General features: G+C 71.1%; 56 protein-coding genes and 6 pseudogenes (1 of these 62 cut by a window edge). 35 read left to right on the top strand and 27 right to left on the bottom strand.

The features are described from left to right. From ACIGQF_RS08990 to ACIGQF_RS08980, 3 genes are all read right to left on the bottom strand, one after another. Nucleotides 1–279, bottom strand: partial view of a prephenate dehydrogenase gene (locus ACIGQF_RS08990; RefSeq protein WP_399707322.1) — the 5' end (the start) only. It extends 594 nt beyond the left edge of the window; the window shows 279 of its 873 coding nt (coding positions 1–279); its start codon is at nt 277–279; its stop codon lies beyond the left edge, outside the window. Nucleotides 280–660: 381 nt separating this feature from the next. Further along, entirely contained in the window at nt 661–1,218 is a 558-nt protein-coding gene (locus ACIGQF_RS08985) for a GNAT family N-acetyltransferase (protein WP_399707320.1), read from the bottom strand. A gap of 72 nt (nt 1,219–1,290) precedes the next feature. Continuing rightward, complete coding sequence (locus ACIGQF_RS08980; RefSeq protein ID WP_399707318.1) at nt 1,291–2,799, bottom strand: hypothetical protein; 1,509 nt, start codon at nt 2,797–2,799, stop codon at nt 1,291–1,293. 148 nt (nt 2,800–2,947) lie between these two features. On the opposite strand from ACIGQF_RS08980, the gene ACIGQF_RS08975 reads away from it, so the two are divergent. Then, the gene (locus ACIGQF_RS08975; RefSeq protein ID WP_399707316.1) at nt 2,948–3,412 is read left to right on the top strand and encodes a VOC family protein; all 465 of its coding nucleotides are present in this window, start codon (nt 2,948–2,950) and stop codon (nt 3,410–3,412) included. A gap of 33 nt (nt 3,413–3,445) precedes the next feature. Here the strand turns inward: ACIGQF_RS08975 and ACIGQF_RS08970 are convergent, their stop codons facing one another. Next, on the bottom strand, nt 3,446–4,282 hold the full coding sequence (locus ACIGQF_RS08970; RefSeq protein ID WP_399707314.1) for an alpha/beta fold hydrolase: 837 nt from the start codon (nt 4,280–4,282) through the stop codon (nt 3,446–3,448). Between the two features lie 91 nt (nt 4,283–4,373). Here ACIGQF_RS08970 and ACIGQF_RS08965 point away from each other — a divergent pair, with 91 nt between their 5' ends. After that, nucleotides 4,374–4,736 carry a MerR family transcriptional regulator gene (locus ACIGQF_RS08965; RefSeq protein ID WP_399707312.1) on the top strand — a complete coding sequence of 121 codons (363 nt, stop codon included), beginning with the start codon at nt 4,374–4,376 and terminating at the stop codon, nt 4,734–4,736. Nucleotides 4,737–5,185: 449 nt separating this feature from the next. Here ACIGQF_RS08965 and ACIGQF_RS08960 read toward each other — a convergent pair whose 3' ends face one another. Further along, on the bottom strand, nt 5,186–6,709 hold the full coding sequence (locus ACIGQF_RS08960) for an SDR family oxidoreductase (RefSeq protein WP_399707310.1): 1,524 nt from the start codon (nt 6,707–6,709) through the stop codon (nt 5,186–5,188). A gap of 184 nt (nt 6,710–6,893) precedes the next feature. Between ACIGQF_RS08960 and ACIGQF_RS08955 the strand changes: the two genes are divergently transcribed. Continuing rightward, a complete protein-coding gene (locus tag ACIGQF_RS08955; RefSeq protein WP_399707308.1) occupies nt 6,894–7,409 on the top strand; it encodes a DUF402 domain-containing protein in 516 nt (171 codons plus the stop codon). A gap of 3 nt (nt 7,410–7,412) precedes the next feature. Here ACIGQF_RS08955 and ACIGQF_RS08950 read toward each other — a convergent pair whose 3' ends face one another. Together ACIGQF_RS08950 and ACIGQF_RS08945 are read right to left on the bottom strand one after the other, a co-directional pair. Continuing rightward, nucleotides 7,413–8,651 carry a GDSL-type esterase/lipase family protein gene (locus tag ACIGQF_RS08950; protein WP_399707306.1) on the bottom strand — a complete coding sequence of 413 codons (1,239 nt, stop codon included), beginning with the start codon at nt 8,649–8,651 and terminating at the stop codon, nt 7,413–7,415. Between the two features lie 134 nt (nt 8,652–8,785). After that, nucleotides 8,786–9,355 carry a TetR/AcrR family transcriptional regulator gene (locus tag ACIGQF_RS08945; protein WP_399707304.1) on the bottom strand — a complete coding sequence of 190 codons (570 nt, stop codon included), beginning with the start codon at nt 9,353–9,355 and terminating at the stop codon, nt 8,786–8,788. Between the two features lie 224 nt (nt 9,356–9,579). Here ACIGQF_RS08945 and ACIGQF_RS08940 point away from each other — a divergent pair. From ACIGQF_RS08940 to ACIGQF_RS08915, 6 genes and pseudogenes are all read left to right on the top strand, one after another. Then, nucleotides 9,580–10,158, top strand: a pseudogene (locus ACIGQF_RS08940) (GyrI-like domain-containing protein). A 275-nt stretch (nt 10,159–10,433) separates the two neighbouring features. Next, nucleotides 10,434–11,600 (top strand): cation:dicarboxylate symporter family transporter, encoded by a 1,167-nt coding sequence (locus ACIGQF_RS08935; protein WP_399707302.1) that lies wholly within the window; start codon nt 10,434–10,436, stop codon nt 11,598–11,600. A 138-nt stretch (nt 11,601–11,738) separates the two neighbouring features. Further along, entirely contained in the window at nt 11,739–12,632 is an 894-nt protein-coding gene (locus ACIGQF_RS08930; protein WP_399707300.1) for a LysR family transcriptional regulator, read from the top strand. 162 nt (nt 12,633–12,794) lie between these two features. Continuing rightward, complete coding sequence (locus ACIGQF_RS08925) at nt 12,795–13,877, top strand: tartrate dehydrogenase (RefSeq protein ID WP_399707298.1); 1,083 nt, start codon at nt 12,795–12,797, stop codon at nt 13,875–13,877. Nucleotides 13,878–14,042: 165 nt separating this feature from the next. Beyond that, nucleotides 14,043–14,432 (top strand): hypothetical protein, encoded by a 390-nt coding sequence (locus ACIGQF_RS08920; RefSeq protein WP_399707296.1) that lies wholly within the window; start codon nt 14,043–14,045, stop codon nt 14,430–14,432. Nucleotides 14,433–14,722: 290 nt separating this feature from the next. Then, nucleotides 14,723–16,075 carry an MFS transporter gene (locus tag ACIGQF_RS08915; RefSeq protein WP_399707636.1) on the top strand — a complete coding sequence of 451 codons (1,353 nt, stop codon included), beginning with the start codon at nt 14,723–14,725 and terminating at the stop codon, nt 16,073–16,075. A 90-nt stretch (nt 16,076–16,165) separates the two neighbouring features. Here ACIGQF_RS08915 and ACIGQF_RS08910 read toward each other — a convergent pair whose 3' ends face one another. From ACIGQF_RS08910 to ACIGQF_RS08895, 4 genes and pseudogenes are all read right to left on the bottom strand, one after another. After that, on the bottom strand, nt 16,166–16,972 hold the full coding sequence (locus ACIGQF_RS08910; protein ID WP_399707294.1) for an STAS domain-containing protein: 807 nt from the start codon (nt 16,970–16,972) through the stop codon (nt 16,166–16,168). Nucleotides 16,973–17,210: 238 nt separating this feature from the next. Continuing rightward, nucleotides 17,211–17,671: pseudogene (locus ACIGQF_RS08905) on the bottom strand (hypothetical protein). Between the two features lie 3 nt (nt 17,672–17,674). After that, complete coding sequence (locus ACIGQF_RS08900) at nt 17,675–17,995, bottom strand: hypothetical protein (protein ID WP_399707292.1); 321 nt, start codon at nt 17,993–17,995, stop codon at nt 17,675–17,677. A gap of 89 nt (nt 17,996–18,084) precedes the next feature. After that, the gene (locus ACIGQF_RS08895; protein ID WP_399707290.1) at nt 18,085–18,774 is read right to left on the bottom strand and encodes a DJ-1/PfpI family protein; all 690 of its coding nucleotides are present in this window, start codon (nt 18,772–18,774) and stop codon (nt 18,085–18,087) included. Nucleotides 18,775–19,038: 264 nt separating this feature from the next. Between ACIGQF_RS08895 and ACIGQF_RS08890 the strand changes: the two genes are divergently transcribed. Genes ACIGQF_RS08890 through ACIGQF_RS08880 form a run of 3 tightly spaced genes read left to right on the top strand, consistent with a single transcriptional unit; the run spans nt 19,039 to nt 22,554 of the window. Beyond that, on the top strand, nt 19,039–21,447 hold the full coding sequence (locus ACIGQF_RS08890; RefSeq protein ID WP_399707288.1) for a histidine kinase: 2,409 nt from the start codon (nt 19,039–19,041) through the stop codon (nt 21,445–21,447). Continuing rightward, nucleotides 21,444–22,127, top strand: coding sequence for a response regulator (locus ACIGQF_RS08885; protein ID WP_399707286.1), 684 nt, complete (start codon nt 21,444–21,446; stop codon nt 22,125–22,127). The genes ACIGQF_RS08890 and ACIGQF_RS08885 overlap by 4 nt, the downstream gene beginning before the upstream one ends. 34 nt (nt 22,128–22,161) lie before the next feature. Further along, nucleotides 22,162–22,554 carry an SCO4225 family membrane protein gene (locus ACIGQF_RS08880; protein WP_399707284.1) on the top strand — a complete coding sequence of 131 codons (393 nt, stop codon included), beginning with the start codon at nt 22,162–22,164 and terminating at the stop codon, nt 22,552–22,554. 157 nt (nt 22,555–22,711) lie between these two features. Here ACIGQF_RS08880 and ACIGQF_RS08875 read toward each other — a convergent pair whose 3' ends face one another. From ACIGQF_RS08875 to ACIGQF_RS08860, 4 genes are all read right to left on the bottom strand, one after another. Then, on the bottom strand, nt 22,712–23,125 hold the full coding sequence (locus tag ACIGQF_RS08875; protein ID WP_399707282.1) for a hypothetical protein: 414 nt from the start codon (nt 23,123–23,125) through the stop codon (nt 22,712–22,714). Nucleotides 23,126–23,240: 115 nt separating this feature from the next. Further along, nucleotides 23,241–23,723, bottom strand: coding sequence for a helix-turn-helix transcriptional regulator (locus ACIGQF_RS08870; RefSeq protein ID WP_399707281.1), 483 nt, complete (start codon nt 23,721–23,723; stop codon nt 23,241–23,243). Between the two features lie 181 nt (nt 23,724–23,904). Next, complete coding sequence (locus ACIGQF_RS08865) at nt 23,905–24,075, bottom strand: hypothetical protein (RefSeq protein ID WP_399707280.1); 171 nt, start codon at nt 24,073–24,075, stop codon at nt 23,905–23,907. Between the two features lie 151 nt (nt 24,076–24,226). After that, a complete protein-coding gene (locus ACIGQF_RS08860; protein WP_399707278.1) occupies nt 24,227–25,066 on the bottom strand; it encodes an alpha/beta fold hydrolase in 840 nt (279 codons plus the stop codon). A gap of 347 nt (nt 25,067–25,413) precedes the next feature. On the opposite strand from ACIGQF_RS08860, the gene ACIGQF_RS08855 reads away from it, so the two are divergent. Next, entirely contained in the window at nt 25,414–26,067 is a 654-nt protein-coding gene (locus ACIGQF_RS08855; RefSeq protein WP_399707276.1) for a DUF4232 domain-containing protein, read from the top strand. Here the strand turns inward: ACIGQF_RS08855 and ACIGQF_RS08850 are convergent. Both ACIGQF_RS08850 and ACIGQF_RS08845 read right to left on the bottom strand, forming a co-directional pair. Beyond that, on the bottom strand, nt 26,009–27,022 hold the full coding sequence (locus ACIGQF_RS08850; RefSeq protein ID WP_399707274.1) for a hypothetical protein: 1,014 nt from the start codon (nt 27,020–27,022) through the stop codon (nt 26,009–26,011). The genes ACIGQF_RS08855 and ACIGQF_RS08850 overlap by 59 nt on opposite strands. A gap of 354 nt (nt 27,023–27,376) precedes the next feature. Then, a complete protein-coding gene (locus ACIGQF_RS08845) occupies nt 27,377–28,201 on the bottom strand; it encodes an ANTAR domain-containing protein (RefSeq protein ID WP_399707272.1) in 825 nt (274 codons plus the stop codon). A gap of 128 nt (nt 28,202–28,329) precedes the next feature. Here ACIGQF_RS08845 and ACIGQF_RS08840 point away from each other — a divergent pair, with 128 nt between their 5' ends. Then, a complete protein-coding gene (locus ACIGQF_RS08840) occupies nt 28,330–28,680 on the top strand; it encodes a helix-turn-helix transcriptional regulator (protein ID WP_399707270.1) in 351 nt (116 codons plus the stop codon). Between the two features lie 237 nt (nt 28,681–28,917). Further along, nucleotides 28,918–29,106 carry an antitoxin gene (locus tag ACIGQF_RS08835; RefSeq protein WP_399707268.1) on the top strand — a complete coding sequence of 63 codons (189 nt, stop codon included), beginning with the start codon at nt 28,918–28,920 and terminating at the stop codon, nt 29,104–29,106. A gap of 192 nt (nt 29,107–29,298) precedes the next feature. Here the strand turns inward: ACIGQF_RS08835 and ACIGQF_RS08830 are convergent, their stop codons facing one another. Continuing rightward, nucleotides 29,299–29,769, bottom strand: a complete 471-nt coding sequence (locus tag ACIGQF_RS08830) for a DUF3574 domain-containing protein (protein WP_399707266.1) — start codon at nt 29,767–29,769, stop codon at nt 29,299–29,301. Nucleotides 29,770–30,006: 237 nt separating this feature from the next. Here ACIGQF_RS08830 and ACIGQF_RS08825 point away from each other — a divergent pair. From ACIGQF_RS08825 to ACIGQF_RS08800, 6 genes and pseudogenes are all read left to right on the top strand, one after another. Further along, nucleotides 30,007–30,240, top strand: a pseudogene (locus tag ACIGQF_RS08825) (SDR family oxidoreductase); the annotation flags it as partial. Between the two features lie 215 nt (nt 30,241–30,455). Then, a complete protein-coding gene (locus ACIGQF_RS08820) occupies nt 30,456–31,355 on the top strand; it encodes a DUF2993 domain-containing protein (RefSeq protein ID WP_399707264.1) in 900 nt (299 codons plus the stop codon). Nucleotides 31,356–31,613: 258 nt separating this feature from the next. Further along, nucleotides 31,614–33,116, top strand: a complete 1,503-nt coding sequence (locus tag ACIGQF_RS08815; RefSeq protein ID WP_399707262.1) for a SulP family inorganic anion transporter — start codon at nt 31,614–31,616, stop codon at nt 33,114–33,116. 249 nt (nt 33,117–33,365) lie between these two features. Further along, nucleotides 33,366–33,566: a hypothetical protein gene (locus ACIGQF_RS08810; protein ID WP_399707260.1), complete on the top strand. Its 201-nt coding sequence runs from the start codon at nt 33,366–33,368 to the stop codon at nt 33,564–33,566. 354 nt (nt 33,567–33,920) lie between these two features. Next, entirely contained in the window at nt 33,921–34,403 is a 483-nt protein-coding gene (locus tag ACIGQF_RS08805) for a hypothetical protein (RefSeq protein ID WP_399707258.1), read from the top strand. Between the two features lie 67 nt (nt 34,404–34,470). Then, entirely contained in the window at nt 34,471–34,938 is a 468-nt protein-coding gene (locus tag ACIGQF_RS08800; protein WP_399707256.1) for a hypothetical protein, read from the top strand. 203 nt (nt 34,939–35,141) lie between these two features. Here the strand turns inward: ACIGQF_RS08800 and ACIGQF_RS08795 are convergent, their stop codons facing one another. Continuing rightward, nucleotides 35,142–35,282: a hypothetical protein gene (locus ACIGQF_RS08795; RefSeq protein ID WP_399707254.1), complete on the bottom strand. Its 141-nt coding sequence runs from the start codon at nt 35,280–35,282 to the stop codon at nt 35,142–35,144. Nucleotides 35,283–35,430: 148 nt separating this feature from the next. On the opposite strand from ACIGQF_RS08795, the pseudogene ACIGQF_RS08790 reads away from it, so the two are divergent. Both ACIGQF_RS08790 and ACIGQF_RS08785 read left to right on the top strand, forming a co-directional pair. After that, a pseudogene (locus ACIGQF_RS08790) lies at nt 35,431–35,658 on the top strand (short chain dehydrogenase); the annotation flags it as partial. Nucleotides 35,659–35,906: 248 nt separating this feature from the next. Further along, nucleotides 35,907–38,141: an ATP-binding protein gene (locus ACIGQF_RS08785; RefSeq protein ID WP_399707253.1), complete on the top strand. Its 2,235-nt coding sequence runs from the start codon at nt 35,907–35,909 to the stop codon at nt 38,139–38,141. A 69-nt stretch (nt 38,142–38,210) separates the two neighbouring features. Here ACIGQF_RS08785 and ACIGQF_RS08780 read toward each other — a convergent pair whose 3' ends face one another. Both ACIGQF_RS08780 and ACIGQF_RS08775 read right to left on the bottom strand, forming a co-directional pair. Beyond that, nucleotides 38,211–39,311, bottom strand: coding sequence for a serine hydrolase domain-containing protein (locus tag ACIGQF_RS08780; protein WP_399707251.1), 1,101 nt, complete (start codon nt 39,309–39,311; stop codon nt 38,211–38,213). A gap of 3 nt (nt 39,312–39,314) precedes the next feature. Next, nucleotides 39,315–39,872, bottom strand: coding sequence for an ArsR/SmtB family transcription factor (locus ACIGQF_RS08775; protein WP_399707249.1), 558 nt, complete (start codon nt 39,870–39,872; stop codon nt 39,315–39,317). A 127-nt stretch (nt 39,873–39,999) separates the two neighbouring features. Here ACIGQF_RS08775 and ACIGQF_RS08770 point away from each other — a divergent pair, with 127 nt between their 5' ends. Continuing rightward, the gene (locus ACIGQF_RS08770; protein WP_399707247.1) at nt 40,000–40,656 is read left to right on the top strand and encodes a maleylpyruvate isomerase N-terminal domain-containing protein; all 657 of its coding nucleotides are present in this window, start codon (nt 40,000–40,002) and stop codon (nt 40,654–40,656) included. Between the two features lie 21 nt (nt 40,657–40,677). On the opposite strand, the gene ACIGQF_RS08765 is transcribed toward ACIGQF_RS08770, so the two are convergent. From ACIGQF_RS08765 to ACIGQF_RS08755, 3 genes and pseudogenes are all read right to left on the bottom strand, one after another. Next, nucleotides 40,678–41,496, bottom strand: a complete 819-nt coding sequence (locus tag ACIGQF_RS08765; RefSeq protein WP_399707245.1) for an alpha/beta fold hydrolase — start codon at nt 41,494–41,496, stop codon at nt 40,678–40,680. Nucleotides 41,497–41,619: 123 nt separating this feature from the next. Beyond that, nucleotides 41,620–41,835: pseudogene (locus ACIGQF_RS08760) on the bottom strand (LysE family translocator); the annotation flags it as partial. Further along, nucleotides 41,829–42,953, bottom strand: coding sequence for a diaminopropionate ammonia-lyase (locus ACIGQF_RS08755; RefSeq protein ID WP_399707244.1), 1,125 nt, complete (start codon nt 42,951–42,953; stop codon nt 41,829–41,831). The pseudogene ACIGQF_RS08760 and the gene ACIGQF_RS08755, both read right to left, overlap by 7 nt. On the opposite strand from ACIGQF_RS08755, the gene ACIGQF_RS08750 reads away from it, so the two are divergent. The 3 genes from ACIGQF_RS08750 to ACIGQF_RS08740 all read left to right on the top strand — a co-directional run bounded on the left by ACIGQF_RS08750 (nt 42,842) and on the right by ACIGQF_RS08740 (nt 45,418). After that, entirely contained in the window at nt 42,842–43,639 is a 798-nt protein-coding gene (locus ACIGQF_RS08750) for a LysR family transcriptional regulator (RefSeq protein ID WP_399707242.1), read from the top strand. The two genes, ACIGQF_RS08755 and ACIGQF_RS08750, sit on opposite strands and share 112 nt — an antisense overlap. An 18-nt stretch (nt 43,640–43,657) precedes the next feature. Next, complete coding sequence (locus ACIGQF_RS08745) at nt 43,658–44,275, top strand: RDD family protein (RefSeq protein WP_399707240.1); 618 nt, start codon at nt 43,658–43,660, stop codon at nt 44,273–44,275. A 264-nt stretch (nt 44,276–44,539) separates the two neighbouring features. Further along, entirely contained in the window at nt 44,540–45,418 is an 879-nt protein-coding gene (locus tag ACIGQF_RS08740; RefSeq protein ID WP_399707239.1) for a site-specific integrase, read from the top strand. On the opposite strand, the gene ACIGQF_RS08735 is transcribed toward ACIGQF_RS08740, so the two are convergent. Beyond that, the gene (locus ACIGQF_RS08735; RefSeq protein ID WP_399707237.1) at nt 45,315–46,805 is read right to left on the bottom strand and encodes a carboxylesterase/lipase family protein; all 1,491 of its coding nucleotides are present in this window, start codon (nt 46,803–46,805) and stop codon (nt 45,315–45,317) included. The genes ACIGQF_RS08740 and ACIGQF_RS08735 overlap by 104 nt on opposite strands. Before the next feature lie 657 nt (nt 46,806–47,462). Next, entirely contained in the window at nt 47,463–47,633 is a 171-nt protein-coding gene (locus tag ACIGQF_RS08730; protein WP_399707235.1) for a hypothetical protein, read from the bottom strand. 236 nt (nt 47,634–47,869) lie between these two features. Here ACIGQF_RS08730 and ACIGQF_RS08725 point away from each other — a divergent pair, with 236 nt between their 5' ends. Further along, nucleotides 47,870–48,610, top strand: coding sequence for a dienelactone hydrolase family protein (locus ACIGQF_RS08725; RefSeq protein ID WP_399707233.1), 741 nt, complete (start codon nt 47,870–47,872; stop codon nt 48,608–48,610). Nucleotides 48,611–48,890: 280 nt separating this feature from the next. Here the strand turns inward: ACIGQF_RS08725 and ACIGQF_RS08720 are convergent. Further along, nucleotides 48,891–48,980 (bottom strand): annotated as a pseudogene (locus ACIGQF_RS08720) (helix-turn-helix domain-containing protein); the annotation flags it as partial. Between the two features lie 206 nt (nt 48,981–49,186). On the opposite strand from ACIGQF_RS08720, the gene ACIGQF_RS08715 reads away from it, so the two are divergent. From ACIGQF_RS08715 to ACIGQF_RS08685, 7 genes are all read left to right on the top strand, one after another. Beyond that, entirely contained in the window at nt 49,187–49,603 is a 417-nt protein-coding gene (locus ACIGQF_RS08715) for a cupin domain-containing protein (RefSeq protein ID WP_399707231.1), read from the top strand. Between the two features lie 89 nt (nt 49,604–49,692). Further along, the gene (locus ACIGQF_RS08710) at nt 49,693–50,442 is read left to right on the top strand and encodes an SDR family oxidoreductase (RefSeq protein ID WP_399707229.1); all 750 of its coding nucleotides are present in this window, start codon (nt 49,693–49,695) and stop codon (nt 50,440–50,442) included. Between the two features lie 214 nt (nt 50,443–50,656). Beyond that, complete coding sequence (locus tag ACIGQF_RS08705) at nt 50,657–51,538, top strand: MEDS domain-containing protein (protein WP_399707634.1); 882 nt, start codon at nt 50,657–50,659, stop codon at nt 51,536–51,538. Nucleotides 51,539–51,615: 77 nt separating this feature from the next. Then, a complete protein-coding gene (locus tag ACIGQF_RS08700; RefSeq protein WP_399707228.1) occupies nt 51,616–52,017 on the top strand; it encodes an ATP-binding protein in 402 nt (133 codons plus the stop codon). A gap of 28 nt (nt 52,018–52,045) precedes the next feature. Beyond that, a complete protein-coding gene (locus ACIGQF_RS08695) occupies nt 52,046–52,396 on the top strand; it encodes a VOC family protein (RefSeq protein WP_399707226.1) in 351 nt (116 codons plus the stop codon). 367 nt (nt 52,397–52,763) lie between these two features. Next, the gene (locus ACIGQF_RS08690) at nt 52,764–53,807 is read left to right on the top strand and encodes a MerR family transcriptional regulator (RefSeq protein ID WP_399707224.1); all 1,044 of its coding nucleotides are present in this window, start codon (nt 52,764–52,766) and stop codon (nt 53,805–53,807) included. A gap of 311 nt (nt 53,808–54,118) precedes the next feature. Next, on the top strand, nt 54,119–54,637 hold the full coding sequence (locus ACIGQF_RS08685) for a lytic polysaccharide monooxygenase auxiliary activity family 9 protein (RefSeq protein WP_399707222.1): 519 nt from the start codon (nt 54,119–54,121) through the stop codon (nt 54,635–54,637). Nucleotides 54,638–54,782 lie beyond the last annotated feature (145 nt).

Below are 54,782 nucleotides of genomic sequence, written 5' to 3'. Positions count from 1 at the left end.
CGCAGGCGTGGTGTTCGCCGGCTCCGCGGGCGCTTCGGTCTCCGCCTTCGGGGCCGCGGCCGGGGCGGGCACCGTGGCGGCGGTCGCGGCCGGCGCGCCACCGTTGGCCGACAGGGACTGAAGGGCCTGCAGCGCGGTACGCACCGAGTCCAACCGCGTGGTGACGGCGGCGAGTTCCTGCTCCAGGGTCTGCTGCTGGGCCTCGAGGCGGGGGAGTTCGGACTCCAGCAGAGCCGTTGTGTCTTGGATGCTGCCCGGCGTGCTGACGGTTGAAGTCATGATGTTGCCTTTCTGTTTCCGGCCACCATGGCTATTTCGCGATGGTGCTGCGAGCAGCCTACGGGGCTGTCGTGGTGTTGTGTGCCGCTGTGACGTTGTCGGGTTCCCGAGAGAGTACGCATCAATGCACCTCCGTGGGCACAGTCGATGCGCATCCGCCCCAAATTGGGGAACGCGGGACCGGGCTACCGCAACGCGCGGAAAAGTGTGCGATGCCAACGGCTCCGCCGCGGACGCGGCCCCAGCACAACACATGTACGGTCCGCCGGAAGCCCACCGTGAACAGGGGCGGCAGCAACGCTCAAAAGGCCTGGAAGAACGGACGTCGAGGCCGCTCGCACGGCATCTCGGCAGCGCACAAGGACGGCAGAAAAGCGTCCTTCAGTGGCTGTTTGTCGCGGCACGCCACTCGGGCGCCAGCACCGACCACACCTCGGTGTCCTGCCGGACTCCCCGGTAGGGGTGGTTCTCGCGCAGCACTCCGTCACGGCTCATGCCGAGCCGCTTGGCCACGTTGATGCTCGGTGTGTTCGCCGCTGACGCGTGCCACTCGACGCGGTGCATCCCTCGTTCGTGAACCGCCCAGTCAATGAGGACGCGCACCGCGCGAGTGACCAGGCCGCGCCCGGCGGCGTCCGGCTCCAGCCAGCAACCGGCCTCGCAGGTGCCCGCCTCCGCATCGAAGACCCGGAAGAGCACACCGCCGACGAGCAGCCCGTCGAGCCGGATGCCGTACAGCCGGCCCGCGTCGGCCGCGGCCTTGTCGGCATAGGACTGGAGCCAGCGCCGGGCGGAGTCGAGGTCGGCCGTGACGTCGGGGAGACCGATGTGCCGGCCGATGTACTCGCGCCCGCGGTCCATGTGCGCGAGGAACTCCGCGGCCTGCCACGGTTCCAGCGGCCCCAGCTCGGCCCCGTCCCCCAGAGAAATCGCGAACATCTCACCCTCCACCCTGACCACCGGCGCTCCCCGAATCCTCGCACGCCAACCACCGGACCACCTCCACACCACTCAGCTCTTCGCGCAGTCGCGCCGGTCGGATACCTTCGCGTCGATGCCCTGGCCGAAGCACTGGACCGTGGCGAACGCCGTCTGGTTGTCGGTGGTGGTGCCGCGAGTGATCCACCAGTGGGTGGGGTGTTCTCCGTAGAGGCCGAAGAGCGGATGGGCGGCCCAGTGCAGGATCAGCTCGTCCTTGCCGTCGCCGTCGAAGTCGGCGGCGCCGGCGGGCCTGGCGTGCCGCCGCTCGGCGGGTGTCTTCTTGCCGCCGGAGCGGGCGGGGCCCTCCCGCCGTACGGGGATGCGCCGGTCCCCGTCGATCAGTGTGGCGCCCTCGTAGGTGGCGACGAGGACGCCGTCACGGCCGTCACCGTCCGGATCGGCGGCCACGAAGCCACCGGGCCCGTAATCGGTGACGGCGCCTTCGGGCGCGGTGGGCAGCCGGTGGGTGACCGGAGCGCCGCCCGTGCCGGGGTACACGGCGAGCGATCCGTCGACCTCCGGAGCCTCGGTCTCGGAACCGGGTTCGTCGTTGCGGCTGCCGTCGTCCCCGACCGCCACGTCGCGCTGCCCGTCGCCGTCGAAGTCACCGAACGCATGGGCGTTGCCGCGACGCAGCGTTCGCCCGTCGGGCGAAGGGCCGGTGCCTCGGCGGGCCGGATACAGGATGTTCTCGGACTGCTCGCCGTCGCTGATGGTGTGGAGCAGCAGGGAGGTCGCGCGCGGCTTGCCGGTGGGGTCGATGTCGTCCGCGACGAGGTCGCCGTCCGCCCACGGCAGCCGGGTGCCGGTGCGCGCGGGCACGCCGGAGCGGGTGAACGGACCGTACAGCAGCACGACGGAGGACTGGTTCGCCGCGAGTGCCGCGAGGTCGTGATGCCCGTCCCCGTCGAAGTCGCCGCGTACGAGGGAGTTCACGCCGAGCTTCGACGCACCGGCCGGGAGCCGCAGTGGGGTGGCCGGGGACTTCCCCGCGGGCCCGCCGGGGCCGCCCCAGGCCACGTACGGAACACTGCGCGGCGCTGACACGTGCCCGTCCGTCACGCGCGCGCCGTCGACGTCGGTGACGACGTCGGAGAAGCCGTCACCGTCCAGGTCGGCGGTGACCACCTCCTCGGCCGGGATGCTGTCGGGTCCGGCCGTACCCACCTCCTGCTCGGGCAGTCCGAGGTCGTGGCGCCCGTACACGGTGCGGGTCGTGGGGTCGAGTCCGTCGGCCGAGCCGTAGACCACACCGATCCGTTCCTCGGACCGGGTGCGCCCGGGGCCGGCGGTGAGGGACACGGGGACGACCAGGTCCCGATGACCGTCACCGTTGAGGTCGTCGGGGTCCTTCGAGCCCTTGCCCGCTGCCGGTGCCCGGCTCGCGGCGGGCGCGGTGGGCACCCCGGCGGCGGTGCCGCCACCGTCGGACGCGGCGGGCCGGCGGTCCGCGGAACCACTGCCGCACCCGGTGAGCGGCGCGAGCACGACACAGGCGGCGCAGAGCACCAAAGACCGCACAGCAGTACGAGTTTTCATACCCCGTACCCTCACATCCCCGCCGCAGGGACTCCAGTGCGGGCCGAGCGAGCGGCCAGAGGGTACGTCCGTCGAGCCGTGTGTGACTGACAGTACGTCAGCCTCGTCGGCGTGCGGCCGTGGCCACGTACCGCATATAACTGGGCGTATGGCACTGAACTGGACGTTGGTCATCGACAGCGGGAACGCACCCGTCCTGGCGGATTTCTGGGCCGCGGCGCTGCAGTACGAGGTGGAGGACCCCAGCCCCTTGATCGATGAGCTGCTGGCCGGGGGCCTGCTCGGTACGGAGGCTGTCGCCGAGCACCGCGGCCACAGGATTTTCCGTGGCTATGCCGGGATCCGTCACCCCGACGACCCGTTCGACGAGAAGAGCGGTGTCGGGCACGGGCGCCGGCTGCTCTTCCAGGACGTGCCCGAGGGCAAGGCGGGAAAGAACCGGCTGCACGTCGACGTCCACACGGCCGTCCCGGGCGCTTCCAACGGCCTCGAAGAGCTGGTGGTACGGCTGGAGGGCCTGGGCGCGAGCCGCGTCCGCGAGGTGGACATGGGGCCCGCGGGACACTGGTGGGTCATGCGCGACCCGGAAGGCAACGAGTTCTGCGCCGCGTAGCCGCGCGCCTCGCCCCGCACCGCGCCCTCACCGTCACATCGTGGGGGAGTGGACCGTGGCGAGCAGCTCCCGCGTGTGGTGGAGCCACGTCGCTCGGTTGTCGGCGTCCAGGATGTGGCCCGCGCCCGGGAGTTCCAGGAGCGTGGCGCCGGGGATGCCGGCGGCCAGCCGCCGTGAGCTGTCGGGCAGCACCAGCCGGTCCGCGAGCGGTGCGACCACGAGGGCGGGTACCTGAATGCGTGCCAGGTCGGCCCGTACGTCCACGCGGCTCACCAGGTCGAAGTGGTCCGGCAACCCGGGCGGCATGCCGTCCCGCACCTGGGCGACAGCCGCGTCGATCTCCTGGGTGGAGAGCGCGTTGAGCTGACTCTCCGAAGCGCAGGCCAGGAACGCGAACCGGGCGACGGCGTCCCGGTCGCCGGCGGCGCCCAGTGTCCGTACCAGCTGGGCCCCGAAGGCCAGTACCGGATCCGCGACGGGAAAACCGGCGGTAAGGACGAGGCCGGTGACACGGTGCGGATGACGGGTTGCCGCACGCACCGCCACCGTGGTGCCCAACGACTCGCCGAGCACGGCGAACGTCTCGTGTCCGCGTGAGACCGCGGCCGCCACCAACTGGTCGACGAGCACGTCCAGGTCCAGCGGCCCGGTCGCGACGGGGGAGCCACCGGACCCGGGGTAGTGCGGGCCGACGATGCTGTGATCGCGCGCGAGGTCGTCGAGCACCGGGCCGAAGTTCTCGACGATGCCGCCGCCCGCGCCATGGGCGAGGAGCAGGGCGGGGCCGGTGCCCTGCACATACACGTCGAGATCGGATTCACGGCCGAGAACGGCCAGGTCAGAAGTTGCGCGCAGGGCGTCAGAAGTCATGTGCAGGACGTTAAACTCCGACACCGGTGTCAGAGTCAAGTCTCTGCCGCACACAAAGCCGGGCCGTTGTGACGAGAGGACGATCTCCGGGATGAGGATGCAGGAGATGGTGCGGCGTACCGGCGTACACGAACGCCTCCTCCGCTACTACGAGCAGCAGGGGCTGCTGGCGCCGCAGAGACTCCCCAGCGGATACCGGGAGTACGCCGAGACGGACGTGGAGACGGTGCGGCGCATCCGCTGTCTGCTCGCCGCCGGATTGACCACGTCGGTCATCGCCCAGGTGCTGCCCTGCGTCACCGATCACGACGACCGCCTCGTCCCCACCTGCCCGGCCCTCATCGGCCAGTTGAACGACGAACGCGACCGCATCACCCGCGAGATCCGGGCCCTCCAGGAGTCGCGCACCATGCTCGACACGATCCTCGGCACGGCCGTCGAGCCGGTGCGGTGACAAGCCGGCGAGCCGGTTGCGTGACGCGGCTGCCGCAGACTCGCCACAGGGGCTCGAAGTTGCCGCAGCGGCAGCTTCTACCGTCCTGACCAGGGCCGGAACGACCGGCCTTGTGAGTACTCGGGAGGGAGCCGGCGATGCCTGGTCGATCGCTGAGGACATCACATGCCCCTCCACCTCGACGGCTGGAGTACCGGTCCCTGCGGCCGCAGCTGTCGGCCGGGGCGCGCCCCCCTCTCATCGCACGCGACCCCGACGGATACCGGCCGCAGCCGTACCAGCAGCTGGCCGCCGTGTACCAGTCGCTCGGGCACGACCACGACGCACGCGCACGACGGGCCCCCAGCAGTTCCTCGCCTACGCGCTGAGCGCGGTCGGCTGGCTGCTGACCACCGCCGTCGTGGCGGGCGTGTCACGCGTACTCAACCGCAACTGACCGGCATGCACGCCTAGTGTGCGCTCATGCCCTTGGCGGCGGCCCGGGTGATGTTGCGCGCCATCCCGCCGAAGACAACGGAGTGGAAGGGCGCCACGCTCCACCAGTAGGCATGCCCGAACAGTCCGCGCGGATGGAACAGGGCGCGCTGCCGGTAACGGGTCCGGCCGTAGCCGTCGCGCTCGGCGTACATCTCCAGCCAGGCCAGTCCCGGCAGGCGCATCTCGGCGCGGAGCCGCAGCAGGTGGCCGGGTTCGATCTCCTCCACCCGCCAGAAATCGAGCGAGTCACCGATCCGCAGCCGTTCGGCGTCCCGGCGCCCACGGCGCAGCCCGACACCGCCGACGGAACGGTCCAGCCAGCCGCGTACCGCCCAGGCGAGCGGGAAGGAGTACCAGCCGTTGTCACCGCCGATGCCCTCGATCACCCGCCACAGAGCTTCTGGCGGAGCGTCCACGGTCAGCTGCCGTTCGTCCTCGTACAGGCTGCCGCCGGCCCAGTCGGGGTCGGTGGGCAGCGGATCGCTCGGCGCACCGGGCACCGAGGCCGACGACCAGCGCGTGACGACATCAGCCTCCCGCACTCGCCGCAGCGCCAGCGCCAGCGATTCGTCGAACGGGAGTGGTGACGGCAGCGGCTGCCCGGTGCGGTCGGGGACGTACTGGGCGATGTCGTGCTCGCGGCACACCACCTCGTGGCGCAGCGACTCGGTGAGCGGGCGCGCGAGGGAGGTGGGTACCGGGGTCACCACGCCCACCCACAGGCTGGACAGCCGCGGGGTGAGCATCGGTACGGGCATGATCAGCCGTCGGCGCAGCCCGGCGACGGTGGCGTACCGGCTCATCATCTCGCGGTACGTCACGACGTCCGGGCCGCCGATGTCGAACGCACGGTTCACCTCGGCCGGCATCCGGGCCGAACCCACCAGGTAGCGCAGCACGTCCCGGACGCCGATCGGCTGGATGCGGGTACGCACCCAGCTCGGTGTGACCATGACCGGCAGCCGCTCGGTCAGGTAGCGCAGCATCTCGAAGGACGCGGAGCCGGACCCGATGATCACCGCAGCACGCAGCACCGTGGCGGGCACCGACGCGTCGAGGAAGATGTGTCCTACCTGGGCCCGGGAGCGCAGGTGCCGGGACAGCTCCTGTTCCGGGACGTCGCGCGGGGTCAGACCGCCCAGGTAGACGATGCGCCGTACGCCCGCGGCACGGGCCTGCTCCGCGAAGATCTCCGCCGCGCGGCGGTCCTTCTCCTCGAACTCGGATCCGGTGCCGAGCGAATGCACGAGGTAGTAGGCGACGTCGATACCGTCCATCGCCGCAGCGACCGAGTCGGCGTCGGTGACATCGCCCTTGACCACCTCGGCGGAGTCCGCCCACGGATGGTCACGCAGCTTCCCCGGAGTGCGGGCCAGGCACCGCACCCGGTGGCCGGCCTTCAGCAGTTCGGGGACCAGCCGCCCGCCGATGTACCCGGTGGCCCCGGTCACCAGGCAGTGCAATGCGCCGGTGTCCTGCGGTGCGCCCGTCTGCACGGCCGACTCCCTTCCACGTCCGCCCGCCGTCTGGGTCCCCCGCCCGATTATGGCCGCGGCGGGGCGAAGGCGTGCGTTTCGGCGATCCCGCGCGTGGCGGTGGCGAGTTTTGCCGCCGCGAGGAACCATGGGCACGGAAAACCAGGGCGGGGAACGCAGCGGCGGGGGATGTATGGGCGGGAACATGGTGAGCGACGGAACGCTGCCGGTGGGTGGCGAGGTACTGGTAGGACTGGTGAAGGGGGAGCGGACCAAGGTGCGCTACCCGGCGGCGGTGCTGAGCGACGACGGCACCCATGTCGTCGTGCGCGCGCCCTGGGCGGGGGACGGGGTCCGCGATTTCGGGTTCGTACGCTTCGAGCCGGGTGACGTGTTCACCGAGCACTACTGGCGCGACCGCTGGTACGCCGTCAAGGAGGTGCGGAGCGCCGACGGCACGGTGAAGGGCTGGTACTGCGACGTCACCCGGCCCGCGGCCGTCGGGCCGGACGGCATCGTGGTCGAGGACCTGGACCTCGACCTGTGGCTGTCGGCGGACGGAACGACCGTACTGCGGCTGGACGAGGACGAGTTCGCGGCGAGCGGCATCGGGGAACGCGATCCGGAGGCCGCGGCCGAGGCCCGCCGCTCACTGGACCGACTGGAGGCACTCGCCCGCGCGGGCCACTTCCGTACGCTGGACGGCGACTTGCCTCGATGACGGTCAGGCGCCGCGGTCCGTGTCGATGTCACCGGATGTGCGGACGCCACCGGATGTGCGGACGTCACCGGGCGCGAACGCGCCATCGGGGGCGAAGGCCAGCTCGCTGAAGCGTTCGCCGATGCGCCGGTGGGTGGCGGCGTCGGGGTGAAGCTGGTCGGGCAGCGGCAGTTCGGCGAAGTCCGCCTCGCCGTAGAGCTCACGGCCGTCGAGGTAGTACAGGTTCGGGTCGTCGGCCGCCCGCTGCTTCACGATGCGGGCCAGCTCGTCCCGGATCACATTGAGCGTCAGCTTGCCGGCCGACCGCTCCTCAGGATCGCCCCCGGCCCGGAACAGAAGGCGGCCCGTGCTGATCCTGCTGAAGTCCGGGACGCTGGGACCGGGCGTGTCCTCGTGGGTCGGGCACAGGATCGGCGACACGACCAGCAGTGGCGTGGTGGGGTGGCCTTCCCGGATGGTGTCGAGGAAGCCGTGCACCGCCGGCCCGAAGGCACGCAGCCGCATCAGATCGGCGTTGACCAGGTTGATGCCGAGCTTGACGCTGATCAGGTCGGCGGCGGTGTCCCGCAGCGTACGCGCGGTGAACGGGTCGAGCAGGGCGCTGCCGCCCAGCCCCAGGTTGATCAGCTCTACGCCGCCGAGGCGGGCGGCGAGCGCCGGCCATGTGCTGGTGGGGCCGGCGGCGTCGGAGCCGTGGCTGATCGAGCTGCCGTGGTGCAGCCACACCCTGCGGCCCCGGTCCGGAGCGGGCTCGACGGGCGCGTCGGTGCGCAGCGTGATGAGTTCGGCGGACTCGTTGTGCGGCAGCCAGATCTCGATGTCCTTGGCACGGTCGGGCAGCTCGGCGAAGCGGACGGTGCCGGGCTTTCCGGGGCTGTGCTCGAAGGTTCCGGCCGTCATGTCGATGGTCAGGGTGGAGCCGCCCGCCACACTGCCCGCGCCGGCCGGGCTGCCGTCCATGAGCAGCTCGTACACGCCGTCCGGGCGGGGCGGCACGCCCACGTAGACGCGCTTGGTGGGCAGTGTGTCCAGTTCGATGACGGTGGCCCGGGTACGGAAGACCAGTCGTACGCCGGAGGGCTGGGCCTCGGCCATGGCCAGCTGGCCGTCGGAGTTCTGGGCGCGGGCCCAGGCCGGCAGCCGGTGCGGCAGCACGCCGTGTTCGGTGTGCTCCACCTCTACGGCGCCGCGCAGCAAGTCCCCGGTGACGGGCGTACTGAACCAGTTGTCCTCGGTGTGCATGACCTCAACCTCGGTGTGCGTGAGTGGTGGCCCTCGACGTGGATGCGTGGTGGCCCCCGACGTGCGTGTTCGGTGACTCTCGACGTGCGTGAGCGGTGGACCTCTATGCGCGGGTGTGGTGGCGTACGCGCTGGTCAGGCCGTGGGCCAGTGCCGCAGAGTGGCGTCGAGCGCGTCCAGGATCCGGGTCCAGGTCTCCTGCGTGTCGGGTGCGCTGTGATCGAACCCGCCGCCCAGCTCCAGGCTGACGTAGCCGTGGAAGACACTGCCCAGCAGCCGGACCGCGTGCGTCTGATCGGGCTCCGTCAGGTCGTAACCGCGCAGGATCGCCCGCGTCATCTGCGCGTGCCGGACGCCCGCGCTTGCGGCGGCGTCCGCCGGGTCGAGCCTGAGCTGGGCCGCGGCGTAGCGGCCGGGGTGCTCGCGGGCGTAGTCGCGGTAGACGTTCGCCAGGGCGGTCAGCGCGTCCTTTCCCGCCCGCCCGGCCAGGGCGTCGGCGGCCCGGTCGGCGAGCTCTTCCAGGGCGAGCAGCGCGATCCTGGTCTTGAGGTCCTGGGAGCTCTTCACATGCGAGTACAGACTCGCGACCTTGACGTCGAACCGCCTGGCGAGCGCCGAGACGGTCACCTGCTCAAAACCGACCTCATCGGCCAGCTCCGCACCTGCCCGCGCAAGCCGCTCCGCGGTCAGTCCGACCCGCACCATGGTAATCCTCTCCTCCGTCGTCATCGATTATGCAGTTGCCTAAGGGTATTAGGCAAATCGCTAAGCGCCTCAGGATCGGGGCGGCGCCGCGCTGACCGTCTCGACCCTGGAGGCGGGGCATCGGTCCGGACGGGCCGCCGCACCCGACCGGACCGGGCATGAGATGTCGGGTGCGGCAGGATGCGGTCTTCCTGACGTGAGGGACGCAAGGGAAGAAGACCGCAGTGCTGGAGCGGCTGAACGAGGCACTGGAACACATCGAGTCGCATCTCGACCAGCAGATCGAGGTGACCGAGCTGGCCCGCATCGCAATGACGTCGGAGTAGCGCCCCCCTGCTCTCGACTGAGCGAGAGCAGGGGGACCCCCATCGCCGGATGTTCTCGGCTCTGGCAGGCATCTCGCTGTCGGAGTACATCAGGCGCAGACGGCTCACCGTCGCGGGCGCCGAGGTGCTCGCGGGCGAGCGGACCCTGCTGGAGATCGCGATGCGGTACGGCTACGGCTCGGGCGAGGCGTTCGCGCGGGCGTTCCGGGCCATGCACGGTGTGGTGACCGGCGCCGCGCCGTGCCGGAGGGCCTGGACGCACTCACGGTCCCGGCCGGCACGTGGGCCGTCTTCGAGAGCTCCGGGCCGTTCCCGCAGGCACTCCAGTACCTGTGGCGCGATGTGTTCACGCAGTGGTTCCCGTCCAACCCGTACCGCAGCAGGCCGAGCCCCGAGGTCCTGCGTACCCGGCTGTCACAGGATGCGGCCCACGCGGACGCGGAGTTGTGGATACCCGTGGAACGCACCGCGGTCTGAGCGAACGGGCGGCGCGGTGGCGCCCGTACCGCGCCGTCCGGCCCCGGTCCGATAGGTGTGACCTATACAGGGCATCGATTTTTGGTCGTGGACCTCGTGTCGAGTGGCCGGGTTCACTGTCGCTGCCAGTTTGCGTGGCGCCGGTCGGGCTCGGCGTCACGTGGGTCAGGGCCACACGCGTCGCTGCCGCGCGGCGGTATGCGGGGACCGCGCTGCCGTGCGGCGGTGTGCGTGCACCGCCGGGCCGGACCGGTACACGCCTGGAGGAGGTCGCAATGACGCACACCCCAGCATCGGCATCGGCATCGGCATCACCATCAGCACCGGCATCGACACCGGCACCGGCGGGCGGCGGTACGCGGGCGAAACCGTGGTGGCGGCAGCTGTACGTACAGGTGCTGGCGGCCATCGTCCTCGGCATCCTCCTGGGACGGCGGTGGCCGGACCTCGCCATGTCGATGGAGCCGATCGGCACCACCTTCCTCGCGGCGATGAAGATGCTGATCGGGCCGATCGTCTTCCTGACCGTCATCGGCGGTGTCGCGGGCGTCGCGGATCTGAAGAAGGTCGGCCTGACCGGCCTCAAGGCCCTCACCTACTTCCAGGTGGGCACGATCGCCGCACTGCTGACGGGCCTGGTCGCCATCAACCTCTTCCGGCTCGGCGACGGGGTACACGCCGACCCGTCCGCACTCGACGCGTCGGGCGAGGCCGGCGAGTACATCAAGAGCGGTGAGCATCAGCACTGGTGGGAGTTCCTGACCGGCCTGGTGCCGCACAGTTTCTTCGGCGCCTTCGTCGAGGGCGACATCCTGCAGGTCATCTTCCTCGCCGTGCTCTTCGGCATCGCGCTCAAGAGCGTCGGCAAGGTGGGCGAGCCCGTCATCGCGAGTGTGAACCGGCTGACCGAAGTGGTCTTCAAGGTACTGGCCTTCGTCATGAAGGCCGCTCCGCTGGGCGCGTTCGGCGCGATGGCGTACGCCATCGGGAGGTTCGGGCTCTCCACCCTGACCAGCCTCGGCTCGCTGATCCTGTTGTTCTACGTCACCTCGGTCGTCTTCGTCGTCGTGGTGCTGGGCACGGTCCTCGCCGCCTTCGTGAAGCTGAACGTCTTCCAGCTGTTCCGCTACTTCAAGGAGGAGTTCTTCCTCGTCCTGGGCACCTCGACGGCCGAGCCCGCGCTGCCCGGCCTGATGCGCAAGCTGCAGTTCCTGGGCGTGGAACGGTCCACGGTCGGGCTCGTCGTACCGACCGGCTACAGCTTCAACCTGGACGGCGCGGCCATCTACCTCTCGCTTGCCACGCTGTACATCGCGCAGGCCACGGACACACCGCTCTCCGCAGGCCAGCAACTGGGCCTGCTCGCGGTGATGCTGCTGACGTCGAAGGGCGCGGCGGGGGTGGCCGGGCGCGAAGCCGAGGTGGCAGGCGGTGAACCGTAGTGGCGGTGCGCGAGGTTGAAGAAGACGGGGCCCCTCATCAGGATCCCGTTACGGTGCACAGCCCGCCGGGCCGGCCGGTGGCGGATCGATAGGCTGCGCCTGTCGAACGCGTTTCCGGTGGTGGCGGGGGAGAGGCTCATGGACGCCAGGCAGCTCGAATACTTCCTCGCCATCGTCGAGCACGGCGGATTCAGCAAGGCCGCCGCGGCGTTGCACGTGGCCCAGCCGTCGCTCTCCCAGTCCATGGCCAACCTGGAGGCGGACCTCGGGGTCGCGCTCTTCCACCGGGTGGGCCGCGGCGTCGTCCTCAGCGAGGCGGGCGCGGAGCTGCTGGGCCCCAGCCGCAGGGTCATGCGCGACATGGCGGCCGTACGGGACACCGCCGCCTCGCTGTCCGGTGTGCGCCGTGGCACCGTGGAGGTGGCGTCCATGCCTTCCCCGGGCATCGAGCCGCTGACCACCCTCATCCACCGCTTCGCCGAGCTGCATCCGGGCGTGACGGTGAGTACGCAGGCCGCCTTCACCCCTGAAGACGTCGTGTCCCTGGTCCGCACCGGTGCCTGCGAACTCGGTCTGCTGGGATCGGCCGAACCGCTGACGGCGGCCGGTGCGGACGTCCTGCCCATCGAGGAGCAGCCGTTCGTCGTCGTGGCCGCGCCGGACGGAACGCTCCAGGACGACGTGCCGGTCCGCCCGTGCGACCTCGCCGGGCACAAACTCATCGCTTCCCGGCCCGGCAGCCTGATGCGCACCATCGTCGACGAGGTCACCGCGGCAGGCACCGGCACCGAGATCGTCACGGTCGTCGACCACCGGACCTCGATCCTTCCCCTGGTCCTGACCGGCGTCGGCGCCGCCGTGCTGCCGTCGTCGTGGACGCGGCTGGCGCGCCGCTGCGGAGCGGTCGTCGCACCGGTCGAGAGCACCACCCGCCTCCACGTCACCATGATCAGCCTGCCGGCCCACCTCACCCCCGCGGCACGCTCCTTCCGCCGGCTGACGGACTCCTACACCCACCGCCGCGACTGCTGACGCCGTGCGCGCGGTGCGAACCGATCGGTCGTGCCTATACGACGCATCGGAAGCACGTCTTGGACGGTTTACCACCCCTCTGTGTTGACTCGTGCGTGCTGACTCGTTCTCACGTGCTCGGGAGCGAGAAGGACCCCGCCCGGCCGGACCAGGAGGCCCCACATGCCGCAGCCCCGTACCTTCCGTATCGCCGCCATCCCCGCCGACGGCGTGGGCGCCGAGGTGGTGACCGCCGGCCGGGCCGTACTGGATGCTCTGGCCGAGGTCTCCCACGGCGCCTTCGCCTTCGACTGGGAGGAATTCCCCTGGGGCTGCGGCCACTACGCCAGGACAGGCAAGATGATCGATGACGACGGCCTCGACCGGCTCAAGGACTTCGACGCCATTTACTTCGGCGCGGTCGGCTGGCCCACCGTTCCCGACCACATCAGTCTGTGGGGGCTGCGCCTGAAGATCTGCCAGTCCTTCGACCAGTGGGCCAACGTCCGCCCGGTGCACTTCCTGCCCGGCGTCCAGAGCCCCCTGCGCAAGGCCGACGACACCGAACTGGACTGGGTGGTCGTACGCGAGAACAGCGAGGGCGAGTACGCGGGGCTCGGCGGCCGCAACCTCTCCGCACGCGGTACGGGAGGTGAAGTCGCCGTACAGTCCGCCCTGTTCACCGAGGTGGGCTGCGAGCGCATCATGCGCTTCGCGTTCGACCTCGCGCGCACCCGCGACCGGCGGAAGGTGTCCAGCGTCACCAAGAGCAACGCCCAGCAGTACGGCATGGTCCTCTGGGACGATGTGTTCCAGCGCGTCGCCGCCGACTACCCGGACGTGGAGACCGAAAGCGTGCTCGTCGACGCGATGTCGGCGAAGTTCGTCCTCAAGCCCGAAGACCTGTCCGTCGTTGTCGCCTCCAACCTCAACGCCGACATCCTCTCCGACCTCGGCAGCGCCCTCGCCGGCAGCCTCGGCCTCGCCGCGAGCGCGAACCTCAACCCCGAACGCCGGTTCCCCAGCATGTTCGAGCCCGTCCACGGCTCGGCGCCGGACATCGCCGGGCAGGGCCTCGCCAACCCCATCGGAGCCGTCGGCAGCGCCGCCCTCATGCTCGATCACTTCGGCCTGCCCGACCAGGCCGCCCGCCTGAACAAGGCGATCCGGGCCACCACCGCTGCCGGCATCCTCACCCGCGACGTCGGCGGCACCGCCACCACCGAAGACGTCACCAAGGCCCTCATCGACCACCTGGCCGACTAGCAAAGTAAGCACTGAAAGGCGCTTATGTCACTTACTCGATCTCGTTACGTTTGGTTGACGGCCACCCACGCCCTTGCCCGTGCGCAGTCGACGCGATCCGTGTCGGCCATGTGGGCGAGGAGGGGGACCGCTGCCCAGGCCGCTGCTGCTCCGGGAGGCCTGGCCATGCCAGAGCTGGAGATCGATGCCGTTGTGTTCGACGTGCTCGGCACGCTCGTCTACGAACCCGCCGGTCTTCGCGCGGGCATGCGTGCGCTCGACCGGTCTCTCGACGACGCCGGGACCGAGCGACTGCTGTCGTTGTGGCAGCGGCACGTCGAGCGCGAGCAGCGTCGCATCGTCGACGGCGAGCGGCCTTTCGTCACCACCGACACGCTCGACAGGGAAGCCGCGCAACGCGTCGCCGACGCCGCGGGCATCGGGATCAGGGAGGTGGCGCCGGGGAAATCGACGGCGGGGAGGCCGACTCCGCCCCCCTCGGACCGGTTCGACCTGTACGCCGATGGCTTGGCCGGCCTCGCCACCCAACTCGGCAAGCTACGAGTGACGATGTGAGACGTCAGGCGGAGGCCTGACCCAGGGGCTCCTCCCTGGTAGCGTGCACGCCATGTCTGCTGCTTCGTGCGCGGCCGCTTGTGCCGCGGTGACCAGGACGTCCCGCTAGCGGCGGGGCGTTCGACGCACACCTCTCCTGAACGTCCAGTCGCTTCGTGATCAGTCCGGAGCGGCACGTTCGTGCTGCTCAGAAATTCTTCTGAGCGACGGAGCACCTGATGTTCCCAGGCATCCCTTCTTCTCGCGGGCACGGCCCGCCCCCGGCGCGCGCATGGCTGGTGCTGTGCGCGATGTCCATGCTGCAGTTCTTCATCGCGGTCGATGTGACCGTGGTCAACATTGCCCTGCCCTCGATCGGCGCCGATTTCGACGTGGACGGGCGTGCTCTGACCTGGGTCGTGGTCGGGTACACGGTCACCGGTGGCGGGCTGCTGATGCTCGGTGGCCGGCTCGGCGACCTGCTCGGCCGGCGGCGTGCGCTGCTGCTCGGCACCGGCCTGTTCGGCATCGCGTCTCTGCTGGCGGGTCTGACCCCCACGTTTGCCCTGCTGGTGGCCGCGCGCCTGCTGCAGGGCGCAGGTGAGGCCATCGCGCTGCCCGCTGCGATGGCCACCATCGTCCTGTCGTTCCCCGAAGGTCCGATCCGGTCCCGGGCCCTGAGCGTGTGGGCGGCGGTGGCCAGTTGCGGTCTCGTGGTCGGCTTCGCCCTGTCCGGAATCATCACCGCCCACCTGGGCTGGCGGTGGATCTTCCTGGTCTCGGTGCCGTTCGTCCTGATCGTGCTGCCGGCGGCTGTTTTCCTGGTCAAGAGCGACCGGCCCGCGGTCAAGGACGCCGCGCCGCTGGACCTTCCCGGCGCGCTGCTGCTGACCGCCTGCCCGCTGCTGTTCATCTTCTGTGTGGTCGAGGCCGGTGAACCCGGAACGCCCGCATGGGTGACCCCAGGGGCGCTGGCCGGGGCGGTGGCCGCCGGAGTCTGGTTCGTACGGGTCGAAGCACGCTCGCGCAACCCGCTGCTGCCACTGCGCTTCTTCACCAACCGCACGCGTGTGGCGGCCAATCTGGCCACGATGCTGCTGAGCGGGGCGCTGTCGACCTCGTTTCTGTTGTTCACCTTCTACCTGCAGAGCCGGTTGGGCGTCGGCCCGCTCGGTGCGGGTGTGACGATGTTGCCGCTGGCGGTCTCACTGATCGTGTTCTCCATGCTCGTGCCCCGGCTGCTGGGCCGGTGGGGAGCACGTTCCTGCGTGCTTGCCGGCATCGGGTTCACCGCGGCCGCGATGGCCTCGATCGCGCTCCTCTCGGCCCTGCGGGCAGACGGCATGGCGATGATCCCGCCCATGCTCCTGATCGCGGCCGGGTTGGGGTTCGGCATCGTGGGGCTCCAGTACCTTGCGGTCAGCGGCGTCACCGAGGACGACGCCGGGACCGCCTCGGGAGTCCAGCGCGCGGCTGACCAGTTGGGCGGTGCGACCGGGGTGGCGGTCTGCGTCGGGGCCGGGTTCGCCCCCGCCCTGCACCCCTTCGATCCATTCCTGGTCGCCGCGCTGCTGGCCGCCGTGGGGCTCGCGACAGCTGCGGTCGTGGCCTGGCGCATGCCCGCGCCCGCTGCCGCAGCCGACCCGCAGGTACAGGCCGGGTGAGTTTCGTCCCGCGGGGGTGCGCCGTCTCGGCAGGCGGGACGGCGCACCCCCCCGGGGCCGGTCAAGTCCTCTACGGCCGCGCGGCGAGGCTCAGGCCCCGGAGCGTGAGCAGAGCCGGCCTGCCGAGCGGGCCAGGGAGGCGAGCATGCGGCGTTGCTCGTGCGGCCAGTGGCTGGGCCCGGAGTGGTGGAGGGAGATGACCCCGACGAGGTTATTGGCCGGTCCCAGGACCGGTAGCGAGGCCACGGCGCCGACGGGTACCTCGTCGAGCACGTCGACGGCGGCCGTGCCCGCGAAGAGGGGCGAGTTGGAGATCTCCTCGACGTAGACAGGAGAACGGTCCTGGGCGGCCACGCCGCAGGCGCTTTCGCGGTCGGACACCGATTCGAAGAAGCTGAGGAAGGGGCGGGCGAAGCCACGCTGCCCGACGATGCGCAGTGTGCCGCTCCCGTTGTCGCACGCCTGGGTGTTGCCCCGTGGGGTCTCGGTGATCCGTAGGGCGAGTGCCAGCGCCCCGACCAGGACTGCGTGGTCGGGGTGGTGGTTCAGCCGGTGCCCGGCAGCACAGGCCCGTACGATCTGTGCGGCCATCGGGTCCCGGCTGAGCCGGACGGTGCGCAGTACGCTGCTGTTCGCCGCCTGCAGCACCAATTGGCGGGACGCGTCCATCGCGCGGTAGTACAGCTCCAGCAGCAGGTCCACCCCGGCCAGCCCGCAGAACGTCACCCGGCTCAGATCCAGTACGACCTGTGCGGCGCACTCCTCCGGGCCCGGCAGCCGGTGGATCAGTGCCGCCACCGAAGGTCTGTCCAGTTCGCCCGCGATGCGGATGAGGGTCCGCTCGGTGGACATGGTGATGCTGAAGCGCGCGTGGTGCGCCGGCTCGGACCAAAACATGTGCACCTGCCTGACCGCGATCGCTTGCTCTGCGCGGTCGCTACGGAGAGGAGGTCGCGTGGTGTACGCGGGGCCGTCCGGCTCAGCCTAGCTTCGGGAGGAGCGCGTCCCGGGGGCGCCGGAGCGAATTCGGACGATGTGCCGGAGTGAGCGGATTCGCGGCGATCGCAGTGGACTCCGGCACTTGCGCCTCCGCGCGCGGTGTGTGCCGCGATGCGTGGTAGCCGTTGGCGAACGGTCATACTCCCGTGGTGGAGCCGGGCCGAGTGATCATCAGGACGGTGACCACCGCCCGGAGCAGGCTGAAGATGCCGCTCAGCATGGCGAGGCGCCTCGGGGACCCCGGGGCGGGGCCGGAAGCCTGTGCCGCGCTGAGGGCGGTGCCCTGGGCGGGCAGGATGAGCAGCGCCAGGACCGCGGCCGCCGCCGCGGTCAGGAGGATCGAGGCGATCAGCCAACCGCTGCCGAGGACGCCAGGCTGCCGGCCGTCGCGAACCCGAAGACCGGTACCGCGATGCCGGCGGCCGCATAGACGCGGCAGGTGCGGTGCAGCATCCGCAGGGTCGTGAGCGACTCATGGTCACCCGGTTCGCTGTGGGCGCGCCGCAGGGCGTTGGGGAACATGCTCGCGGCGACGGTGACCGGTCCGACGGCCGCCACGGCGGCCAGCACGTGCAGGGAGAGGAAGAGTGTGGCCACCGGTCAGCGCCCCGTCTCCGCCCGGGCGGCGCGGCGCTCACCGGTGACCTTCGAGGCCGGGAGGCGCCCGGCCCGGGAGGTCCCCGACAGGGTGTCGCCGTCGACGGTGACGGCGAAGGCCAGGTTGAGCCGCATGGGCTTGGTGACGGCCTGCTTCCAGGTGAGCCGGTCGCCGTCGAGGACGACGTCGCTGAGGGGGACCCCCTCTCCCGCGCCGCGCGCGGTGCCGGTCAGCACACCGCCTTCCCGGCGGAGTTCGACCTCGGCCTTGACCTTGCCGATGGGGGTGGCGACGGACAGGTCCCAGATGCCTTCGACGGACATGCTGCAGTGGTTCCTTACGGTGCGATGGGGGAGTGGTGAGACTGTGAGCGACAGGGGGTGTTGCGGGAATGTGCGGTGGGTCCCGGCGGTCAGAAGCCGGCAGGCACCGGGCCCCGAGCGCGCCATACGGTGCCGCGGCGTTCGTGTGCGAAGAGTACTTCGACGGCGTGCGCGATCCGCGGGCCCACCTCCCGTTCCAGGAGGTACAGGCCCAGGTCGAGTCCGGAGGTGACGCCCGCACCGGTGACCAGGTCGCCGTCGTCGACGACGCGGGCCCGCACCGCGTGGACACCGGTGGCGTCGAGCAGGTCCAGGCCCATGTGGTGCGACGTGGCATGGCGGCCTTCTAGCAGGCCGGCCATGGCCAGTACGAGCGAGCCGCCGCACACCGCGCCGACCGTCACCTCCGGGTTCTCCATCGCCTCCCGCAACAGCGTGGGCAGCTCGGTGGTCAGCGTGCGGCCCAGCAGTACGGGGATGAGTTCGTCCTGCCGCCATTCCCCGGTCCCGGCGTCCTGCTCCGGGGCCTCGCCGGGCTTGCCGACACGGCCCGAGGCACCGGGTACCAGGATCAGGCCCGCTCGCGCGGGGTCGAGGGCGGCGGCGGCGCGCAGCGTCAGCCCGCCGGTGCCGCTGACCACCTCGCGCGGCCCTTCGGCGGAGACCAACTCCACGCTCACCCCGCCGCCGGAAGCGGTACCACCGGCGTACAGCACCTCGTAGGGCGCGATGACATCGAGCGGATCGAAGCCGTCGAAGAGGACGATCTGAGCGTGCATGCGGGGTCCTTCGGTACGTGAATCCCGGCACTTTCCGGGAACGCGTCCGAAGCTATCCAGCAGCCGATCCGTCTCCCAGTGGCATGAGTGACACCTTTCCCCGGGAAAGTGCCACCCGGTTTCCCCGGGACAACGCCACCCGCCTTGCCTTCGGGCCGCCCCGAGGGTGGATGTCGCGGCGCGGTCTCTATCCCTGGTTAGAGACCGCGATCGCCCTGCGGCCTGATGCTGACGGGCCGCACGCGACCATAGCCTGGGCACATCATGAAACGAACCGATGACCGGCTGCTTCCGGTCCTGCTGCTCGGTGCCCAGGCGGTGGTGTGGCCCGGTGCCGCGCTGGTGCGCGGGGCCACGCCGACGGCTGCGGAGTCCCTCGCGGCCGTCCTCGTGGGCGGGCTGGTGACCGTCGCGCTCACGGCCCGCCGTAGGCGCCCGGTGCCCGTCCTCGTCCTGGCCGTCGCCGCCTGCGCGCTCACCGCTGGGCCGTTGCCCGCCGGCGCGGTGGCCGTGTACGGCACCGCCGGTGTCGCACTGGCTCTGTTCGCGGTGGCCACCGAGCGGGACACCACCACCGCACTGCTGTGTGTCGTGACGCTCGCGCTCTGGCAGCTCGTGCACGGCCTCACCCTGCACGGGATCGGCGGTGGCGGCGACGGGCTCGATCTCGTACTCACCGCGCTGCTCTACGCGACGGCCACCTGCACGGGCCTGTACGCGCGGCGGCTGCGGTCCGCGCGGCAGGCCGCGGAGCGGCGTCTGCACCGGGCGGAGGCCGAGCGACACCGGCTCCCCGCAGCCGAGCGCGGCCGCATGGAGCGGGAGTTGCACGACGTCAGCGCCCACCACCTGACGGCCGTCGTGGTGACGGTGGAGGCGGCGCTCGGACTGCGCGACCGCCGTCCCGAACTGACCGCCCAGGCAGTGGAGTTCGCCGCCGAGACCGGCCGCGAGGTGACGCGGGCGCTGAGTGCGGTGCGCACCCCGGCCCTGGCACCGCAGGACGGCCCGGCGCCGGAGGAGCGACTGCGGGAACTGGTGGCCGGCTTCCGCGCCCTCGGCCAGCCGGTGACCTGCGACATCGAGGCACTGCCCGACGGCTCCCGCGGCGACACCGTGTACGGCATCGTCCGCGAAGCGCTGACCAACGTGGTGCGCCACGCCTCGGGCGCCCCCACCACCGTGCGCTGCACGCACGACGCTGCGCGGACGGAGATCGTGGTGCGCAACGCGCCGCCGGAAGCCATCGGCCCCGCCACTGCACAGGGCAAGGGCCTCGGCGGCGGGCGCGGCCAGAACTTCCTTCGCGGCCGGGCGCGGGAGGCGGGCGGCACGCTCACCAGCGGGCCGACTCCGGACGGCGGGTGGGAGGTACGGGCGGTCCTGCCGGAGGGGAGCGGGACGTCACCGGTGCCGTCGGTGCCGCGGACGTACCGCCTCGCGCAGTTCGTCGCGGCCGCCGGCCTGTGTTTCCAGCCGCTGCTGCCGTTCCTCGTCATCCGGGAGAGCACGACGCCTGCCGGGCCCGGCGTCTCCGCCGGCGCGCTCTTCGCACTGCTCGCCGCGGCTCAGGCGGTCACGTTGCTGTGGCTGCGGCGGGCGCCGCGCGCCGCGTGGGGCGTGCTGCTGGTCCTCGCCGGGCTGTGGCCGGCGGCGATGGCCGTGGGCGGGTACGCGGGGCCGGCGGTCGTACCGCCCGCACTGAGCATGATCGCTACCTGCGTGGCACTCGCCCTGGCGGCAGCTGACGTTGCGTCGGGCGAGGAACCCGACCCGAGTGCGGGAATGCGGCGCTTCGCGGTACCGGTCGTGACCGCTGCCGTACACACGGCCGCGATGATCGCCGCCGTACTCGCGCGCGGCGGTACCACGCCCGCCTGGGCGGCCGCCGGGGCCGCCACCGTTGTGGTGCCGGCCGCCGCCTGGGCTGCCGGCACCCGGTACGGCACGCGCCGACGAGCCGCCCGAGACACCCACGAGCAGCGTCTCGCCGAGTGGACCGAGGAGGCCGTACGCGACGCATGGGCCGAACGCCGCCGTATCACCACCGGGCTGGAGACCACCGTGCTGGCACGCACCGCCGAGGTGGTCGCGGAGGCGGAAGCGGGGCGGCCGGCCGCGACCGCGGAGCGGGCCCGCGAGGCCCTGGCCGCCATGCGGGCCCTGCTCGACACGGTCCGGGGCGGGGAGCAGCACGCCGAACTCCGGCCGCAGCCCACGCTCCAGGCCCTCGACCTCCTCGTCGACCAGTGCCGGGCCACCGGCCGCCGGGTGGAGGTACGGATCGGCGACCGGGTGCCGGCGCGGCTGCCGGCAGCGGTGGACATCGCGGCCTACCGTGCCGCCGAGACCGTTCTGGGGGCGGGCGGGCCGGAGGCAGGCGTTCTGGAGGCGGGTGGGGGCGAACCCACCGCGCTCGTCCTCGACGCCGATGACGACGCCCTGATCCTCACGGCGACCGGCGTGTCCGGCGCCGTCCGCGGCGCCGCGCGGCACCGGCTGGCGACGCGGGCCGCCGCCCTCGGCGGCACCCTGACCACCGAACGCCCGGGCACGGTCGTGCTGCGACTGCCCTTGACCACCACCCCGGACGACGAGGACGTAACCGAAGACGGCAGACGCGGAACCGTGGAGGGCAAAGCCGTAACCGGAGACCAGGAGGTATCCCGATGACCATCGACGTGCTGGTCGTCGACGACCAGGCGGTGGTCCGGGCGGGCTTCGCCGCCGTCATCGACGCCGAGGAGGACATGACCGTGGTCGGAGAGGCCGGGGACGGCGCCGCCGCGGTGAGCCTCGCCGAACAGCTCACGCCGGACGTGGTCGTCATGGACGTACGGATGCCCGGCCTCGACGGCATCACCGCCACCCGGATCCTCACCGGGCGCGACAACCCGCCGCGCGTCCTCGTACTGACCACCTTCGATCTCGACGCCTACGTCTTCGACGCACTGCGCGCCGGGGCCTCCGGCTTCCTCCTCAAGGACGTGCAGGCGGCCGAACTGCTGCAGGGTATCCGCGTCGTGGCCGGCGGGGAGAGCGTCCTCGCCCCTTCCGCCACCCGCCGGCTCATCGGGCACTACGCGTCAGGGCCTCCCACCGGGCCACGGGCCGGGCACGACACGGGCGTCCTGGCGCAGCTGACCGCGCGCGAGCGCCGCGTCCTCACCCTGGTCGCCTCGGGCCTGAACAACGCCGAGATCGCCACCGAACTCGACATCACCGTCGGCACCGTCAAGTCGCACGTGAACGCACTGCTGCGCAAGCTCCAGGTACGCGACCGGGTGCAGGCGACGATCCTCGCGTACGACCTGGGTCTCGTCCGTGCGATCCCACCGGGAACGCATCCCTGACGCTCACCATCACTTACAGGGGAACACCGAAGCCATGAACGGCAACATCGTGCACACCAACACCGCGAACTCCCACACCATGAACACCGCGCACAAGGAGCACACCGACCCCATGAACGACCCCGTGGCCACCCACCCCGTCCTGCGGACCGTACGCCAGGCGCTGGGCAGCCTCGTCGCCCGCCTCTACCTCGCCGTGTGCGCGGCCCTGCTCGTGTGGGCCATCGTGGTGAGCTACGGCGACAACCCCGACGCGTCCTTCGCCGGAGTGGTGCCGACGATCGCCACCGCACCGGTGAGCCTGGTGATGCTCGCGCTGCCCGACCATTTCTCGATGTTCTTCCTCCCCGTCATCGTCGGTGCGCTGGTGAACGCCGTGATCATCGGCTGGTGTGCCCGCGCCCTGCGCCAGGGCCGCAACGGCTGAGCCACAGGCTGCGCCAACCGGGTGGACATCGCCCACCATGACCACCTGACACCACCGCCGGCGCATCACCGCCCCGCGGACGGGTACGACACGATCAACTATCCGTCCCCCACGGATACCCCGGAGGGCCCGCAGAGTGCGGGCCCTCCGCATGTTTTCAGTAGGCGATCTGTCCGGCGCCGCGGGCCGTCCCCTTGAACTGGATGTAGAAGCCGGAGCCGTCCTTCACGTCCGTGGCAACCTGCATCCACTTGCCCGCCGTGGCCGTCTTCCAGCCGTTGCGCCTGCCGGTCGCCTTGAAGCAGGTCGTGACCTGGCGGGTGGCCTTGACCTTCAGGTTGATGTCGGCGCAGTTCTTGGTCGTGTGCGCGTACGTGCCCGTGGCGGGCCAGTGCGCGTTGCGGCTCCCGCTGCCCGGCGTGCTGGTGTGGTTCTTCGCGGTGCCGTAGCAGGACTGGATCGCCGCGTTCGCCTTCGGCTCCGAGGCGCTTGCCGGGCCGGTCGTCGCCGCGGCAGCCACCCCTCCGAGCAGTACGGCGGTCATCGCGAACGGAGCGATACGAGTGCGCATTCGCACGGGAATTCCCCCTGTGAGTTCCGTGTGATCGAGTGTTCTCCCGCGTGCCGGATGCCGTGGCATGTCATGCACGCGAGGAACAGCTTCGCCGGTCGCCGCCTCCGGCGCCTTAGCTCTGCGCGCCAGGGCCTTGGCCGGGTGTGCCACGTTCGCCTCGGCCCGGTGGGCCGGGCTCGGTACCGCCGCGGTGGTGCGCGCGGTTCCGGTAGTCGCTGGGCGTGGTGCCGTAGTGCGTGCGGAAGGCGCGGGTGAAGTCCGCGGGGCGGGGGAATCCCCAGCGGGCCGCCACGGCCTGGATCGGGACGTGCCGCTTCAGCGGGTCGGCCGGATCACGCCGGCAGCGCTCCAGGCGCTGGCCGCGTATCCAGGTACGGATGCTCGTCCCGTGTTGCTGGAACAGCCGGTGCAGGGAGCGGACCGAGATGTGGTGGGCCGCCGCGATGTCGCTCGCGGCGAGGTCGGGGCCGCCCAGCCGGTGCTGGACGAAGGAGGTGATGCGGAGATAGAGGGCGCGTTGCCGGCAGGACGGCGGCACGTCGCGTTCGCGGTCCGTGTGGTGCGCGAGGAACGCGGTCGCCAGGTCGAGCCCCACGGCGCCGAGCCGGGCCGTGTCCTGCGGTGTGTAGTCGGCGCTGTCCTCCGCCAGACGGACCAGGAAGTCCGCCAGCAGCCGGCCGAACCCCTTGTCGCCCGGGAGCGGGGACGCGATGAGTGGGACGAGATGGTCGGCGCGCAGGGGGAGCAGCTCGCGCGGGAACTGTATGAGGAGCGCCTCACCGTCCGCGCAGGAGTCGAACGGGCACGAGCGCCTTGAACCAGCCGCTGAACACCTCGACGTCGACCAGCCGGAAGGTCGTCGGCGTCACGGTGGTCCGGGTGACCTCCGCCCACGTGGCGAGCGCGTACCGTGCCGCGAATGCCGTGCTGTCGAGGACCTTTCCCACGTTCCCCCCAAGGCCGGGCGGTCGGCGGGCTGTTGCCGACCGGAATCCGTGACAGCCGGAAATCCAAGGAAGAGGAGTAGATGTCTGGTGTACGTCTGAAAAATGGTCCGCCGGTCATACGAGCTTCAAGTGTGCCGTCCCGTTTCGCCGGTCACGTCCGCTCGGCCCGGTCCCACAGCTCCTGCAGCGCGGTGTTCACGCGCTCCGGCTGTTGGGTGTGCGGGTAGTAGCCGGGTACGACCAGGTGGTCGGCCGCGAGGGCTTCGGCGAGGTACGCGGCGCAGGCGATCAGCGGTTCGCCGGCGTACTTGCGGTACTGCTCGGGTGCCCCCTCCCAGTCGCCGGAGACCAGCAGCTTCGGGAACGCCGCCTCGGCCAGCGGTCCGAGCGCGATGTCCGCGTCCCAGCAAGGGAGTTCGGCCATCGTGGCGGCGGCGGCGCGCAGCCGCGCCGGTGTCGCCTCGGGTGTCGCCATGCCGACCGACTCGGTGGCGCCGCGCAGGAACTCCTCGGGCGTGAGGCCGGCGGGGAGCGCCGCGGTGGCCGCCCGGGCGCGCGTCAGCGCCTCGGCGACGACCGGGTGGCGCTCGGCGGGACGCAGGGCGCCCGGCTGGATCAGGGTGAGCGAGCGGACCAGGTCGGGGCGGCGTACGGCGGCGGCCAGTGCGCCGACCCCGCCGTACGCATGCCCGACCAGGTGAGCACCGGTACCGCCGGCCCCGAGCAGACCGATGACGTCCTCGGCGTCCACCGCCCAGTCGCTGCGCTCGATGTCCGGACTGCGCCCGTACCCTCTGCGGTCCATCAGCAGCAGGCGATGCCGGCCGGCCAGGGGCCGCTGGGCCGCGAAGCCGTAGCGGTCGTCGTCGCCCCAGGTCAGGATCCCGTGCACGAAGACGGCGGGCGGGCGGTCGGCGTTCTCGTCGCCCCATACGGTGACGTGCACCGGTGCGGGCGCCGCCGGGTGTCGGTCACTGGACGAGTCGGTCATCGGTTCCCCCTCGAATCTCCGGCTGCTGCCGCACCGCCCCCATCGGCCCGTGGCGACGACGCGGTGCCCGCGAGAAACACTACCCAGAACCCCGTGCTCGCCTCTTCCGGCAGGCGGCTGCACCCTCGCGCGCCACAGCCCCCGCCAAGCGGTATTACCGCCTCCGTCAAACGGTGTTACCGCTTCCGTCCGGCGCGTTAGCGGAACGACAGCCTCGCGTGAGTGAAACGTCAGCGGTCGGAGCCAAGCTGGTTCTCAGAGCGGGGAAGGCTTCATGAAGCCCGTCCCACGCCCAAGCACTTCGACCACCGCCATCACCAGCACACCATTGCACGGGGGACCCCACTATGCGTACCAACCGAATCCGCGTCGCAGGCCTGGCCGCCGTCACCGCCGCCCTGGCCCTGAGCGTGACCGCCTGTGGCGGTTCGGACAGCGCCAAGGACACCGGCGCGAAGGAGAAGACCGCCACCGAGGCATACACCGCGAAGAGCTCCGCCGATGTCGGCACCCGTTCCGCCACCGACACCGCCGTCCCGGCCGCCCACCAGATCACCAAGGACACCGCCGCCACCCGTCAGTGCAGTGGCAACGAGCTGTCCTACGACGTGCTGCACCGCTTCCCGAAGCAGCTGGGCGAGCACCTGCTGGTCACGGCGCGGAACACCGGCTCCAAGGCCTGCTGGGTCACCTCCTACCCGTCCGTCATGCTCGGGGACACCTCGAATGTCCTGCCGCACTCGAAGAAGGACGCCCCGGGCGGCAGCGAACGGATCACGGTGCGTCCCGGCGGCAAGGTCTACTCGGCCGTGGCCCTCTTCGCGGACAGCGCCAAGACCCACACCTCCTCGGAGCTCTCCCTCGCGCTGCGCGACCAGACCGGTGACACCGGCCCGGCCGTGGAGCTGAAGGCTCACCACAGCAAGGGCGCGCCGTCGAAGTTCACCTGGTCCGACGCCGACGTACTGAACTGGAACACCGAGAAGCCGTACGACTTCTGATCCCGAGACTGTCCGAATTCTGAGACCGGGCGCCGCCGAGGCGCTCGGCCGGCTCGCCCCGCTGATCACGCCGATCAGCGGGGCGACGTCGTCGTGCCGGGGTCGTCAAACAGCGCGGAAAGCCACCTGACCTGCACAGACTGGCACTCGGCGGGAAGGCAGCGGTGCGGTGGGTTCGGTCCAGGTGCAGGGCGTAGGTGATGCCGTCGTCGATGCCGGTCTCCAGTCCCTTGCGGTGGGCCGTCTCGTACGGCGCGCCGCCGAGGGTCTCGCGGAGCTGGTGTTCGCAGGCGTGGCGGGCTGCCAGGAATTCCTTCACTGCGGCCCGGCCCCGGCCGATGGAGCGCCAGAGCTGGTCGGCAATGCCGAGCAGCTGGGCTGCTTGCTCCGGGGCCGACGCGGCGACGGACGTGGCCAGCGTGTCGAGAACGACCGCGGCCCCGAAAGCGTCGTGCAGCTGCCACTTGGCGGCCAGGGCGTCCCGGGCGTGCCGCGTGGCCGCTGCCGGATCGCCATTGGCCAGTGCGGCCATGGCCAGGAAGGAGAGAGCATAGCCACGCATCCACAGGTCGCCATGGAACTCGCTCTCCTTGCGCTGGATATCGGCGACCGCGGCAACCTGATCGGGCCCGGACCATTCGCGGTCACCTACCTGGGCGAGCCAGCGGTGGTAGTCCCGGTGGCGCTCGCGCAGCTGCTGTTCCTCGCCGAGCCGGGCCAGCCAGTTCTGGCCGAACTCGCGGATCGTGTCCAGCATCGAAAAGCGGGACCCGCGGGGGGTGTCGGTGCGCTGGAGGATGGACTGGTCCACGAGACGGTCGAGCAGGGCGGTCACCTGTCCACTGCTGAGAGGGCCGCCGGCACAGACCCACTGCGCCGCCTCCTGCTCGAAACCGCCGACGCCGTACACAACGGCCCGGTACACGGCCACCGAGGCTGCGCTGGCCCGGGCCATGGAAGTGGCTTACGCATCCCAGAACGCGACACTGCGCCCGGTGTCCGCGCAGCTCGGCAGCGTCAGCGTATGCACCCGGCACCACAGCCCCGTACCGGGCGCTTCGGCGGGCGGAGACCTGTACGACATCGTCCACACCCCGTACGGAACACGCCTGCTCATCGGCGACGTGCGCGGTCACAGCCCGGACGCCCTGGTGACCACCGCGGCGGCCATCCGGGCCTTCCGGGACCTGGCCTACCTCACCCCTGGCCCCGCCGACCTGCCGGGGCCCTGGACGCACCCGGCCGCACCGCGTCACCCGGGAGCCGACCCGTTCCACCTCGGCGTCACGCTGGGCGGCCCCCTCGGGGGTCAGCTGTCGGACAGGGAGCCGGTCTCTCCGCATGCGGTTGCGGACGCGGCCGGAGGTGTTGGTTCCGGCGGCGGGTTCGGGTCCTCGGCGTTCGCCTTCGCGACCGCGGCCGCGAGGTGTGCGCGTACCGACTCGGGCAGCTCCGGGCCGTGGATGGTGCTCACCAGGTCCCCGGCCAGCCGGTGCAGCTTGGTGTTGGTGTTCTGCGAGGCGGTGACCAGTACGTCCCAGGCCGCCTCCGGGCTCAGGCGAAAGGAGGCCATCAGGATGCCGCGGGCCAGGTCGATGGTCGGCCGGGTCTGCATCGCCCGCCGCAATTGGGCGACCAGGGTGTGCAGGTCCTGATCGGTGTTCTGCTGCGGGTCTGCGTCGTGGTCGGCGCGCTCAGTCATGTTCTTGTCGTTCGAGGTGGGGGGTGTGAAAGGGGCAGGAGGTGCGAAGTGGTTCCGGGAGCCGGCCAGGCGGAGCACTCGCTCGACCGCGGGGCCGGCGGCACCGATGACGACCGTCTTCCCGTCGTCCAGGGCGCGCTCGCGCAGGGCGAGCAGGAGGTTGAGGCCGGAGCAGTCGCAGAAGTCCACCCCGGTCAGGTCCAGGTCGAGGCCGCTGACCGAGCGGCTGAGGGCTCGGCTCAGGCCGGGCCGGAGCTGCTGGCAGCCATCGAGGTCGAGCTCGCCGCGCACCGTCACGGTCATCCGGTCGCCGTCGGGCACGACGTCGATCGTCGCCGGGAAGGACGGAGTGTCCGCGGGCTTGTGGCGACCATGCGGGCTGCCGGTGTTCTCCCCGATGAGGGGCTGCTCAGAGTACGCAGGCTCCGGCATGGCCTCTCTCCCTCATAGTGCCTACCGCCGCCCCCAGGCTGCCGTTCGCGGACCATGCACGTCAACTAATACCGGAAATCAAGTACGTGCTTTTGAATGCGTGTATATCTAGTCGCTAGAGTTGGAGCATGGATGGAGTGCCCGAGCCACACACCGGATGGACGTTTCTCACCAACCATGCGCGGGTGCTGGCAGCGATTGCCGACAATCACAACGCTCGTATCCGTGACATTGCGGCCCACTGCCGGCTCACCGAACGCGCCGTCCAGAAGATCATCGCCGACCTCGAGCAGGATGGTTACCTCTCCCACACCCGGGAGGGGCGCGCCAACACGTACCAGATCGACCCGAGTAAGGTACTTCGCCACCCGGCCGAATCCGGTCTGACGGTGGCCGCTCTGCTCTCCTTGCTGGTCGAGGACGAAGCCGACCGCACCACGTCCCCCGACGGCAGCGAACGGCGTCACGCCACTGCCTGACCGAAGTGAACACGGCACCGCGCGGCGCCGCCCCGTCCGCAGGGGCGCGCCGCGCGCCGCGCTGTCCGTACCCGGTCGCCTCACGCGGCCCGCCCCCGCGCGCGGCTCCGCGCCACGCGCTCCTCAGGCCTCCAGGCGGCTCGCTCCCGTCGATGACCCGCAGGTCAGGGCCAGAAGATGCGGCCCGGGCGATGGTCCACGACCCTGAAAGGGACGGGAAACCGAAGGAGGGCCACAATGTCGATGATCGACAAGCTCAAGCAGATGCTGAAGGGCCACGAGGACCAAGCCGGACGGGGCATCGACAAGGGCGGTGACCTCCTCGACGAGAGGACCCAGGGCAAGTACAGCCGCCACGTCGACACCGCCCAGGACAAGATGAAGGACCAGATGGGCCGGGACCGGGGTCAGGACTCCTCCCAGTAGACGCACGGAGCGCGCCCGACCCGGCATCCGCCGTTCGCCTCCTCACTCGAACGGCGGATGCCGGGCCGGGCTGCGCCCGCAGGGACCGGTACGGCCCGAGCGCCAGGTCGCCGGCGCGGCCCGGTCTCCGGGGCAGCAGCGGTCCGGCTTCCGGGCCAGAAGTCGACCGCCGGGCAGAAGTCGACCGGCGGGTCAGAAGTCGACCGTCGTGCGGTCGTCGACGCGGGCCACCGACTCCTGGGCGAACTTCTTCTCGTACGCGGAGCGGATCTCCTCGATCTTGCGGCCGCTGGGCCCCGCCTGGCCCGTGGGGTAGAAGAGGATCAGCTCGTAGGAGCGCTCACGCTCGATGGTGCCGTGCGCGTCCCGGTACTGGCCTTCGCCTTCCTGAACGGTCAGCCCGTCCGGGAAACGCGGCGTGACGAACTCGTCCACGAAGCCCTGGAACTGCTTGTCGGTGACGGGCGGGCTGCCGTCCGGATGGGCGGTACCGAAGAACAGGCTGGTCTCGATGTACGGGCGGCCGCCCGCGGGCCGGTCGCCGGCCGGGGGAGCGGAGGTGACCGCGGGGGCCGAGGCCGAGGCGGTCGCGGCGGTACCGAGCAGAATGGTGGAGACTGCCAGTACCGCGAGGCGCAGACGGGGCTGGGACAGCGATGCCAACGGGCTTCCTCTCGTCGGGGACTCGGCCGGTCAACGACCGCGAGCGCTGGGGGATGCGGTCGGCGCGTCCGGCCCGGCCGATTGTGCCCAGCCCCCGTGACCTGGCACTAGGGATCGCATACCCGTCCGGATGGTTCCGGCCAACGGTCCGCGCGGCCCACACGGCTCCGCTGGACGTGCCCCGGCGGTTCCGCGCTCCCGAGGCGCCGGCACGGTGGGACGGTGTCCGCGAGGCGCGGTCCTTCAGTGACCCCCGCCTTGGAGAGCAATCTGCCCGACGACGTCGTCGAGGCGCTGAAGCGGGGCAACGCCCTCCCGTACCTGGGCTCTCCCGAGGACATCGGCCACACCATGGTGTTCCTCGCCTCCGACGAATCCCGGTACCTCACCGGCCAAGTGCTCGTCGTGGACGGCGGGATGAGCATGCAGTCCTCCGCGGCCCCCGGACGGCGCGCCATGCTCCCCGGATGAGTCCGACTTGCGTGCAGTCGTACGGGACTTGGACGAACGCATCCGCCCTGTGATCGCATGTGGCGGTGACCTCGAACGGATCTCCCGAACACGCGACGCCACAGACCGGGACAACACCGATGGAAACCACGGATAGCTATACAGCGGCTCCTCCTGAGACCCCTCCGTCCGCCGGGGGCCGGCCGTCCCGCGGCCGTCGCATCGTGCGGAGGACCGTGAAAACGGTCGTCGCCCTTGCCGTCGTGCTCGCGTTCCTGGCCCTGGGGGATCGCTGGGCCGTGCTCTACGCGGAGAACCTGGCGGCGGAGAAGGTGCAGGAGGCCCTGAAGCTGCGTGCCGAGCCCGAGGTGCACATCGACAGCTTCCCGTTCCTCGGCCGGCTCGCCACCAAGCGCCTCGACCACGTCGAGGTCAACGTGCCCGACGTACCCGCCGGGCGGGTCTCCGTCGCCCAGGTGAAGGGGACGGTGGACGACATACGGATCGTCGGCAGCCTCCCGACCTCGGTCAAGGGCGCGGTCCTCAGCCGGGTGCGAGGCGACGTCTTCCTCGACTTCGACGACCTGAACCGTGAGGTCGGCGCCTCGCAGGTCCAGCTGGCACCCGGCCCTCAGAAGAACAGCGTGCAGGTCCACGGCGATCTGCCGGTGGCAGGCAAGCAGGCGGAGATCCGGGCGCGGGCACACCTGCGGCGCACCGGGGACCACGGCCTGGCCCTGACCGTCGCGAACGCACGAGTGGTGGTGCCCGGCCTGCTCACGTACACCCCGGGCGAGGGCGGCGGCCTGCAGCTGGCCACGCCCGCTGCCGACAAGATGGACGAGCGCGACCTCCAGCAGGCCACCGGGCGGCGCCTCCTCCCGGACCAGCTGATGAAGGGCCGTGCGCTGGACGCCCTCGCCGAACATCCCTCGGTCCTCGAACCCGCCGGCATCGATCCGTCGCTCATCCGCGGGCTGCAGAAGGTGCGGGAGCCGAAGGTCGCCAAGGACATGGAGTTCTCGGCCCAGCTGCCGGACGACCTGCCGGGCGACCTCCGGCTGCGCGGCATCTCCGTCACGAAGGAGGGCATACGGGCGACGCTGACCGGCAGGGACGTGCCCCTGGGCACATGACGGTCGTACGGCGGTGTGGGGGCGGAAGCCGCCCCGGGTAGAATTGTGGCCGGAGAGCGGTGCGTGCTGCTGCTCTCCGTTGCCGTTTCGGGGCCGGTGTCGCCCCCGAAAGAACGATCCGGGCATGGTGCGGCGTCGGCCGCCAGGGGCTCGCGCACATACGTCACCCGCAAGGGTGCCGTCCGGGCTGCCCCGCCCTTCCGCACGCCGCCCCGGCCCGCCGAGCGCGCGTGCCCGAGCATGACAGGTACCGCGTTGTTGTCTTCTCTCGCCTCCGCCCGCGGGCGGCTGCAGGCGGCCGGCCGCCCCGCCTGGCTGGCCTCGCCCAAGGTCTTCCGTACCGAGGTGCTGGCCGGCCTGGTCGTCGGCCTGGCGCTGATTCCGGAGGCGATCTCGTTCTCGGTGATCGCCGGAGTGGATCCCACGGTGGGGCTGTTCGCGGCCTGCACCATGGCGATGGTGATCGCCTTCGTCGGCGGCCGGCCCGCGATGATCTCCGCCTCCACCGGCGCCGTGGCCCTGGTGGTGGCCCCGGTCACCCGCGAGCACGGCCTCGGCCATCTGATCGCGACCGTCATCCTGGCCGGTGTCTTCCAGATCGTCCTCGGCGCGCTGGGCGTCGCCAAGCTGATGCGGTTCGTACCGCGGTCGGTGATGGTCGGCTTCGTCAACGCACTGGGCATCCTGCTGTTCACCGCCCAGATCCCGAACCTGCGCGACGTGCCGTGGGCGGTCTACCCGCTGGTGGTGGCCGGCCTGCTGCTCATGGTGTGCTTCCCCCGGATCACCAAGGCCGTGCCCGCGCCGCTGGTCTCCATCGCCCTCCTCACCGTGATCACCGTGGCGGCCGGCATCGCCGTGCCCACCGTCGGCGACAAGGGCAAGCTGCCGTCGTCCCTGCCCGTCCCGGGACTGCCCGACGTCCCCTTCAGCCTCCACACCCTGACCGTCATCGCCCCGTACGCCCTGGCGATGGCGCTGGTCGGACTGATGGAGTCGCTGATGACGGCGAAGCTGGTGGACGAGCTGACCGACACCCGCTCCAACAAGACCCGCGAGTCCGTCGGCCAGGGCATCGCCAACATCGTCACCGGCTTCTTCGGCGGCATGGGCGGCTGCGCGATGATCGGCCAGACGATGATCAACGTCAAGAACGGGGCGCGGACCCGGCTCTCCACCTTCCTCGCCGGCTTCTTCCTGCTGATCCTCTGCATCGTCCTCGGGCCGATCGTGTCCGAGATCCCCATGGCCGCGCTGGTCGCCGTGATGGTCCTGGTCTCGATCGGCACCTTCGACTGGCACTCCATCAAGCCCGCCACGCTCAAGCGGATGCCGGCCGGCGAGACCATCGTCATGGTCATCACGGTCGTCGTCGTGGTCGCGACCAGCAACCTCTCCATCGGCGTCGTCGTCGGCTCGATCACCGCGATGGTCGTCTTCGCCAAGCGGGTCGCCCACCTCGCCGAGGTCACCGCCGTGACCGACCCCGACGGCAGCACCGCCGTCTACCGGGTCACCGGCGAACTGTTCTTCGCCTCTTCCAACGACCTCGTCGGCCAGTTCGACTACGCCGGTGACCCGGACAGAGTGATCATCGACCTGTCCGCCGCCCACGTCTGGGACGCCTCGTCCGTCGCCGCGCTGGACGCGATCGAGACCAAGTACGCACAGCGCGGCAAGACGGTCGAGATCACCGGCCTGAACGACCCCAGCGCGCACCTGCACGGCCGGCTCAGCGGCGAACTCGCAGCAGGGAACTGACGAGAGGGCTCTTCGGTAGCGGGGGTGCGCTCCATGACCAGCTGGTGGCTGGCCATGGAGCGCATCGGGCACACCCGCTCCTGGTCCGAACCGGCATACCCTGGCAGGGGTCCGGCCTGCAGACCCGGACGTCCGCCTGATTCCCGAATGCCCCGAAAACGATCGTCGAACACCTCCGGATTCGACGAACCCGTGCGTAGTCGATGACCGCCTACGCCCCTTTTCAAGGCGATCGAGGCGGACCCCGCGGTGCGGCCCGACACCGTACGACTGGAAGGGCCGGCCTACCAGGCGCTCACGCCCCGGTCGCCGGCCGCCCGCCGGCTGCCGCTGCAGGCCTTCGCGCCGACCGGCCCCAGCCAATGGCCGGCCTTCTTCCTGACCGCTGCGGGCTGGGTGTTCGCCACGACCGTCGCCGCGGGCGCCGCCCGCAGCCTCCAACGCCAGTGACGGTGCGGGGAGTCGGCGAAACAGCGGTGAAGGCGCGCCGGGGCGAGCGGAGCCCGAGAAATACGGAGCACATAAAGACACGCACCCATAAGGAAGTTGGGTGGAATGATCAACACCTGATTGAATGGGGGCACGTGATCATGAGTCTCCGTCCTCGGAAAGGTGCGCCCTGATGTCTCCCGACCTCAACCGGGTACCGACCGGGACGCTCATGCTCGCGCGTGGCCGGGCAACACCTGTCGAACCCGCCACATCTGTCATATCTGCCATATCCAGCGGCGGACCGCTGTCGAGGCGGCCTGCCCCGGCCGGACGACTCGGTGTTCTGCGCACTGCGGTCACGGGAGGGTGATCATGTTCCAGGCCCAGCACCAGTCTCCGTACCGGCCCCCGTCCCGGCCCCAGCGCCCCGCCCGAGCCGTCTCCCGTCCTTCCTCGCACCCCGCCCCGCGCTCCCGTGCCGCCGGCCCGTCCGGCGCTGCCACCGCCGACGTCCTGCGCACCATCGCCGACTCCCGTACCCCGGTGTTCGTCACCGTGCGGGCCGGCGGACGACGCCGGTACGGCTACTGGCAGCCGTACGACTCCCGTACCAACAAGGGCGGCTGCTACGTGGCGCTGCCGACCGCCGTCTGCGACGAGCTGTATTCCGCGGGCAGGCTGTCCCTGGGCGAGCCGCTGGAGGACCCGACCAAGACGACGTACCGGGTCCTGACCACTCACACCCCGACGGAACCCGCCCGTATCGCGCCCACCCCGGTACGCCTGCCGACCGCACCCGCACGGGCGGTGGCCCGGTCCCAGGCCCAGGCCCAGGCCCAGCGGCTCGCCGCCTGAGCGGGCGAAGGCGGAAGAACGGCACACTGCTTGCCCCGCCCCGGAGTTGGTGTGATCGACTGGTGTCGTGGAAGCCATCTGGACGACTGTTGTAGCGGTTGTGGGTACGTTGCTGGGGTCCGTCATCACGCATGCCTTCCAGCGGCGGGCGTCGCGGCGCAGTGAGCTGTTCACCCGGTCCGAGGCGCTGCGGCAGGAGCGCATGGCCACCTACAGCGCGTTCGCCGAGGCGGCTGAGCAGTACCGCCATGGCCAGGCGGACCGCTGGTACCGCAAGAAGAAGGAGCCGGAAGGGGAGGCCTTCCTCGCGGCACGGGACGAGGCACACCGCCTGCGAACCGTGGCCCGCCAAGCGCTCTACCGGGTCAAGCTGCTCACCGATGACCCCGAGGTGATCCGCGCGGCCGAGCGGGCCTATGAGTGCACCCGAGAGGTGTCCAACGCGGTGGACCAGGCGGACCGGAACAGTCGGGACGCCGAGGCCAAGCAGGCCATCGAGGCGTTCGTCGCGCACGCCGCGCCACTGGTGCGCTGAATCCCGTGGCAGGCCCTGGCCGGGCATCACGCGCATCAGCGTGTCCCGGGGGCCGGTGCGGCGGATGGTCCGGAGCTGCAGACGCCGTATCCGGAGGGCCGACGGTGGGCAGGGCTGTTTCAGGCGGGCCGGCCGGCTTCCGCCACCTGCTGTTCCACATGGCTGCGGAAGGCGTCCGTCGCCGGGTGGGCGGGGCGCGCGGGTCAGGCCAGGAGGACGGTGACCGGGTCCGCGTCGCGCACCGGCAGACAGCACATCCCCGGATGCGGGTGCTGGTGCACGGTGCCCTCGGCCGTGACGCCGACCGCCGCGCCGGTCGCGATCGTGGTCAGCCACTCGTCCACGCCCGGCACGGTCGCTGCGTCATCTGCGAGTCCTGGCGGCGATCGGCGACGAGGGCTCAGCCACACCGTGCCGCTGCTGCGCGCCTGGCGCGAACGGCATCCCGAGTTTCCGGTGGCCTCGCCGACCGTGGCCACAAGGTCCGCACCGTCGGCCGCCTCCCTCGCCAACGGCGCCGTCGAGGCCTTCGTCCGCGCCGCCGCCATCGAGATCGCCCCGCACCGGGTGAACGCCGTCTCCCCGAACGTCGTCACCGAGTCCCTGGACACCTACGGCGACTTCTTCCCGGGCATGTGCTCGGTACCGCTGGAGCGTGTCGCCGAGGCGTACGTACGCTCGGTGGAAGGCGCGCAGACCGGTCAGATCTACGAGCTGTAGCCACTTTCGGGGACTGCCGACGGCGACGGCCGGGTGCTGGCCCGCGGCCCTTGGTGGAGTGTTGGACCGCACCCTTTCATCCTGTAGGGGAGTCCCGGGCCGGTTCCGGGGAACTGCCGCGCCCCACCACGGCATTCTGTTAGCACCGGGAACAGCACGGGCGAGCGGAACGCGCACCTGGGACGCACGAGGCCGCGGAACGCACCGGGGCCGGACGAGGGGACGGCCGGTTGGTCACGGAACAGCGGGTGGGGAATCTGCCGGTCGAGGCGAGCCCTTTGGTCGGGCGCCGGGCCGAACTGACGCAGGTGGCGCGGCGGGTCGGGCGCTCCCGGCTGATGACGGTGACCGGAGTGGGCGGGGTGGGCAAGACCCGGCTGGCGCTGCGTACCGCGGCGACGCTCCAGCCGCTGTTCGCCGACGGGGCGTGGTGGGTCGAGCTGTCACCGCTGAGCCAGGGAAAGCTGCTGCCGCACACCATCGCCGAGGCGTTGCCGCTCGCCGACCACTCCACCCGGCCGGTGATCGACATGCTGGCCGATCACCTGGCGGACCGACAGCTGCTGCTGGTGCTGGACACGTGCGAGCACCTGGTCGAGGAGTGCCAGATGGTCATCGAGGCGCTGTTGCACGCCGCACCGGGACTGCGGATCCTGGCCACCAGCCGTCGCCCGCTCAACCTGCTCACCGAAGAGGTGTTCACGCTCGAACCACTCCCGCTCCCGGCGTCGGCGAAGCGGGACAGCGGGGGTGTCGACCCAGCGGGCCCGGTGGAGGCGACGGGCCTGAGGTATCCAGCAGCCGCGGCGGATTCGGCAGCAAACGGTACCGCAGCGTACGGCGCCGAGGCCGACGCGCTCGTGCTGCTCGCCGACCGTGCCGTCCGTGCGGTGCCCGGCTTCGCGCTCACCCCCGCCAATCGAGCCGAGCTCGTGACCCTGTGCCGGCGGCTGGAGGGACTGCCGCTGGCGATCGAGCTGGCCGCTGCGCGGTTGCGCCACCTGCCGCTGGCGGAGCTGAACCGGCGGCTGGAGGAGGAGCGGTACGCACTCCTCGGCGAGACCGAGCACGCGGTGCAGGACACCATTCCCCCCTGGCACCAGGCGCTGCGTACCGCGATCGGCTGGAGCCATCAGCTGTGTACCCCGGCCGAGCGGCTGCTGTGGGCCCGGCTGTCGGTGTTCGCCGGGAGCTTCGACGCCGAGGCGGCCGAGCAGGTGTGTGCCGACGTACGGCTGCCGGCCGCGAACATTCCGGCCCTGCTCGGCTCCCTGGTGGAGAAGTCGATCCTGACCTGGCAGCCGGCGGAGGCGGGGGAGCGGTACCGGATGCTCGACACCCTCCGCGAGTACGGCGCCGGCTGGCTGAACCGGCTGGGTGAGGAGGACGCGCTGCACCGCCAGCACCGCGACCACTACCTGTGTCTGGCACGGGCCGGGGACGCCGCCTGGTTCGGGCCCGACCAGTTCGCCCGGTGCGACCGGATGACCGCCGAGCACGGCAACCTCCGTGCCGCGCTGGAGTTCTGCCTGTCCCGGCCGGCGGACCAGCACACCGCACTGGAACTGGCCGGGGCGCTGTGGTTCTTCTGGTACGGCTGTGGCTTCGTCACGGAGGGTCAGTACTACCTGACCCGGGCCTTGACCGCGGACACCGCCCCCAGTCGCACACGCGTCAGGGCCTTGTTCGGCTGTTGCATGCTCCTGTCCCAGCTGGGTGACCAGGCCGGTGTCGAGACCTGGGCCGCCCAGTGCGCCGATCAGGCAGCCCGGTTCGGCGAAGCCGAAGCCGCCACCGCGACCGCCACCGCCGTCCTCTTGGCGATCATGCGGAGTGACTACACCGAACTGGTGACCCTGACCGAGTCGCTGCCGGTCCAGCGACAGCGCATGGACGAGCTCGACTACCCCGTCGTGATGACGATGGCTGCCAGCGGCCATGCGTACATTTCCACCGGCCGCATCGAGCGGGCCGTCGCCGTACTGGACGGGCTGCACGCCCACTGCTCATTGCACGGTGAGTGCTGTCTGCGCTCCTGGGTCGAGATCAACTACGCGCAGGCCGAGCTGGTCCTGGGCCGGCACCTGACCGCCGAGGAGTTCGCCCGGTCCGCCCTCCAGGTGAAACACCGGCTGCACGAAGGCGTGGGCAGGGGCATGGCCATCGAGGTACGGGCCCAGGCCACGGCCGGCCTCGGCCGGAGCGAGCACGCCGCCTATCTGCTCGGCCTCGCCCAGCAGATCTGGGGCACTCTCGGCCGGCCGCAGCTGGGCATCCCCGTGTGGGAGGCCGACCGCCGGGCCTGCGAACAGCGCGCCCGGCAGGCGCTCGGTGCCCACGCCTACCAACAGGCCTTCGACACCGGCCTGCACGCGGATCTGGACACCGGCGTCGCCCGCGCCCTGGCCGGGAGCGAGCCCGGCCCGCCCCCTGCCCTCCCGGGGCCGGAACCGGGCCCGGAAGGTGCCGCTCCCCGCACCTGAAGGACCCACGACGCCTACCGGCCCACGCACCTACCGGCTCACCCACTCACCGACCGGGCCCTCGGAAAGTCAGCTCCCCACGAGCTCGGAGAGGAGGCCGAAGGTCAGTGAGTCGACGGGGCGGAGTCCGCCGTCGGCCTCGTTCCCCTCGCTGAAGGTGTTCACCATCATCACCACTGCCGTCCCGCTCCGCCTGCTGAACGCGGTGCAGGTGCTGAAGCCGCCCGTGCCGCCGTTGTGCCAGGTCATGGGCCGGCCGTCGGACAGGGAGCTCAGGTGCCAGCCGAGCCCGAGCCGCAGGTGCTCGGTCGCGGTGAAGTGCGGACGCTGGGTCAGTTCGATGGCGTCTCCGAACGGCGAGCGCTCGGGCCGCAGTTGTGCGCGGAGGAAGCGGACCATGTCGCCGGCGGTGCTGTAGAGGGAGGTGCCCGCACCGCTGAGAACGTGATCGTGCCAGTCGGGGACGGCTTCTCCCGCGAGGTGTCCCACCGCCTTGCGTGCCGCCATGTCCGGCCGCAGCTCCGTCGTCGTGTCGGACAGGCGCAGGGGCCCGGTCACGCGGCGCCGCACCATCGCGTCCACGCCGTCGAAGGCGAGGGCCTGGCCGAGCAGCCCGAAACCGAAGTTCGAGTACTGGTAGGTGGTGCCCGGGTCGGTGAGCAGCGTCGTCCTGGCCAGGCCGGCGGCCAGGTCGTCCAGTGTGTAGTGCGCGTACGGGTCGTATGGATCCGCCTCCGCCAGCAGATTCGGCGGCAGCTGGGGCAGGCCGGAGGAGTGGGTCGCCAGGTCGCCCAGGGTGATCCGCCGAGGGCCCTGGCCCGGGACGGTGAACCCGGGAGGAAGCGTGAGCGGCGCGTCGAGGCGGACCGTGCCCGCATTCACGGCGCGCGCGAGAGCCGTGGCGGTGAGCGTCTTGCCGATCGAGCCGAGCTGGAACACCGTTCTGCGGTCCGGTGCCGCGTCGCGCCCTTTCCGGGACGCCCCCGCTATGTACTCCTGTGTGCCGCGGATGACTCCGCACACCACGCTCGGGCTGCCTTTCTCCAACGCGCGATCCAGGTAACGCCGTACCCGCGCGGCCAGATCGCCCTCAGCGGCCATGGCCTTACCGGGCAAGAGCGACACACCGGCCGCGGCCGTCGCCACGCCCAGCAGCTTCCGTCGGTTCATCAACTACCCCTCCGTCGTTGAATTCGGTGCCGGAACCACCGCGGACATCAGCACGAGCAGCGGCACCACCCTGCCCGCGGGCACGTGGTAGTTGCCACGCCCCTCCGCCTGGAGCCAGCCGGTGGCCGTGAGCTGCTTGAGGTGGTGGTAGAGCTGCCCGGTGGTGTTCAGTCCGGCGGTCTCCTGCAACTGGGCCGCGGAGCGGATACCGCGCAGCACCGCCCGCAGCAGGGTGAGCCGTACCGGGTGCCCGAGCGCCGCGTACGGCGCCGCGTGGTCCGCCCAGTCCGCTTCGAGCAACTCCTCGGCGACCGCGCCTTGCTGCCATGCGTAGTGTTCGCCCGTGGGCAGTTCCAGCGCACCGGTGAACAGCACCTCCCCGCTCCCGGTGAGCCGTTCCCGCAGCCCTTCAAGAGCCCAGAACACCTCATGTCGCGGTGCTCGGGGCCCCGACTCCAGTCGCGCTACGCGTGCTTCCAGCGCGGCGACCCGCTCCGGCAGGGAGTCACCTGCCGGGGAGCCACCGCCCGTGGAGTCGTCCGCCGGGAGAGCATCAGCCATGGCTCGATATTACGCTATTCCGAAATTACAGAGAGGTGTGTGCGCGAGTCGACCCGCTCATCCCGGTATCGACCCGCCTGCCCGAATTCGCTTGTCCACCGCTCCGGTCCGGCCTTACCGTGCCGCCGTGGATCTCTTCTCACGCTCGTGGACGGCGTTGCTCACGGCCGTCGCCGACACCCCGGACGAGGACTTCGAGCGGCCGTCCGGCTGTACCGGCTGGCTCGTCCGGGACCTGGTGTGCCACCTGGTCATCGACGCCCAGGACGTCCTGATCACCCTGGTCACGCCCGCCGACACCGAACCGACCGTGGACGCGGCCACCTACTGGGACCTCGCCGACGCACCCCCGACCGGTGAGGACCCGCTCGACGCGCTGATCCCCCGGCTGGCCGCCGCGTACGGCGAGCCGAGGTGGCTCAAGTTCCACCTCGACGACGTCGGTTCCGCCGCCGGGCGCGCCGCCCGGCTCGCCGACCCCACCGCACGTGTCAGCACTCAGGACAAGGTGCTGACGGTTGGCGACTACCTGTCCGCGTACGTACTCGAATGGACGCTGCACCACCTCGACCTGATCGCCCACCGGCCCTCGGCCGCCGAGCCGCCCGCCGAGACCCTCGCGGCGGCACGCTCAGCACTGGAGAGGATCGCCGGCGCCGATTTTCCCGCAGCGCTCTCCGACAAGGACGCGCTGCTGATCGGCACCGGCCGACGCACGCCGACCGAGAGGGAGACGGAAGCACTCGGCGAGATGGCCGCGCACCTCCCCCTCATCCTTGGCTGAACGGGACCCGCAGGCAGCGGCCTACCGCGGAACGCCGGGAACCTCCCGGGCCAGGAAGCCGAGCAAGTGCCGGTTGAAGACCTCTGGCTGTTCGGCCCCGGGCAGGTGGCCCGCTCGGTCGATGACCGCGAGCCGGGCGTGCGGGACATGGCTGCGGATCTCTTCGGCGTCGGCCAGTGGGGTGTAGACGTCGTCGGCGCCCACGAGGAGCAGCACCGGTACGTCGACACCGCTCAAGCCGGGGCGGTAGTCGGGGCGTTCGGCCCTGCCCCGCAACGCTGCCGCCGCGCCGCGCGGATCGGTCGCGCGCATCATCGTCAGCACCCGGTCGGCGACATGGGGAAGGGCAGGGACGTTGTACGCGGCGAGCATCTTGTCGATGACTTCACCGGCGTACCCGTCCATGCCCTCGGCGAGGAGGCGGTCGGCCAGGCGATTGCGGAACAGCTTCCCGTCCGGTGTCTCCGCCGGCGCTGAGCTGTCGGAGAGCACCATGGCGGCGACGCGGTCGGGATGACGGGCCTGCATCTCCATTGTGATCTGGCCGCCCATGGAAACGCCGCCGACCACGGCCGCGGGTATGCCCAGGTGGTCGAGGAGGGCGGCGAGGTCGTCGGCGAAGTCGGACAGGTACACGATGTCGCCGTTCACGGGACTCTGCCCATAACCTCGCAGGTCCGGGGTGATGACCCGATAGCCGGCCGAGGCAAGGGCGTCGGCCTGCGGCTCCCACAGCGTCCGGTTGAAGGGATGTCCGTGAATGAGCAGCACGGGTGTGCCGTCGGTGGGTCCCTGGACACCGTAGGCGAGCACGGTGCCGTTGAGTGAAGCGGTGTACATCGGCAGAGTCACTTTCTCTTCATGACGCTCTGTCAGCCCGCGGTGGCCTGCGTGAGTTGCATCCTTCCATGTCCCGCGCCGCGGTCAGCCGGAGGCCGCGGCGACCGCGAGACCGAAGCCGATCAGGTATGCGGCAGGCGAGGCGGCCAGTACGGCAGCGAGCCCGGCGACGGTCAGCGCGCCCCGGACCAGCAGCCCGGTCGCAATGCCGCCGACCGTCCGCCGCCCGCCCCGGGGCCCGGCCACGACGGCGCGCCGGGTGACGATGGCCATGTCCGGGCCCGGAACGATGGTCAGCAGGCCGAGAACGCCGAGTGCGGCCGGGAGCTGGGTCAGCATGGATCGGCTGGGGAGTGCGGGTTGGCGGCGGTGCCCTCGGTGCTCAGGAGTACGACCACGGAGTGCGGGTCGAGGCCCAGTGCCGTGCGGCGTGCGTCGGCGTCCGCGCCGGTGAGCGCGGCACGCAGCCCGGCGAGCGCCGCGGCCCCGCAGGGGCCCGAGGAGACGCCGAGCGCGGCGAGGTCGGCGGCGGCGCGGGCGCTGTCGGCGTCGGGGACGGCGACAGCGGCGTCCAGCCCGCCGTGCAGGCAGGGCCAGGCGATGCTGGAAGGGGTGCCGCAGTTCAGCCCGGCCATGATGGTCTCGCCGGTGGTGACACTGACGGGTTCCCCGAGCACGAGGCTTTCCAAGACGCAGGCCGCGGCTTCCGGCTCCACGGACAGCAGCGCCGGGGCACGCTCGGACGGGCGGCTGCGGTAGTGGGTGACCACCGCCTGGCCCAGCGAACCCACACCCACCGGTACGGCGACGAGGCCGGGCCCCTGGGCTATCCCCGCGGCCACCAGCTGCTCGTCGATCTCGGTGCAGAGGGTGCTGTAGCCCTCGACGATCCAGCCCGGGATCTGTTCGTACCCCGGCCAGGCGGTGTCCTGGACCAGGACCGCGTCCGGTGCGGCGGCCGCCCGGGCCGCCAGCCGTACTGCCTCGTCGTACGGCCCCGGGACCTCGGTGACCTGCGCCTGCTCGGCGGCGATGGCCGCCACGGCCCGCGGGTGCACGCCCTGCGGAACGAAGACCTGGGCGCGCTGCCCGAGCAGGCGTGCCGTACGGGCCACCGCCCGGCCGTGGTTGCCGTCGGTGGCGGTCACCAGGGTCACCGGGCCCGGCTCCGCGCCGTTCGAGGCCCGCTCGGCAAGCGTGCGGTGGACCGCCCAGGACGCGCCGAGCGCTTTGAACGCGGGCAGCCCCAGCCGGGACGACTCGTCCTTGGCGAAGACCCGCCCGACCCCCAGCTCCGCCGCGAGGGGCGGGAGCTCGGTCAGCGGAGTGGGGGAGTAGTCGGGCAGTGAGGAGTGGAAGCTCCGTACTTCGGAGGGCGCGGGGGCGCACCGCCACGTACGGGCACTGGGCCGCTCGTACCACGGCAGCGTACGGAGGGAGGACGCGTTTCTTGCCACGTGATCAGTCACATGATCAGGGTCCGGTATGCCTCTCCGATCGGTCCAGCGAATGTTTCCGGCTGTCCTACGCCCCGTCCTCCGTTTCCCAGCAGCTCGCCCAGCTGGAAGCCGAGGTCGGCGTCCGGCTGCTGGAGCCGGTCGGGCGGCGGGTACGGCTGACCGAGCAGGCCGAGATCCTCGTCGCCCACACCGAGGCGGTACTGGAACGCCTGGAGCGCGCGGAGGCGGACATGGCCACCTCCCCCGCCGACCTGACCGGCACGCTGCGCATCGCGTCGTTCCAGACGGCCGCGCTCGCCCTGGTACCGTCCATGCTCGACCCGCTGCGCGACCGCCACCCGCACCTGCGCGTCCACGTCACGCACAGGGAACCGGAGAAGGCGCTGCCCGCCCTCCAGGCCCGCCCCCCTCCGGCGACTCTCGCGTGGCCAACGCGCCCGCCGCGTCTTCACCGTGGTACGCCGGGGCCGCGGTCGGCACCCCGCCATCCTCGCGTGCCGGGAGGCGCTTCTCCGGGCCGTCACTCTGCACTCCGGCGAGACGTCTGCTTCCGGCGAGGGGCGCGGCGGCCGTTCCGGCTGACCGCCGGCGGTGTCGGCCATGGCCGGGCACCCCGTCGGATGACCGCTGTCACTCATGCCCCATACGCTGTGTCCTGCAAAACCCTCATGGGCCAGCAGTGAACCGAAGGAGCACGAGCAGTGAGTCACCCCGGGCCGCCGCCGCAGGCGTCGTACGGCTACCCGCCCCAGCAGCCGGCGTACGGATACCCGCCGCAACAGCCGTACGGGTATCCGCAGCAGGCCGGGGCACCGTACCCGCCGCAGCAGCAGCCGTGGGCCCCGACCGGGCCGCAGCTGCAGCCGCCGTACGCGGGCTGGTTTCAGCGCGCGGGCGCGTTCCTGCTCGATGTTCTGATCAACTTCGGCCCGCTGTGGGTGATGGTCGGCATCAGCACCGCGATCGAGGAGAGCACCGGCGAGAGCGGGGACGCACTGGCGATCATCCTCGGCTGGGTCGGCGTGCTGGCGATGATCGTTGCCGTGGTCCTCCAGCTGCGGCTCGAAGGCCGCACCGGACAGACCGTGGGCAAGAAGGTCCTCGGCATCCGGGCCATCCGCGCCGCTGACGGCCGGATGCTCGGCGTGGGCCTGGCCCTCGGCCGCCGCCTGCTCCAGTTCCTCAACAACGTGGTGTTCGGGCTGGGCTGGTGGTGGGCCATCTGGGACGCCAAGAGCCAGACGTTCGCCGACAAGATCGCAAACGTGATCGTCGTCCGCGCCGACGCCGTGCCGACGTCCCAGCACCCCGGCATGTGAGCATCTTTCAGCACCGCGGCCCGTCGCTCTTTCCGGAGCGGCGGGCCGCTTTCCTTGTGGTGCTGCCGTGGCATCCCGTGGTGTCTCCGCGACGACAGATCTCCGCCACCGGCGCGGTTCAGACGGAGGCGGCGTAATGTGCGACATCCCGTGGGTTGCTCTGAGCCTCGCTGAGTTCTCGACCTCGTGGCCAGGAGGTTCGTCTTCTTTCCGGCAGTGGTTCGCGGGCTTACGTGACTTCGGGATTCCTGAAGCGCTCTCACCATGTCCGATCGATTCACGATTGGGCTGAAGGCGCGTGGGCTTGGGTTGGCGCTGGCTGTCGTACGGGACCTGCGTGATGTCTGGCCACCGGCCACGGCGGAGGGACTGGAGCAGTTCGAGACCGACGTGCTGGCGGGGTTCGTGCTGGCGCGTGCCTCGGCCGGGCCGGCGGACGGCACGATCCGCAGGGACTTCGGGCACCTGGAGCAGATGCGGTCCTGGTTTGGTCGGCCGCTGTGGGAGATGGAGCCACCCGATGCCGACGCGTACTTCGGGAAGGTGCTGCGGACTTCGCCGAGCGGCACCAGGCCGGGGTGCTCTCAGGCGCTGGCCACGTACTTCCTGTTCCTGGAGCTGCGGCACAAAGTCGAGATCCACCGGATGACCGGCCGGGTGATCGAATCCCCGATCGACGAGATGAACCGGCCGCGCGGGTCGAAGGACGCGGCACTGCCGATTCCGCCGTCTGGGCCGGTGGTCAAGACGCTGTTCACCGGGTGGGGCGGCGAGCTGGCGACCTGCCGGAAGTTCACCCCGACCGCCCGGAACTGCACCGCCTCCAAGCTGATGTCCCAGGTCGGGCTGCGGGTCAGCGAGGCGTGCAAGCTCGATCTGACGGACATCAAGTGGGACCTGGGCCGCTTAGGCAAGCTCCACGTCCGCCAAGGAAAGGGAGCCCGGGGCTCGGGCCCGCGCGAGCGGATGGTCCCCCTGATCAACGGCGCCGACCGCACGCCCCGCTGGTTTATCGAGGACGTCTGGGGCCAGTTCGACGTTACGAATGATCGAAGGGGGCGGGGGCGTGGCCTTCCCAGATCCGGCGCGAGGTCTGCTCGGGGTAGGGCAGAGTCGTCGACTCGGCGTCCAGGACGCGGGTGAGGTGCCCGTCGGGCCGGTGGGCGGGCCAGCCCGCGTCGCCGGTGGTGACGAAGCGAACCCATGCCTCCTGGAGTTCGCGGGAGAGCGCGACGGCCTCGGGGGCGGGCTCCTCGCCGATCAGCTGGGTGCCGACTGGGCTGTCCAGCGTGCCGAACGCCAGGGGCAGATCGAGGCTGTGGCAGGCACCCAGGGTGCCGCCGAGGACCGGGGCGGTCCAGCACAGTTCGAACAGGTACGAGGTGCCGCCGGCAGCGGCGTTCGCCTCGGCCAGCTGCTGTGACGGCATGCGGAAGAGGGCGTCGGAGTACACCGTCTCCACCAGCTCCTCCGGGCCCGCCTGCGGGAACGCGGCACGGTAGGCCCGCGCCCCGTCAGGTTGCGGGGCGAGCAGTTCCAGGGCCGCGCGGGCATCCTCCTCGGTGAAGGTGCCGTACCGCCCGCTCATGACGCTGAAGTACCGGAATTCGTCCCGGGTGTGGCCGACGAGCAGTTCGGTCCCGCTCGCGCGCGCACCGGTCAGCGCGGACCAGGGCGTCTCCGGAAGGACCTCGCCGTCGACGACGGGGCACAGCGCGGTGCCGGTCTCCGTGAGACGCCCCCAGCTCTCCCGGTGCGCGTGGAGGCCGGCGTTGAAGGAGGTGAGCTCGGCGGCCAGGTGCCATGGGTCGATGTCGCGCAGGGCCTCGGCGGTGGGTGCCGCCGCGCCGAGCCGGTCCGCGAACGCGGCGGTGACCTGCCGTGCCAGCGCGGGGGTGCTGTGCAGCCCCGGCACCGAATGGGCGATGGCCCGCCGGAACAGGCCGCGCGCGGACGTCATCGTCAGCAGGGCGGCGACCGAGCCCGCCCCGGCGGACAGCCCGCCCACGGTGACCCGGCCGGGGTCCCCTCCGAAGGCGGCGATGTTGCGCTGCACCCACTCCAGCGCCGCGATCTGGTCGAGGAATCCGCGGTTGGGCGGCGCGTCGTCGAGGAACGCGAACCCCTCCGCGCCCACGCGGCAGTTGATGGTCACCACGACGACTCCCGCCTCGGCCAGCGCTGCCGGGTCGTACATCGGGTCGCTCGACACCGCCGACAGGTAGCCGCCCACGGGAATCCACACCAGTACCGGCAGTCCGGCCGCGCCGGGATCCGGGGTGCCGATGTCGAGCGTCAGCCAGTCGGTGCCCTGCGGGGGCACGTCGATCGGCAGGGACAGCGGCACCACGGGGCCGAACTCGACCGCCTGCCTCGTCCCCTCCCAGCGGTGCGGCGGCGCGGGCGCGGCGAAGCGGAGCGCTCCGACCGGGGGCTGGGCGTAGGGGATGCCGCGGAACACCGCGTGCCCCTGCCGTCGGCGCCCCTGCACCACGCCTTCCGTGGTCCGTACCTTTGGCTGTTCGGACATGACGATCCCTTCCCTCGAGTGGCCCCCAGGATCAACGGGAGAGGCAGGGAGCCGATGGCTACTTTGCACCGTGGGTCAGAGATTGGACACCGGGGCCTGGAACGGGCCGCCGAGACCGGCCCAGCAGGTTGACCATGAACCCACGGGTCCAACCGCCAGAATCAGGGAATCGACCCGCGGGTTCGCGGTGAAGAACCTTCAGTTTCCCTGAACCCACGGGCCTCCACGGCCTCGGGGAACATCGGTACAGCGGTTGGCACTGAGAACGATCATGGTCAGGGTGTGAGGCTGCTGTTGACCCGGTTCTCGTACCCGCGGCGGGCCTTGCGCCGGGCTGGGACGGACCGCCGGGACGCCCCGGCCGCGCCGTACGGTCCCCCGGTCGAGGGCGGCCTGCTCGGCGGGCTCCAACTCGGTCGCGCGGACGAAGTCGGCGACCTTGCCGGGCATGTCGAGGGTGATGGGCAACTCCGGATCCGGGGCAGGGGCGTCAGCGACGTGCTCGGGCAGGAGGTCGGCGACGGCGGTACGTACGGCGCCGCGGCTGACGTTGTGTTCGCGGGCGAGGGCGGCGATGGAGCGGCCTTCGAGGTAGGCGGTGCGTACGCCGGTGACCTTCTGGCCCGCCAGGGCGGGGCGGCGTCCGCCCTTGGTGCCTTAGGCCTCGGCGGCCCGCAGTCCGTCGTAGGAGGTCAGCTCCCGTTGGAGGTCGCGCTGGAGTTCGCCGGCGGCGGCGAGGGGCTGGAGCATGAACCTCACGGTGGACAGCAGCGCTCCGGTGCGCGAGTGGCGGGCGGTGAGGTCCATCGCGGAGAACGCGCCGCGCATCGGACCTTGGGCGTCATCCCGCCCTGTCGTCAGCCGTCATCGGATCTCATGGGAGCCGAGTCGCCGTCAGGCCCCTGAACCACTGGGCTCATTGCACGCCGGGCGGACCTGTCGTCATTCGGTCGTTTGACGACAGGCGGCCGACGCGTCCGGGGTGATGCAGTCGGGACGGACCGCTGTCTGCCATCGGTGAACACCACCTCGAGCAGGCGCAACGGTCATTACCGTCCAGTCGCATGACGACGATCACAACCCGCACGGTCGAATACCCGGCCGACGACCTGACGATGATCGGATACCTCGCGCTCCCGGCCGGTGCCGACCGCCGGCCCGCAGTGCTGATCGGACCCGAGGGGACGGGGCTCAGCGACGTCGAGCGCCGCCGGGCCGATGCCCTGGCCGAGCTGGGATACGTGGCGCTGGCCTTCGACCTCCACGGCGGACGCTACCTGGACGACCCGGAGGAGATGCTGGCCCGTTGCATGCCGCTGCTCGCCGATCCCGACCGGATGCGGGGCATCGGCCACGCGGCGCTCGACGTGTTGCGCGCCGAACCGCGGGCCGACCCCGACCGGATCGCCGCTGTCGGCTACGGCACCGGGGGCGCCATCGCGCTGGAACTCGGGCGCCACGGCGTCAACCTGCGTGCGATCGGGACGGTCAACGCACTGACCACGGGCCGGCCGGGCGAGGCGGCAAGCATCCGCTGCCCGGTGTGGGCCGGGGTCGGGTCGGAAGACCCGATCATGCCGCCCGCACAACGGGACGCGTTCACCGCCGAGATGCAGGCCGCGGGCGTCGACTGGCGCCTCGTGGTCTACGGAGGAGCCCTTCACGCCTTCCACCACCCACCGGTCGACCACACTGTGCGCCCCGGCGTCGGCTACCACCCACAGCATGCGCAGCGGGCCTGGCGCGACATCGTCGGCCTGCTCGCCGAGTGCCTGCCCGTCACGGTTGATCCGATCGGCCCCTGATACTCACTCCTGCCCGCCGTCGTCGTCTTCGCCCAGTTCCGGGGCGTCCGGGTCGCGCAGCGGGCGCAGGGCGCCGACGGCCGGGGGTGGAGGCGGTGCAGCTGTAGCGGCCGAGCAGGTTCAGGTTGCGGTGCTTGAGCGGCGACAGGCGGGCGATGTCCTCGTCCCGTATCTCGTGGCCTCCGCCCGAGCGCCGCCCGGCCCGACGACGAGGGCCGGCCCGTACTGCGGGTCGCGGATCGCCCCCACGGACGTTCCACCGCAGCGCCGAGCGCAGCAAGTCCCGGCGGGAGTCGAAGTAGTGGTAGACGAGGCCGCGGTTGACACCCGCGTGCTCGGCGACCTCGCGCAGGTTCAGGCCGCCGAGCACACCGTCGTAAGTTCCTCCGCGCCGTCCGCCACGGCGCGTACGCCTGAAGGGCAGCCGTGTACTCCCGAAGAGCAGTGTGGCGTGATGCGGTGCCCGGGATGTGTCCGGATCAGCGCTCACCGAGCCTGCCGGGGCTCTGAAGAATGGGGCCTCCTCGGGCACGTGTCCCGCGAACCCGCCGGCAAGACAGCAGGAGGAGATCCGCCATGTCCGACACCGGTGAGCGGCAGCCGCGCTCCGAGGCGTGGAAGACCGCGCTGACCGTGCTGCAGGAGGTCACCCCGCCCGCAGCGCCGGCGGGCGCGCACGCGATGACCGTGCAGATCGAGTTCCCGCCCGGCGACCCCGGCACCCCGCCGCACCGCCACTCCGGCCCGGCCTTCGGCTACGTACTGGAGGGCGAGATGCGCTTCGAGCTGGAGGGCGAACCGGAGCGGATCGTACGCGCGGGGGAGACGTTCTGGGAGCCGGGCGGGGACGTCATCCACTACCAGGACGGCAACGCCCGCAACGACACGCGCCTGCGTTTCCTCGTCACGATGTTCTGCGCGCCGGGGGAGCCCATGCTCGTCCTGGTCGACGACGAGGAACTGAAGCAACGAGCGCACCTGCGCGCGTCGTAGCAGACCTCCGTAGACCTGATGAGTACCGCCGGCAGGCCGTCGAGCAGCTCGCCGCCACCCAGGCCGCCATCACCCAGGGAGTACGCACCGTGAAGATCGTGGTCATCGGAGGCACCGGCCTCATCGGCAGCAAAGTGATCGCCAAGCTCAATGACCGTGGACACGAAGCGGTGCCCGCCGCGCCCAGCACGGGCGTCAACACCCTCACCGGCGAAGGGCTCGCCGAGGCGCTGACCGGAGCCCAGGTGGTCGTGGACGTGTCCAACTCGCCCTCCTTCGAGGAGTCGGCGGTGCTGGAGTTCTTCACCACCTCCACCCGCAACCTGCTCTCCGCCGAAGGCACGGCAGGCGTGGCGCACCACGTGGCACTCTCGATCGTCGGCATCGACGACCTGCCGGACAACGGGTACTTCCGGGCGAAGGTGGCCCAGGAGCAGCTGCTCAAGAAGGGGCCGATCCCCTATTCGATCGTCCGGGCGACGCAGTTCTTCGAGTTCGTCAAAGGCATCGCGGACACCGCTACCGAGGGCGGCACGGTACGCCTCCCGCATGTGCTCTTCCAGCCCATGGCGGCGGACGATGTCGCCGAAGCGGTGGCCAGGACGGCCGTCGAGGCACCGCTGAGGGGCATCACCGAGGTGGCCGGGCCCGAGGTGTTCCGCTTCGACGAGCTGATCGCCGAGGCGCTGCGTGCGTGGAAGGACCCGCGTAAGGTCGTCGCCGACCCGCACGCCCGGTACTTCGGGTCCGAGCTGAGGGAGCGCGGCCTCGTGCCCGTCGAGGGCCGCGCCCGTCTGGCGGAGACCCGTTTCGAGGACTGGCTGCGCCGCTCCTCCTGACCATCACGCGCAACAGAAGTCCCGCACCCCGCAGGGTGCGGGACTTCTGTTGCGACCGTTCGTGCCTGCGATAGCGCGGGAATGCGACGCGACGGCGGCATCGCCGATCACGCGGCAGGCCGGTACAGACCGACCTGGTCTCGAAGGGGGTGGGTTCGGGCAACTGCGGTCACCGCTCACCTCGGCCCCGCACCAGGTTTTAGAGTCTTTGCGTATGGACGTGAGCTCTGCAGTCGGGGCAGTCTCGGCCACCCGTATGGTCTCCGGGGATCACGCATGCCTGGGTTTTGACGATGACGAATCCTTGTGGGAAATCCGGGCGGCCTATGCCGACATCGGTGTATCCCGCGACGAGAACGTCGTCCTCTTCACCGATCCGGCAACCACTCCCGACATCGCGGCCGAGCGGTTGTATGCCCACGGCTTTCACCACGGAGCCGCGCTCACGAACGGACAACTGGTCGTGCGCAACGAGGCGCCAGGGGCGAGCCCGGGCAGCAGCGGCGGTTTTGCTCCGGCGGAGCGGGTCCGCCTCTGGATGGAACTGACCCTGCAGGCCCGGAGCCAGGGTTACTCCGGTATCCGGATCATGGGCGACATGGGATGGGCGGCCGAACCGGACTGCGACCACGATCTGCTGGTCGAGTACGAGGCCGGGCTCTCCCCCCTCTTCGCCGACATCGGTTTCACGGCCATCTGCGAGTACGACCGGCGGAAGTTCGGCCACGACCTGTTGGGCCGTGTCCTGCGCGCCCACCCCCAACACGTGCTGCCGCGGTTGGGCGCACTGGACGCCACGCGCTCGGGGACCGGACTGCGGGTCGCCGGGGAGGCCGACCTGAATACGCGCGAGGAGTTCGTGGCAGCCCTGGCCGAGGCCTTCTCCGGGCCGGAACGGGTCACCGTACTCGACCTCACCGAGCTGTGTTTCATGGACGTTCGCAGTGCTGCGGCACTGGTGCACATGGCGAGCCGGCACCTTGACGGCCAGGCCCTGGAAGTGCGCTGCCGGCCGGAGCAGAGCACGGTGATCCGACTGTGCGGGAGCCCCCGCGTTCCTCAACTCGTCATCGACGAGAGGAGTTCCTCGCAGTGACCCTCAACTGCGACAGCGACGGCCAGGACGGTGACGGCCGTCCAGCTCCACGGGCCGTACCCGTCGAGGGAGCCACCATGCCCGCCAATGTGCTCGACCTGACCTTCGAAGCGGCCACCGACTTGGCCGGCCTGCGTCACCGCGTGCGGCAGTGTGCCATGGAGATGGGGCTCACGCCGCACCGGACCAGCGACTTCATCCTCGCCGTGAACGAGATCGCGGCCAATGCCATCGTCCATGGCGGCGGCAAGGCACGCATCATCCTGACCCACACCGGCACCGGACTGCGGTGCGTCATCGCCGACAAGGGGCCGGGCGCAGCGGGTTCCGCTCAGGGGGCGGATCCCTTCGACAAGGACGGTGCCGAGCACGGCCGTGGTCTGTGGGTGGCTCGTGCGCTCGCGGACTGGTTCGACGTCGTCGCATGCGACGCCGGAACCACGGTCACACTGGAAACACTGCTCGACGAGCCGCTCTGATACACCGGGGCACGCCTAGAGTGCGGGGATGCGCGCACGACTGGACGAGATTGTTTTTGACTGTCACGCTCCGCAGGAGCTGGCCGCGTTCTGGGCTCGGCTGCTGGGCGGCGAACCGGTGCGGCGGAACGCGGACTGGAGCTATGTGGATCCGCCCGACATGCCGCGCCTGGCCTTCCAGCGGGTACCGGAGCCGAAGAACACCAAGAACCGCGTACATCTGGACCTGCTGGCGGGCGACATCCCCACGGCGACGGCCGAAGCGGTCGAGGTGGGCGCGGTGTCCGTCGGTGAGCTGGTGACCAATCCTTATGGGCAGTTCCAGGTACTGACCGATCCTGAGGGCAATGAGTTCTGCTTCGTCAGCGGTCATCACTAGCGGTCATCGCTAGCGCACATCGCCGGAGATCGTTGCGGGCGGTCGTCGTTGGCGTTCGGAGAGGCGCCGCAAGCGCAGAAGCGTGGCACGAACGATGCAGCTGGCGCCTGCCGCCCGCCCGGCGCACCATGCCAGGGCAAGGAGTACAAGGACACCGCATCCCCGCGTCCAGGCGTCATCGGCCCGGAACCGAGTCCCCGGGCCGATGACGCCGCACGCGGCGGAGTGGCACGGGCCCGGTCCCCGCTCGTGTCGCGGTAGCCGCCGTACATGCTGGGGCGTGGCAGTGTGGCGTGCGTGCCGACTGCCCGGTGTGTGATGGGTCGAGTGGGCGGCGCGCCATGCCCGTACGCCCTACCGTTCCGTCATGGAGACCGCACCACCTCAAACGCGCCAGGCGAGATTGACCACCGGAGATGTCGCGCTTCGGCTGGGCGTCGCCCCGGCCACGCTGCGTTCGTGGGACCGGCGCTACGGCCTGGGCCCCTCCGGCCACCAGGGCGGCAGACACCGGCGCTGGACCGAGCGGGACATCGCGGTGCTGGAGCGGCTGTGCGAGCTGACCGCCCGCGGGGTGCCGACGGCGGAGGCCGCCGAACTGGCCCGTGCCGCCGGCGACGTACCGAAGAAGGTGGCGGAGGAGGTGTGGGCCCTGCCCCGGCAGAGCCATTCCGCGTCCTCCGGGACAGGCGACACTTCCACCGACGGTACGGCGACGGCGCATGACGATGCCGATGCCCGGCGCCGGGTGCGGGGCCTCGGCCGCGCCGCCGTCCGCCTCGACGCCCAGCTGCTGGACGAACTGCTCACCGACACGCTCGCCGAGTACGGCCTGGTCCCTGCCTGGGAACGCGTCATGTCCCCGGCCCTGCGGTCCATCGGCCGTAAGTGGGCCTGTTCCGGCGACCCGCACGGCGAACGGTACGTGGAGGCGGAACACCTGCTGTCCTGGCATCTTTCCACGGCGCTGCGCCGTTCCACCGGCTTCGCCGCGACGGTTGCGGGCGGGCGGCCGGTGGTGCTGGCCTGCGCCCCGAGAGAAGGCCACACCCTGGGGCTGGAAGCGCTGACCGCTGCGCTGGGTGAGCGTGGCGTCCCGGTACGCATGTTCGGCTGCGCGGTGCCGGCAGGCGCGCTGGCCGAGGCGGTACGGAGGGCCGGGCCGTGTGCCGTTGTGTTGTGGTCGCAGACCCGCTCCACCGCCGACCCCGCACTGTTCCCCCTGGCGCATGGCCCCGGCCGTGGCCTGAAGGGGTCCCGCTTCCATCCGGCCGTCCTCGCCGCCGGCCCCGGCTGGCCATCGCGCCCGACACCGGGCATCCATCGCCCGGGCGGACTGAGCCAGGCACTGCGGATCCTGGACGGTCTCCTCGCCGTAGACGGACGGGAGGGCGGGGGCGAGGGGGAGTGAGAAGGGGGATCCGGCCGGGTGGCACGGGCCACCCGCCGGCCTGCCGCGTGCCCGGGGTCGCCCCACCGATACCTCTGTGTCACACCCTTGACACGGTCACGACCGCCGCTTGTATGGTCTAGTCCAAAGAACTCGCCGCTTCGAGCAGGGAGTTGGTCTCGCACGGGACGCAGCTTCTCCCTGCGCGGGCGGTGAGAGCGCGTCACCTTCGCGCCTCTTGGCCCCACCCACGAGAGGCCTGCCCCACCGCACGCGGCACCCCACACGACCGCGTGCGTCCGGGGAAGGGCCTGATGTGAAGGAGTTCCCCCATGCGCACCACCCGGAAGACGGCTGCCCTGATCGGCGCCGCTCTCGCCCCCGTCATCGCCTTGAGCCTCCCCGCCGGTTCGGCGAGCGCCCACGGTTACATCTCCGACCCGCCGAGCCGGCAGGCGCAGTGCGCCGCGGGCACGGTGTCCTGCGGGGACATCACGTACGAGCCGCAGAGCGTAGAGGGCCCCAAGGGCCTGTCCAGCTGCAGCGGCGGCAACAGCCGGTTCGCCGAGCTGGACGACGACAGCAAGGGCTGGACCGTCACGCCGGTGTCGAAGAACACCACGTTTTCGTGGAAGCTCACCGCACGCCACTCCACCAGCACCTGGGAGTACTACGTCGGCGGCCAGCGGATCGCCCTGTTCGACGACGGCGGCGCCAAGCCGGGCGAGGTCGTGAACCACCAGGTCGACTTCGGCAGCCTCAGCGGCAAGCAGAAGGTCCTGGCCGTCTGGAACGTGGCCGACACCGACAACGCCTTCTACGCCTGCATCGACGTCAACGTCGGCGGCTGACAGGCAGCTCGGGGCCGGTCCCGCGAGGGGCCGGGGCCGGGGGGCCCCCCCCCCCCCCCCCCCCCCGCGGGGGCCCGCCCCCCGCGGCCCCCCCGCGGGGGGGCGGGGGCGGGGGCGCCCGGGGTACGGGCCGGGGGGCGGGCCC

It is taken from the genome of Streptomyces sp. NPDC053560, from assembly GCF_044544605.1.
Lineage (GTDB): Bacteria > Actinomycetota > Actinomycetes > Streptomycetales > Streptomycetaceae > Streptomyces.
This window is presented reverse-complemented; position numbering and strand designations above follow the sequence as displayed.

Bases quoted from the DNA above. Each gene is read 5' to 3' on its own strand.
- ACIGQF_RS08775 (WP_399707249.1), bottom strand. From the start codon at position 39,872: ATGGCTGATGCTCTCCCGGCGGACGACTCCACGGGCGGTGGCTCCCCG.
- ACIGQF_RS08805 (WP_399707258.1), top strand. From the start codon at position 33,921: ATGTTCCAGGCCCAGCACCAGTCTCCGTACCGGCCCCCGTCCCGGCCC.
- ACIGQF_RS08950 (WP_399707306.1), bottom strand. From the start codon at position 8,651: ATGCACACCGAGGACAACTGGTTCAGTACGCCCGTCACCGGGGACTTG.
- ACIGQF_RS08780 (WP_399707251.1), bottom strand. From the start codon at position 39,311: ATGAACCGACGGAAGCTGCTGGGCGTGGCGACGGCCGCGGCCGGTGTG.
- ACIGQF_RS08880 (WP_399707284.1), top strand. From the start codon at position 22,162: ATGAACGGCAACATCGTGCACACCAACACCGCGAACTCCCACACCATG.
- ACIGQF_RS08885 (WP_399707286.1), top strand. From the start codon at position 21,444: ATGACCATCGACGTGCTGGTCGTCGACGACCAGGCGGTGGTCCGGGCG.
- ACIGQF_RS08980 (WP_399707318.1), bottom strand. From the start codon at position 2,799: ATGAAAACTCGTACTGCTGTGCGGTCTTTGGTGCTCTGCGCCGCCTGT.
- ACIGQF_RS08735 (WP_399707237.1), bottom strand. From the start codon at position 46,805: ATGTCCGAACAGCCAAAGGTACGGACCACGGAAGGCGTGGTGCAGGGG.
- ACIGQF_RS08700 (WP_399707228.1), top strand. From the start codon at position 51,616: ATGCCCGCCAATGTGCTCGACCTGACCTTCGAAGCGGCCACCGACTTG.
- ACIGQF_RS08895 (WP_399707290.1), bottom strand. From the start codon at position 18,774: ATGCACGCTCAGATCGTCCTCTTCGACGGCTTCGATCCGCTCGATGTC.
- ACIGQF_RS08970 (WP_399707314.1), bottom strand. From the start codon at position 4,282: ATGACTTCTGACGCCCTGCGCGCAACTTCTGACCTGGCCGTTCTCGGC.
- ACIGQF_RS08715 (WP_399707231.1), top strand. From the start codon at position 49,187: ATGTCCGACACCGGTGAGCGGCAGCCGCGCTCCGAGGCGTGGAAGACC.
- ACIGQF_RS08730 (WP_399707235.1), bottom strand. From the start codon at position 47,633: ATGCGCGGCGCGTTCTCCGCGATGGACCTCACCGCCCGCCACTCGCGC.
- ACIGQF_RS08705 (WP_399707634.1), top strand. From the start codon at position 50,657: ATGGACGTGAGCTCTGCAGTCGGGGCAGTCTCGGCCACCCGTATGGTC.
- ACIGQF_RS08875 (WP_399707282.1), bottom strand. From the start codon at position 23,125: ATGCGCACTCGTATCGCTCCGTTCGCGATGACCGCCGTACTGCTCGGA.
- ACIGQF_RS08935 (WP_399707302.1), top strand. From the start codon at position 10,434: ATGACGCACACCCCAGCATCGGCATCGGCATCGGCATCACCATCAGCA.
- ACIGQF_RS08945 (WP_399707304.1), bottom strand. From the start codon at position 9,355: ATGGTGCGGGTCGGACTGACCGCGGAGCGGCTTGCGCGGGCAGGTGCG.
- ACIGQF_RS08835 (WP_399707268.1), top strand. From the start codon at position 28,918: ATGTCGATGATCGACAAGCTCAAGCAGATGCTGAAGGGCCACGAGGAC.
- ACIGQF_RS08930 (WP_399707300.1), top strand. From the start codon at position 11,739: ATGGACGCCAGGCAGCTCGAATACTTCCTCGCCATCGTCGAGCACGGC.
- ACIGQF_RS08685 (WP_399707222.1), top strand. From the start codon at position 54,119: ATGCGCACCACCCGGAAGACGGCTGCCCTGATCGGCGCCGCTCTCGCC.
- ACIGQF_RS08725 (WP_399707233.1), top strand. From the start codon at position 47,870: ATGACGACGATCACAACCCGCACGGTCGAATACCCGGCCGACGACCTG.
- ACIGQF_RS08850 (WP_399707274.1), bottom strand. From the start codon at position 27,022: ATGGCCCGGGCCAGCGCAGCCTCGGTGGCCGTGTACCGGGCCGTTGTG.
- ACIGQF_RS08690 (WP_399707224.1), top strand. From the start codon at position 52,764: ATGGAGACCGCACCACCTCAAACGCGCCAGGCGAGATTGACCACCGGA.
- ACIGQF_RS08695 (WP_399707226.1), top strand. From the start codon at position 52,046: ATGCGCGCACGACTGGACGAGATTGTTTTTGACTGTCACGCTCCGCAG.
- ACIGQF_RS08900 (WP_399707292.1), bottom strand. From the start codon at position 17,995: ATGTCCGTCGAAGGCATCTGGGACCTGTCCGTCGCCACCCCCATCGGC.
- ACIGQF_RS08855 (WP_399707276.1), top strand. From the start codon at position 25,414: ATGCGTACCAACCGAATCCGCGTCGCAGGCCTGGCCGCCGTCACCGCC.
- ACIGQF_RS08765 (WP_399707245.1), bottom strand. From the start codon at position 41,496: ATGTACACCGCTTCACTCAACGGCACCGTGCTCGCCTACGGTGTCCAG.
- ACIGQF_RS08985 (WP_399707320.1), bottom strand. From the start codon at position 1,218: ATGTTCGCGATTTCTCTGGGGGACGGGGCCGAGCTGGGGCCGCTGGAA.
- ACIGQF_RS08925 (WP_399707298.1), top strand. From the start codon at position 12,795: ATGCCGCAGCCCCGTACCTTCCGTATCGCCGCCATCCCCGCCGACGGC.
- ACIGQF_RS08840 (WP_399707270.1), top strand. From the start codon at position 28,330: ATGGATGGAGTGCCCGAGCCACACACCGGATGGACGTTTCTCACCAAC.
- ACIGQF_RS08965 (WP_399707312.1), top strand. From the start codon at position 4,374: ATGAGGATGCAGGAGATGGTGCGGCGTACCGGCGTACACGAACGCCTC.
- ACIGQF_RS08845 (WP_399707272.1), bottom strand. From the start codon at position 28,201: ATGCCGGAGCCTGCGTACTCTGAGCAGCCCCTCATCGGGGAGAACACC.
- ACIGQF_RS08920 (WP_399707296.1), top strand. From the start codon at position 14,043: ATGCCAGAGCTGGAGATCGATGCCGTTGTGTTCGACGTGCTCGGCACG.
- ACIGQF_RS08740 (WP_399707239.1), top strand. From the start codon at position 44,540: ATGTCCGATCGATTCACGATTGGGCTGAAGGCGCGTGGGCTTGGGTTG.
- ACIGQF_RS08955 (WP_399707308.1), top strand. From the start codon at position 6,894: ATGGTGAGCGACGGAACGCTGCCGGTGGGTGGCGAGGTACTGGTAGGA.
- ACIGQF_RS08975 (WP_399707316.1), top strand. From the start codon at position 2,948: ATGGCACTGAACTGGACGTTGGTCATCGACAGCGGGAACGCACCCGTC.
- ACIGQF_RS08860 (WP_399707278.1), bottom strand. From the start codon at position 25,066: ATGACCGACTCGTCCAGTGACCGACACCCGGCGGCGCCCGCACCGGTG.
- ACIGQF_RS08910 (WP_399707294.1), bottom strand. From the start codon at position 16,972: ATGTTTTGGTCCGAGCCGGCGCACCACGCGCGCTTCAGCATCACCATG.
- ACIGQF_RS08890 (WP_399707288.1), top strand. From the start codon at position 19,039: ATGAAACGAACCGATGACCGGCTGCTTCCGGTCCTGCTGCTCGGTGCC.
- ACIGQF_RS08915 (WP_399707636.1), top strand. From the start codon at position 14,723: ATGTCCATGCTGCAGTTCTTCATCGCGGTCGATGTGACCGTGGTCAAC.